We start from the raw sequence: 55727 nt of genomic DNA, 5'->3' as shown, positions 1-55727 counted from the left end.
TATAAAGATCATCAACGCGGCGGCGCTCGCGCGCTCTTGCGGATCCGCAACTCCCTGGACAAGCGCGTAGGAGGCCGGCTGATAAAGCGTGTTGCAAAACACCGCCGCCACCGCGCCGATGAGCGCAAACACAAGACCTTGCGCCAGAAAAGCGGGCACGCCGACAAAGGTCGCGGCGAAAACCGTCACGGCGGGCCACCAGGCGAGCCAGCGGCGATCGCGTTTGGCGAGAAAATCCCCGGCCGCGCCGCCAATCAGGCTGCCTAACGCACCCGCAATCGCCGCTGATGCGCCCAGGATCGCCGCCGCCGCACCGACCGACATGCCGTGAGCGCGCACGAAATACGCAATGCCGAAAGCAGCGAGCCCATAGGCCACCATCAAGTGAAACGCAGATCCGGCGACGCAGAGCAGGAACGGCGGTGATTTCATCAATGCGCCGAACGCCTTAACCGCGCGCCCCGCCCTGGCGGCGGCGCCCAGGCGAACCGGCTCCTTAAGCGTGAAATAGACCAGCGCGGACACGATCAATCCGGGTGCGCCAAGCGCCATAAACGCCGCGCGCCAGCCATGGGTTTCCGCCACGAGGCCGCCGATCAGCGACGCAACAAGACCGCCGGCCGAGATGCCCACAACGAGGACGGAAAACGCAGACGAGCGCCGCTCCGGCGAAACGGAATCCGCGATAAGCGAATGTGTGCATGGCGCATATCCCGCCTCGCCGGCAGCGACTCCGGTGCGCGCGACGGCGAGATACCAAAAGCCGGGCGCCACGCCGCACAACATCGTCATGGCGCTCCAGACCGCCAGACACGCCGCAAGGATGTTGCGGCGATTGAGCCGGTCGGCGGCGCGTGCAATCGCAAGCCCCAATGTCGGGTAAACGAGCGCAAAGGCGGTTCCGCCCACCAGCCCCAGCATGGTGTCCGAAAGGCCGAATTCATTTTTGATGGGCTCGGCCACGATGCCGATAATCTGCCGGTCGGCCATGTTCAGGGTCGACACCAGAAACATGACGCCAAGGAAATACGGCAAGGACGTTCCTGCGGCCTTGCCGGACGCCGCGCCGGACATCGGGATTGCGCCGGGCTCCGGTCTGCCGCTCGCCGCCATTCTCATGTCCTCTCCTAATGAACGTCTATCTTGCGGCATGCAGCCCAAGCCGTGCTGACGGTGTTTCATCGCCCGCGCGTTCCGGCCGTCTTGTTCTGTTTGCCCCCATGAAACGCCGCCCCGGAGTTTTTGTCAATAATCGACATTTGTTATGTCTCGTATGGAAATGCAGCGCAGGCGGATCCTGTCCCGCGCCCATGCGCCAAGCTCTGCCGGCCAGCAAGGCCCTAGTCGGAAGCCCCGGCCTTTGACGATTTTTCCAGCAACGCCTCCGGCGTCTCGCCCGTTTCGCCGCGCCGGCGGATCTCCGCAAGACTGTCGAGCACCAGATCCCGCGCCAGACGCTCCGCCTCGCCAACGCGCGCATTTTCGATCGCCTTGCATAGCGCCGACCAGCGCGCCGCCGATCTACGGCGGCGCTCTGGACTTAAAATGCTGGCCCATAGCACGGCGACTTCGCGCTCAAACACCGCAGACATCCGCCCGAGATACCGCGCGCCGGACAGGCTGGTGATCAAAACGGAAACAGCGCGGCGCACTGTGATGTAATCGCCGACAGTCGCTTCCTTCGCGATCGACAACCGCGTCAGCAGAGCGACGCCGTCCGCAATGGCGGCGAGCGCGGCGGCGCTGCGCTCGCTCGCGGACGCGGCAAGGCCCGCCTGGGCGGCGAACAACTCAGCGCGAATATGAAAAAGCGCCTCCAGCTCGTCGTCCGTCAGCTTGCGCACGATTGCGCCTTTTCGCCCTCGAAGCGTGACAAGCCCGTCCCTGTCCAGGAGGCGCAACGCTTCGCGCACCGGCCCGCGGCTGACATCAAAATGATCCGCCACCGCCAGCTCCCGAATCGACTCGCCCGGCTTGAAGTCGCCAAACTGAATCCGATCTGCAATCCAGGCCGCGATATAACCGGGCAAAGTCGGCGGCGGCGGCTGCGCCACGCCAGCGATGGTTTCAGCCCGCGCAACGAAAGCCCTGATATCCGGTGCAAGCTCCGCCGTCATCGGTTCAGACTTTCTTCGATTTCGCCAAGGCGCTCCGGCGCAACGATGGACACATGCAGGGCGATGCGCGCCATCGCCCTGGCCAGGCGTGCATTTTTAGACGCCTCCCCAAGTTGCTCAAGCTGCTCTTCAACCAGAACGAGCCGGCGCGATGGTTTCGTTTCCGCGTTTCCTTCAGCACGCGGCTGTTCAATCACCGCGCCATGACGGCGCAGCTCCTCGCCAAGCAGCCAACGCAGACGGTCCCACACGATAAACAGCTCCGCGGGCGGTGCGTATTGGTCGTCGATCACCCGGGCGCCGCGGCGCGCAGACACGATGATCGCGCCCTGCTTTTCCAGAAGGTGAAACGCTTCGCGGGTCGTCGCCGCCGTGCAATGAAACCGCTCGGCGACCGCGCGCTCGGTGATGCGGGCGCCCGCCTTGAAGGACCCATCGACAATCAGCGCGCGCAGCTCGTCCGCGACCAGCGAAGGGCCTGGCCCGCTTTTGCCTGAAGCCGTCCTCGAGGACTTTGGCGACTGACGCGTTGTGGTTGGTTTTTTGGTCACGCCCTGACTTTATCTGCCTGCTGTGGGTCCCTGAAATGGCGAGAGAAAATAATTGACTTTCTTATATTTACGCAACTGTTTGCCAAACATTGCAAATTTTAACGCCGGCGCCGAAAATGCAGAGGGAGCGCCGGCCTTGCCGACGCTCCCCGAACAATTCGCCTCGAGGCTTTCAGCGATTACGGATTGTTGTTCGCCTGAATATCAATCAGGTCCGCGAGCCCGCCCGACTTGATGATGAGATCCGTCGCGTCGATATATCCCGTCAAAAGATGGTCATCGAGATGGATATAGGCGGCCCAGTCCTTGTCGGGCGAATAAAACGTAACCGCGCCCCAGGCGCCGACGCCCAGATAGATTTTCGAGCCGCCCTGGTCGAACACCCACTGGCCGCGCGCATAATCGAGATCGAGATCCTTGATCGGGCTGCTCACCGTCGGAACAGATCCGCTCTGCAACGGAACCGTGACTTCATTCAATGAAGCAAGAGAAGCCGCATTGAAAAGCGTGTGATTGTTTCCGCACTCGCCGCTCAGCAGCGCCTGCGCGAAGGCGCCGCCATCGAACAGATCGGTTTCAAATCCGCCTGCCGCCCATTCATTATTGGGGCGCTTCACAATCGTGTCCGTAAGGTTGCAGGGACCGGTCAAATAGTCCTCAAGAATTGTCGTAAAGTCATCATTGACGGCGTTAGCCACCGCAAGTCCGAGAATCTGCCACGACATTGGACCGTAAGAGAAAGCTTCGCCGGGCGCGTAAACATAAGCGCTGTTGTTGTTCGGATCGTCATCTTCCGCAATGTCGGCGGCGATCATATCCTCCCCGCATGTTTCAAACGAAACAAACGGATTGTTAATGCATGAAGTCAGACCAATCGGCCAAGCGCTGACGGTCTCATGTCCCGTCATCATGGTAATGAGATCGTTGATCGTCATGTGGTCGTAAACGAGACGCGCCGTCCCGTTATCGTCGAATTGACTTGCGTTCAACGACGTCGCGTTTGTGATATGGTCTTTCACCAGATCGTTCAACGAAAAATTGACATTCGGATCCTGCGCCACCGCCATCGCCACCGCCGCCGTAAAGGTTTTCGACAAAGACGCGACATTAAAGTTGTGATTGTTGATGAAGTAATCGCAGCCTTGGCCGTCCCACCAACCGAAGCCGGTCCAATAAACGACCTCGCCCTTGTGATAGACGATCATTCCCCCGCGCTGGAAAGGTGAATTTTCCAACGCAGCTTTGACGTCGGTCCAATCATAACCCGACGGCAAAGGATCATCCGGACATTTAGCGTTGGTTTGCGCGGCGGCCTGCGTTGCAAAGACCAGCGCCAGTAGCGCGCCGCATAGCGCTCCCACTCCTCCAAAATGCTTGCTTTTGAACCTCACTGTTTCCTCCTTGTTTGATTGCATTCCATCCCCGCCGGAAGAGCCGCGATCGGGAATGCTTTTGGGTTGCCGGCGTACAAGGCGAGCAGGAAGAATCGGCGTTGCGGCCGGTGCGCCGTCATATTGTCAATTATTTTCAATTAGTCAAGAAAGCAGTGGATAATCTGATATATTTCGTATATTTTCCTGAAAAAATCATAAATATGAAATTTATTGACAATTCAGGGAGGGGTTTTTGACCGCGCTTTTCACCCGCCGGAGCACGCTCGCCGCCGCCGCGTCAGCGCCCCTCACTGCGCTCGCCCTGCCCTCCTGCGTCGCGAAAAAGTCGCCCGCCAGAATGTTCGACATCGGCCGCCTCAGCGCGGCGGGCGAGATGATCGACGGCCTCATTGAAAGCGGCCAAATCCCCGGCGGCGCGGTGCGCATATCTCAGCATGGCGAGCTGCTTTTCGAGCATTATGCGGGCAAGGCGGACATCGCATCCGGCAAGAACATCGCCCCGGATACGATCTATCGGGCTTATTCCATGACCAAGCCGGTTACGGCCGCCGCCATCATGCTGCTGGTCGAGGACAACAAGCTGTCGCTCAATGATCCGGTGACCGCTTATGTTCCGGAATTTTCCGATCTCGCCGTTTATGTTTCACAGGATGGCGAAAAGATCGTGTCGGAGCCTGCGGGCGTCATGCGCGTCGCTCACCTGCTGACGCATACGTCCGGCCTCAGCAATAGCTGGAATCCCGGTCCGATTTCCCCTCTCTACCGCAAGGCCGGCCTTGTTTCAGCAAAATATGTCTACGATCCGGAATTCAGCGCCGGTCTTTCGGAATTCGCGGCCCGGCTCGGAAAAATCCCTCTGCAGTTTCAGCCCGGCTCGCAATGGCTCTACAGCATTTCCCCTGATATTGCGGGATTGGTTGTCGAGCGCGTCACGGGGGCGAGCTTCAGCGCCTTTTTAAAGGAACGGATTTTCAACCCGCTTGGCATGGAGGATGCGGATTTTTATGTGCCCGCACCCAAAGCCGAACGGCTTGCGAGCATGTATGCATTAAAAGAAGGAAGCCTCATCCTCGCAGAAGCAGCGACCGGCTCTCCTTTCCTGACCAAGCCCTACGCTGAATCCGGCTCCGCCGGACTTTTATGCACGCTCAGCGATTATCACCGCTTCGCCGATATGCTTGCTGGGTTCGGTGAAGCTGGCGGCGCACGCGTCATGAGCCGCAAAAGCGTCCGCACAATGACAGCGCCTCATGTGGGCGCCGATGTTCTCGGCGACACATTCCAGAAATTCATGGGGTTCGCCTCGGGCGGGTCCGGCCTCGGCATGGAGATGGCGCTTGGCGGCGCTGTGCTGACCGAGCCGGCGGCCGCCGAAAAACCCGGCCTTAAAGGCGAATACACCTGGGGCGGGGCGGCAAGCACGACCTTTTTCGCGGTTCCCGAGGCCGGTTTGTCGGCGACGCTGATGACCCAGCTTTTCCCATCGGGAACGCTGCCCTTGCGCGACATGCTGAAGACCGCCGTCTATCAGGCCATGAATTAAACCGCTATCCACGCCCGCCGCCTACCAAGGACTCAGTAATGAAAAAACATGTTCTAGCTTTGCTGGCGACGGCGCTCGCCGTCGCGTGCTCGTCGCAGGAAGATGACGAAACCAAAATCGCACAAAGGCTGGTTTTCAAACCGGACCATGATTTTTCGCCAGACCTTGCCCCGCCGGCGCCGGACTATCGTTTGCCGGACGCCTGGGCGGCGCTGCCGGAGCGCAAGGACAACGCCGATCAGACGCCGGAAGGCATTGCAGATAATCAGGCGGAAGCGGCAGCCGATGTCTTTTTCATCCATCCGACAACCTATTTCAAAAAGGACGGATGGAACGCGCCTTATGAGAATTCCGGCGAAGGCCGCATGAGCGTCGAAGAGGGAACCTTGCGAGGCCAGGCAAGCGTTTTTAACGGTTGCTGTCGCGTCTTCGCGCCGCGCTATCGCCAGGCGACGCTTTATACGTTCCTTGCATTCAACGAAAACAGCGAACATGCCCTTGATCTCGCCTATCAGGACATCGCCGCAGCGTTTGATAATTTTATCCGTGAAAAAAACGACGGACGGCCCTTCATCATCGCCAGCCACAGCCAGGGCAGTTATCACGCCATGCGCCTTCTTGAAGAACGCGTCCTCGGCACAGACCTTATGGACAGGCTTGTCGCCGTTTATGCAGTCGGGGGCCCCGTGCCGGAAGCGTTCGCACCGGACCGGCTGCCGCCTTGCGACGACGCCCGGCAGACCCGCTGCATCATCGGCTGGAATACGGTCAGCAAAAAAAACGAACCCGACCTGCGCCGCGACGAACGCGCCCTCATCTGGCTTGACGGCGGCTACCGGCCGGTCGCCGGGCGCCCGCTCTTATGCGTCAATCCGCTGAACTGGAAAGCAGGCGGCACCGCGCCCGCCAGCGACAATCTCGGCGCGCTTTCGGGCAATCAGGACCCCGGCGCCTTATCGGCGCTCCTCCCTCGCCTCACCGGCGCCGGATGCGAAAACGGATATCTGGTGATCGATTTCAATGAAGACATAGACGGCTTTAAAAGCCGGCAGACTAAGAACGGCTCTTATCACGTTTTCGACTACAATCTCTTCTATATGAATATCCGCACAAACGCGGCTGACCGGGTCGACGCCTTTCTTGAAGAACAATGAGGCGGTCTCTACGCGCCGCAGAGCTTTTGCGCATGCCGCACCCAAGCCCGCATGGAGCGTGCGTTTTTCAGGTCCATGCAGTGCTCGTGCAAATCTGCTTTTCGCTCTTCATTCAGCCGCGATCCGGCAAGCGCGTTGAATTTATTCATCCGCCGCACTGCATTCAGCGGCGCAGGCGCATTGCGGTCCGGATCCTGCGCGACGGCGTGAATTCTTTCTCCGTTACGAAGCACGATTTCAATGGAAAGATGATCGCTGTCATTTACTTCAAACGATCCGGACCGCGCCAGCGAAATAATGTCCGGGTCCCGGAACGCTTCCTGCGTGTAATCGCCGGGCAGAACCGAGCGGCGCACCAGCCACATGGCGACGACAAAGCTGAAATTGAGCGCCGCCCCGATCCGCGATGACGGCGGTTCAAAATCATTAATCTTGCGCGCCACAATGCGGCTCCAGGAGGCGTTGCCGCGAACAATGAAGCTTTCAATCGACGCCGGATCAAGCTCGGAAGGCGCCGCCGCCTGCAGGCCGTCAAGCGTCGGAATAATGGAATGCGATGCGGCGAAAAATTTGGGACGCAGATAAAGCGGCCCCTCAAGCCGGCCAAGATCATCCGTCAGCGGCGCCAGCGCCGGCGCATCCGTTCCAGCGAAAAGATGATAAAGCCCGGCGCGCCCCTCCAGAATGCGCGCCGCACCGTGCTCGCCCAAGGCGGCGAGATCGGCGCTTTCGATCGCAGCGCGCGCAGCGCGCGCGACGATGATCCGCTTTTCGTCCGTCTGATCGAAATAATATTGAAACGCGCCGCCAGCGGCGGAACCCGCGAGCGACATCGACGAAGCGATGTCCGCAGCCGGCCTGCCCCGAAGGAAAGAGACGGCGGCGGCGGCGGCCGGCGGCCCCCATACGCCGGACGCCATCCAGCCCCGCGTTTGAACCGGCCCTACCGGCTGAACGAAGCGCCCCTGAAGCGTATAGCCGAGCGCCGCCGCGCGAAGAAATTCGGGCCCGCTTGCATCGGCGGCCTGCGCCGCGGCAAGACAGGCCGGCATGATGACCGCCGAGGCGCGCAACTCTCCGCGTGGATCGCTGTCGTCGATTTCAGCGGCGTGCAGCAAATACGCCATCGCAGAAGCGGCGCCTGTCTGCGAAGAAACAAGGTCGGCCGTCAACACCTCCGCATCGCGGCCGGGCGTGTTTTTTGCGAAATAGGCGGCCGCGCTTATCGGACGCGCAAGCGTTCCCGCATAAAGCATTGACGCAAGATTATCGAGCAAGGTCCACGCGACGCGCTCTTCGACCTCAACAGGCGCCCGCTCGTGCAACGCTGTCACGGCTTCTGCAATCGCTTTGGTAAAGCTGTCCGGCGGCACTTGGCTTTTCTCAGTCAGGGCGCAGGCCGGCCCAGCCCCAGCCAACGCCGCCGCGCCGCCCAACACGCTTCTGCGCGTCATGGCGCTTTTTGAAACGCGAAAATCCGACAAAAAAACCTCTCTTTTTGCTGATGGCAGCATGCTCATGTTTTTCAGCTTTCGCCATGGCGCACATCGGGTTTGCTCAGAACCTGTAACGTAGTTCCACGCCGGTCGCACGCGGCGTTCCGAGCCTTTGCGTCGTCGCTTCCTGGAAAGTGAGATACTGTTCATCAAAGAGATTGTTGACAAAACCGGCGATCTCGATCCGGTCATAGGTTACGCCGAACCGAAGATTGACGATTTGAAAATTATCAAGCGGCGGAGACGGAACCGTCAGCTCCTGTGTTCCGCCCCATTGACCGTAAGCGAACAAATTGACGAACATGTCGATCTTGTCATTGAACGGCTGACGATAGTTGAGGTTCGACGAGGCAAGCCAGTTCGGCGTCTGCGCCGTCGGCACGCCGCTTAACGGTCCCTCTGTCACTTTCCCGTCCTGACGAGAGGCCGCCAAAGTCGCCGTCAGAGTCCCTGCGCCGATCTCAAATGAACCGTTGAATTCAGCTTCAACGCCCCAGGTTCTCGCCTTGCCCGCATTATCGAGAAAAACCGTCGGGGCCACCGGACACGCCGGCAGGGTCACGCTGCACCCATTGTCACGCTGCACGATGAGATCATCGGCCTCGGCGACATAGCCCGCAATCGCTACATATAAGTCGCCAAACTGGCCCTTTACGCCGCCCTCATACTCCGTCGAGGTTTCATCATTATAGGCTGCCGGGACCGGTATCGGCTGCAACGGCGTCCCGAGGCTCGCATTGAACCCGCCGGCGCGATAGCTGCTCCCGACTTTTCCATAGATTTGCCAGTCATCGGCGAAGCGATAAGCCAGCGTCGCATTATAGGAAACATTGTCCGACGACCGGTCAGCGGAAAAATTGAACGCATCCCCGCCTGTTTCCATGCCGGTGAAATCGTCGATCAGGCTCGACGTGCTGGAACGATCGTCATTTGTGTAACGCAGTTCGCCCGTCAGGTTCAGCCGCGGCGTGATGTCTATCCCTAAAGACCCGAAAAACGCATAGGAATCATATTCCAGATCGACATCCGCACGGGTCCGCGTGAACACATTGATAATCTGGTTCGTTTGCGTCAGGCGGAAGGCGTTGCTGTCTTGCGTGAGATATTCAAAACCGCCCAGCCAGACGACGCGATCATCGAACAGTGTTCCGGTCAGATGCGCGACCTCGGTGATCGTCCTCGTTTCATCGCGCTGGTTGACGTAACTTTCACCGCCAAGCGGAAAAATCACCTCCCCATTCAGATACGCTTCAAGCGCGCGCTCAGGCGTGATGGCGTCGGCGTCAAACGTATATTCGGAATTGCGCTGACGGATCAACGTGTTCGAATGCAATGTCGCCCAGCCAAGATCATATTCGATTGAAAGACCGCCGGCGTTGATTTCCTGATGCGCAAAAGGCTCCGTGCTGTGGTCATATTCATAAGGCGGCTGGACGAAGCCGAGGGGAAAGATCGGCCCAGGCGCGATGACGACGCGATAGGTGATCGCCGGCACATCGAGATTCTGACGCTCGCCAAGAAGCGTGACGTCAAGCCGGTCATTTTTGTAGCGGACCTGCCCCCTATATCCCAATCCCTTCTGTCGGTCGAAATAAACGTGATTGCTCGGATTATAGAAAAAGCCTTCATTTTGATGAACGCCGTCGACGCCGACACGAAACGCCCATTCGTCCGAAGGCGATGCGTTCAGCACAAGCTGGCCTTCTTTTCCTTTCGTCTGCGTCGTGTAACGAAGATCGAGATAACCGCTGTTTTCGAATTTCGGTTTCGCCGTGATCAAGTTGACGGCGCCGCCGACTGCATTGCGCCCGTAAAGAGCCCCTTGCACGCCGCGCAGCACCTCAACACGCTCTGCATCGAAAATATCAAGGCGGGAAAAACTGCGCCCGCCAACCGTGCCGCCGCCAATGTAAACGCCATCACGATAAAGCCCCACGCTCGGATCGGCGTTTGTCGCGCGCGCTGTCGAAGAACCGCGGATGGACACTTCGGAATTGACGGGCGAGGTCGTATCGAAGAAACGCACGCCCGCCTGGCCCGCAAGAAGATCCTTGGCGGATCGCGGCCCGCCCCTCTCCTGAAGATAGTCGGCAGAGAGCACCGCGGCCGACGCGGGCACATCCGACAGACGCTCTTCACGGCGGCGCGCCGTGACGACGATCAGATCGCTTTCGGCGGCCGACGCGTCAATATCCGGAGCGCCAGCGGCAGCTTCCGCCTGCGCCGCCGCGCCGCCGCTCGCCAGCGAAAGCGCCCCCAGAGCCACGCCGCCCGCAAACCAATTACCCAGTCTCATCTACCGCCTCCCTTACACGCCGGCGCTGTTCGCGCGTTCGCCGCCCGCGCGTCGTCAATTATGACTGTTATGCAAACGATAGTATGTCAATAATTCACAAATAGAAAGACAGCGGAGAGATTTCCTCACGTAATTTTCAGCGCTGCGACACGCCAGCGCCCTACTGAAAAGACGCCGCGGGCCGTCGGCGGCGCCCCTATTTTCCACATATTACTCGGAAAATGCGCCAGACCTTGCCTCGCCGGCGCCAGCGCATAATGGCTGGCAAGCCAAGGAATCGCAGGCGCTGTGGATTTTCACAGTTGCCTTTCATCAGACATTAAGTCAATAATCGACATATTGTAAAACAGCCCGTCCACGCGCCGGCAAGAAGCGCAACAGACGGACAGCAACCCGACATTCGGGCGCAAGGGAGGGAACATGCGCAAGACTATCCTGACGGCTTCCGTCTGCGCCGCCGCGCTTACAGCAAGCGCCGGCGCGCAAGCACAACAATCGACTTCCGGCGACGTGATCGTGGTAACGGCCCAAAAGCGCGAGCAGAACATTCTCGACGTCGGCGCGGCCGTGACTGCGATCAGCCGACAAACGCTTCAGGACGCGCGCGTCCTCGAAATGCGCGACATCGCGACTTTTGTCCCGAATGTCGACATTCGCGAACAGGCGCCCGGCACCCTGCCGGTGATCACCATTCGCGGCGTCGGACTCAATGATTTCAGCAACACCAACAACCCGAGCGCCGGCGTTTACATCGATGAAGTCTATCTCTCCTCGCTTGGGCTTCTTGCTTTCGACTTTTTCGACCTTGAGCGCATCGAAGTTCTGAAGGGCCCGCAAGGCACGCTTTACGGCCGCAACTCAACAGCGGGCGCCGTCAACTTCATCACGGCGAAACCGAATTTCGACGCCCCCCTGACCCGGCTGTCCGCTAGCTATGGCAATTACGACACGCTCGAAGTCGAGGGCGTGACCAATATTCCGGTCAACGAAGAACTCGCCATTCGCCTCGGCGCCAAGGTCATCCGCCAGTGGGAGGGCTATTATTTCAACCGCGCGGCCGACGACGATATCGGCGAACGCAACATCGCGCTCGGCCGCGCACAACTTCGCTGGATGCCGGGAGACAGCGCGGACATTCTGTTGAAAGTCGAAGGCTACTCAAACAATTCCGGACTTGGTCAGGGCGCGTTTTTCGGCGCTGTAGACTATACAAACCCGCCGAGTTTTGCGTGCGCCGCCATTGCGGAAAATGAAACCGACCCAACCTGTACAGACTTTTTCGGCTACAGCGATCCTGACGGCGACCCTTACACAGGCGACTGGTCGGATCGGCAGTTTTACGACGCCAAACAGATCGGCGCGACGCTTCGCGGCGTATTCGACCTTGGCGGCGCGGAACTGACCAGCGTCACCGGCTTCATCGATCACTATCGTGAAGCCTATAACGATCTCGATGCCTCGCCGCTAACGGCGCTTGAATTCCTGCCGACCACAGACGTCCGGCAATATTCGCAAGAACTCAGGCTCGCCGGCAATCTCAATGAGAGCGTTGACTGGCTCGTAGGCGCTTTCTGGTCGCACGATCACATCGTCGTCGGATCCACCGGCTATGCAGACGTCCTCTTCCAAACCCGCACAAGCGGCTTTGGCGACCAGACGACGGATTCAGTCGCCGGTTTTATCCACGGCGAATACGCGCTGACCGACACGCTATCCGTTATCGGCGGCCTCCGGCTCACCTGGGAGGAAAAAGAATACACGGCGCGCGTCTTTGACGACAATCCGTTCGGCACGAGTTGCCTGATCAGCCTCACCTGCTCGCCAGGCCCGACGCCTCAAATTACGCTCGCTGCGGCGGACGCCCTTAAAGCGGAAGACACGAACCTCTCCTGGAAAGCCGGGCTCGACTGGAAGCCCCTCCCTTCAACGCTGCTTTACGTCAGCGCCTCGCGCGGCGTGAAATCGGGCGGCTTCTTTTTCGGCTTCGCCACAAACAGCGGCTCCTTCCAGCCCTTCGAACCGGAAAGCCTGGTCTCTTATGAAGCCGGCGTAAAGCACCAGACCGCGAACGGCGCCCTGCGGCTGGCCGCGAGCGGGTTTTACTACGACTATTCCGACATCCAGACCTTCATCCGCGACCAGTCGGGCGCAGTCCCGTTCCAACGCCTCGGCAACGTTGATGAAGCGACGCTGTATGGCGCCGATCTCGAAGCGACATTGGCGCCGCCGGCAATTGAAGGGTTGACGCTGACGGTCGGGCTCGGACTTCTCAATTCTGAATTGGGCCAGTTTGTCGCCCTCTCCGGCCCGGCGCCGAAGGGCAACGAATTCCCCAATGCGCCCAGCGTCACCTTCAACACCCTGGCGCGTTATGAACGCGTGATCTCTCCCGGATTGCGCGGAATCATCCAGATCGATGGCCGCTATTCCGGCTCCACCTTCAAGGACGCGCTCAACGATCCGCTAATCGCGTCTGACAGTTTCACGTTATGGAACGGCCGGCTCGCTGTCGGCGCTGAGGACGGAAGCTGGGAAGCCGCGCTCTGGGCCAAAAACATCTTTGACGAAGCTTATAAGGTTCAAGGCGTCAATCTGACGAGCCTCGGTTTCGGCTATGAAAACTACAATCCACCGCGCACTTTTGGCGGAACGATAACCGTTCAGTTTTAAGCGCCTGGATTGACCAGATGTGAGCGGAGCGCTTCCTCCCCCGTTCCGCTCACATTCCCTCACCCCGGCAGAAGCCGGCGTGCAATTTTCCGGAAGACGACCGGATTTGCTATGTAAACTGCATGGCCTGATCTACTAAGCACTCTGCAAATGTAAAAAAATTTGGGAAGAAACCGTGCTTGACGGGCTCATGCAACGTTCGCCGCTGATGGTCAGCGGCATTCTGGACTACGCGGCCAACGCGCATGGCGACAGGGAAATCGTCTCCCGACTCGTAGACGAACCTTTGCATCGCTATGACTACGCCGGATTGCGCCGCCGCACGGCGAAATGCGCACAGATGCTCAAAACGCAAGGAGTAGCGCCCGGAGAACGCGTCACCTCTCTTGCCTGGAACACGCACCGGCATCTTGAGTTATTTTACGCCGTTCCCGGCATTGGAGCCGTTTTGCATACGGCCAATCCCAGATTTTCAGAGCAACAGCTCGCCTACACCATCAATCATGCGGGCAGCCGAATTTTGATGTTTGACAAGTCTTTCGCCGCGCTGGTCGAACGCCTGAGGCCGCAGCTTTCCTCCATCGATACTTTTATTGTGCTGTCGGAAGACGCCTCCTCCGTAAACGGCGAACTCAATGCGGCGAGATACGAAGATCTTATCGCCGATCAGGACGAGGAAATCGTCTGGCCCGCCTTTGATGAAAACGCCGGAGCGTTCTTGTGCTACACATCGGGAACGACCGGCGATCCCAAAGGCGTTCTCTACAGCCACCGGTCTGTCGTGCTGCACGGCCTCGCCGCCGGCCTGCCCGGCGCTTTCAATTTTTCCGCATTTGACTGCGTCATGCCCTGCTCTTCGCTTTATCACGCGACAGCCTGGGGCCTTCCTTTCGCTGCCGCGATCAATGGCTGCAAGATCGTGCTGCCTTGCGAAAAGATGGATGGCGCCAGTCTTCAGGAGCTTATCAAAAACGAAGGCGTCACCTTTTCCGGGGGCGTGCCGACCATATGGACCATGTATCTCGACCATCTTGCACGTACAGGCGAAACCACAGAAACGCTGGAACGCATCATCATCGGCGGATCGGCCGTGCCCCGCGCCATGGCGGAAACCTTCCAGGACAAATACGGCGTCGCAGTTCGCCAGATCTGGGGCATGACCGAAACCAGCCCGCTCGGCGTCGTCGCGACGCCAACGCCCAAACTGGCGGCGCGCGGTGAAAAAGAGTTGAACGACGTCATCTGGACCCGTCAGGGCCGTCTGCAATTCGGCATTGAACTCAAGATCGTCGACGACGATGGCAAGGCGTTGCCGAATGACGGCGAAACCTCTGGTGCGCTTCTTGTTCGCGGCCCATGGACGATTGAACGCTATTACCGGGCGGAGAAATCCGCGCTTGATTCAGACGGATGGTTCGACACCGGCGACATCGCCACGATCGACTCGCAAGGCTTCCTGCGCATTACTGACCGCAGCAAAGACGTCATCAAATCCGGCGGCGAATGGATCAGTTCCATCGACATCGAGAATGCGGCCGTCTCTCACCCGGACATTCGAATCGCCGCTGTCGTCGGCGTGAAGCATCCAAAATGGGAAGAGCGTCCAATTCTCGTCGTTGAAACACATAATAGAGCCGCCCTGTCGGATCAGGAGGTCCTGGACCATATCGAGCCGCATTTTGCAAAATGGTGGCTTCCGGACGCCGTTATCTTCGCAGAGGTGCCGCTAACAGCGACAGGGAAGATAGATAAGAAGAAGCTGCGCGATCAATATGGATCATGCTTGCCGACTTGAACAATAGCATCATCAATTGAGCTGGATTGGAATTCGCGCCCTGGCCTAAGAGAGAAAATCTGGCTTATTTTTCACTACAAGAGATTGGCGTGAGCCCCTTTGCGCCGGTCGGCGGAATGCTGTGGGCGGTGGCGGCTCCCGCCAATAAAAGGGAGCCAAGGCGTATGGGGTCTAAGACTCTGCTACTGCGGGTTAAGGGCAATTTGACCTGATATCCGTGGCTTTTTTATCCGCGTTTCCATTCAGGTTTACAAGAACATCGCTTGGCGGCCCTACTCCGCCATCACGCTCAAATGCACGCCCTCTTTCGCCTGAAGGCAGCCGATAATGGCGAAGAGATTGTCGGCTCGTGGGTTCCCGCCGACACTCAGCATGCGCATGAGACTTTTCGGCGTCTTGTCGGTCATTCTGCCAAGTTCTTCGAACCCCACCGTCGCATTGATGTAATCGCGCAGAAGAAGTTTTCCTTCGTCCAGCTCGCCGGAGAGGAAACAATCGAGGGCCTCCGTCAGAAGCCCGCGACGAAACTCGGGATCGCGCTTCGCGCGCGCCTGAACGGTCTCTTTAAAGCCTTTCGTCAGCGCCATCACTTCGTTCCTTTGCGGGCCTTGTAATCCGCCCAGTAGCCTTGCGCCCTTTCGATATCCGCCTGCTGGCGCTTCTTTGTCCCACCGGCGAGAAGGATCACCAGACTGTCGCCATCACGCCCGTAATAGATCCGGTAGCCGGGACCATAACTAATCCGACACTCAAGGACGCCCCCGCCCACGCCTTTGGAGTCCCCGAAATTCCCCAGCTCCATGCGGGCGATGGAGCGCCGGACCTTTAGGGCCGCTTGGCTGTCGATAATCGCAAACCACCGGCCGAACGGGCTTTCGCCAGCTTCATCTAGGTATTCCAGGACGTCCATTTATTAGTACCCTATACGTTACTATTAATCAAGAGGGCATATTTAGCGCCGCCTGAAAGCCCGCCCGCAAACCCATCGCGCCATGCGCTATTCGCCAATGTGAATGAAGTCCCGGCGCGGCGACGCCAGAGTCACCTTGTTTTGCTCTCTCTTCCCGGACGCCTTCAACTTATCCAGATAATCCGCCCACCATTGCATCATCCGGACGCGCTCGTCCCAATATTCGCCGCGCGTATAAGCGCGCCGGATTTCGTTCTCGTCGATATGGGCCAACTGCCGTTCAACGGCGTCCGGATGCCATTTTCCGGTTTCATTCAGAAGCGTCGCCGCCGTCGCCCGAAACCCATGCGGCGTCATCTCGTCCTTGGCGAACCCCATCCGGCGCAGCGCGGCATTCATGGCGCTGTCGCTCATGGGCCGATCTGAAGACCGCATTCCCGGAAGCACAAACCGCGACCCGCCGTTCAGTGCTCTAAGCTCGGCGAGGATTTCAATCGACTGCCGCGGCAGGGGCGACTTATGGGGCCGCCGCATCTTCATGCGGGACGCAGGGACGGTCCAGATCGCCGTCTCGAAATCAAACTCAGACCATTCCGCAAATCGCAGCTCACCCGGGCGCGGAAAAAGAAGCGCCATGAGCTGAAGTCCGGCGCGAGTCGTGAAATGCCCTTCGAAACCATCGACAGCGCGAAGCAGGCCTCCGACCGCTTCGGGGTCGATAATCGCCGCTCGGGAGGTGGGCTGCGGGCGAATAAGCGCATCCCGCAGGGCGATGGTGGGGTCCGCATCCGCCCTCGCTGTCGCCATGGCGTAACGAAAGACGCTGCCGATGGTCGACCGCATCCGCCGCGCGGACTCATAATGGCCGCGGGCCTCAACCTGCCGCAGGGCTTCAAGAATCTTCGGCGCGGCGATCTCCCTGATCTCCATATCGCCGAATGTGTCGTTCGCCATCCCAAGCAGCCAGTTGTTTTTGGAAAGCGTCCGCTCGGCCCTGCCTTCCCGAGTAATCTTCTCCACATACTCCGCGGCGATGTTTCGGAAAGTTTCGGCAGGCTTTTGCTGCTCCTTTTTTCGGATATTGGGATCGACGCCTTCGTACAGCAGACGCTTCGCCTCGTCCCTCGCCTCACGCGCCTGCGCGAGCGAGACGATAGGATAGGGACCGATGGCCAGCACCTTTTGCTTTCCGTCGAATTTGTAGGCGAGGCGCCACTGGCGCGAGCCGCCGGGCTGCACCCATAATTGCAGGCCGCCGCCGTCTGAAAGCTTGCGCACTTTCGGGCCGGGCATCGCGCTGCGACATACCAAGTCTGTCAGCTTCATAGGATTCCCTTTCGGATTTGGTTCGGTTCCGGATGTGAGATTCGGGTTGGTACAAAGGTCCCAATCGACCCCGCGAAATGCCAAGAATTGTACCAAGCGGAGGCGCGACAGGGCCATCGCTGCGCATGTTTGCGCAGGCCTGTGGACGTTTGGGAGAAGGGCGAAAAGCTGAAGAAAATCAGCACGCTATGAAGCCGCCGAAAAAGTTTCAGCAAACATCCGCAGGTGTGGAAAAACTGGTGATGGTGCCCAGGGGCGGATTTGAACCACCGACACGCGGATTTTCAATCCGCTGCTCTACCAACTGAGCTACCTGGGCGCGGGCGGAGCAGCTGGACCCCGCCTCATTCCGCCGGCGGGCGCAGGGGCCGGTCCGGCGGAGCGCGGCTTATAGTCCGGCGGAGCGGCCTTGTCCATGGCCGGAAGGACGAAATCCGCCGTTCCCGCGCCGCGGACGGCCCCGATTAGCGGGCGGCTTTGCGGCCCGGCGCGGGCGCCGCTATGGATGGGAAAAAGAGGTCTCCCATGCCAACACGATCCCGGACCAAAAAGGCCAAGAGCACGGCCAGAAAGAAAGCCGCCCCCAAGGCTGCGGCCCTCTCGGCGCTCCGCGCCATCGACAGCGGCAAATCCGGCAAGTCCAAGGTGAAGACGGCGGGCGCCGCGCCCCTCACCCAGCTTGGGAGCGCCGCCGCGCCGGCCGCGAGCCCGGAAGAGGCGATGCTTGAAACCGCGCCGAACCCTCAAGCCGGCGAGACTTACGTGGCGCGCTTCACCGCGCCGGAATTCACCTCGCTCTGCCCGGTGACGGGACAGCCGGATTTCGCTCATCTCGTCATCGACTATGTTCCGGGGAAACACATCGTCGAATCGAAATCCCTGAAACTGTTCCTGACCTCATTCCGCAATCACGGCGCCTTTCACGAAGACTGCACGGTCTATATCGCCAAGCGCATCATCGACGCGGCGAAACCGAAATGGCTCCGGATCGCCGGCTACTGGTATCCGCGCGGCGGCATTCCCATCGATGTGTTTTACCAGACGGGTGAACCGCCAAAGGGCGTATGGCTGCCCGATCCGGGCGTCGCGCCCTATCGCGGACGCGGATAGGAGGCCGTCATGCGCTGTTCTGTTTTCATGCTCGGCGTCTTGCTGGCCGCCGCCTGCACGCGCGGCGAAACGCCGGCGCCGGCGGAAGACGCCGAAGCGGACGCGCAAAAACGCGCGCCTGCGGAAATCATCGCCGAAGCGGCGCCCGAAGATTGGCGCGCCATCGACCCTGAAAACATGCTGGTGGTCGAGCTGGAGCGCGGGCGCGTCGTCGTCGAGCTTTCGTCGACGCTCGCGCAAAATCATACAGCGCAGATGAAAGCCCTCGCCCGAGAGGGCTTTTACGACGGGCTTTCCTTTTATCGCGTCATTGACGGCTTTGTGGCGCAAGGCGGCGACGTCTTCGAACAACGCGAGGTCAAGACGGCGAAAAAAACGCTTGAAGCGATGTTCGACCAGCCTTTGACGGCGGATATGACATTCACGCCCATTGAAGACACGGACGGCTACGCCGCGCAGGTCGGCTTCATCGACAGTCAGCCCGTGGGCGCCGATGCGGGCGGAACAACCATCTGGGCGCTCCATTGCACCGGCGCCATGGCGATGGCCCGAGACATCGAAAAAGACACGGGCGGCACGGAGTTTTACTTCACGCTGCAACCGCAACGTTATCTCGACCGCAATCTCACGGTCTTCGGCCATGTAGTCGACGGCATGGAGCATTTGCAGGCCTTGCCTCGGGTCGTGCGCGCCGAAACGCCCGGAGACGATGTCAGCGAAACCATTCTTTCCATGCGCGTCGCTGCGGATCTTGCAGAAGACAAGCGGCCCGCGCTCGAAATCCTGCGCACGGATACGGCCACTTTCGCGGCCTACGCCGAATCCCGGCGAAACCGGCCGGAAGATTTTTTCTATTATCGCCCGGATCATGTGGATGTCTGTGCGCTGACGATTCCCGTTCGCGAAATCGCCGCCGAATGAGCAAGGGAAAAACACTCGGCCCCTGGCGCATCACCGATGAGCGCGAGATTTTCGACAATCCGTGGATCAACCTCGCCGATCACAAGGTGATCCACCCGGACGGAACGCCCGGCGAATATGGCGTTGTGCGTTTCAAAAACCTCGCCGTCGGGGTTTTGCCGATCGACGCTGAAGGCAAGGCGACGCTTGTCGGCCAGCATCGTTTTCCTCTCGACAAATATAGCTGGGAGCTGCCCGAAGGCGGCGGCAAGCGCGATGTCCCGCCGCTCGATAGCGCAAAGCGCGAGCTTGAAGAAGAGACGGGGCTTCGCGCGCGCGAATGGGAACGCCTTTGCGAATTCGACATCTCGAATTCGGTGACGGACGAACGCGCCGTCTGTTACCTGGCGTGGGATTTGAGCGAAGGGGAAGCCGCGCCCGATCCCTCCGAGGCGTTAACAATAAAACAGGTTTTCTTTAAAGACCTTTTAGAAATGGTGATGTCCGGCGAGATTACGGACAGTCTCACAATCGTGATGGTCATGACGGCTTACATTAAGGCCTTGCATGGCGCGCTTCCGGAGCCTATTTCGACTCTCATACTTGCGGGGCTTCCGCAAAAATAGGAAACTCCTCGGGAGAGGAAAACGCGATGTCCCAGGCTTCTGAAAATAAATCCAATGTCGTTCCGATGACCACGGATCAAACTTGGGCGCGCATGCGCGTCGAGGCGGCGTCCGCGGCGGCGGCGGAACCCGTGCTCGCGAGCTTCCTGCATGCGACCATTCTCAATCACGAAAGCTTTCAGGCCGCCCTCTCCTATCGCCTTGCGCAAAAGCTTTCCGACCCGGAAATGAACGCCATGCTGTGGCGCGAAGTCTGTGACGAAGCGTATGAGAACGAGCCGGCCATGGTCGAGGCCGCGCTTGTGGATCTGCGCGCCGTTTACGATCGCGATCCGGCCTGTCACGAATACATGCAGCCTTTTCTCTATTTCAAAGGCTATCAGGCGCTCGAAGCGCAGCGCGTCGCCAACTGGCTGTGGCGCCATGACCGTCAGGCGCTGGCGCTGTTCCTGCAAAGCCGCATGTCGGAGCTTTTCGCCGTGGACATTCATCCGGCGGTGAAGATCGGCAAAGGCGTTTTCATGGACCACGCAACCGGCATCGTCATCGGCGAAACTGCGGAAGTCGAAGACGACGTTTCGATCCTGCAGAATGTCACCCTCGGCGGCACCGGCAAGGAGTCCGGCGACCGTCATCCGAAGATCCGCCGGGGCGCGCTCATCAGCGTCGGCGCGAAAGTGCTCGGCAATATCGAGATCGGCGAAGGCGCGAAGGTCGCCGCCGGCAGCGTCGTTCTGAAACCGGTAGAACCGCACTGCACCGTCGCCGGCGTTCCCGCGACGCCGGTCGGCGCCTGCAAGGACAAGTCGCCGTCGGAAACCATGAATCAGGTTTTCAATTACGACACCTATTCCATCTAGGCTCCTCTTGGCCGGCGTCGGCCGAACGGTTTTGCGCCGTCTCTTTGCGATAGAGGCGCGGATGCGTAAGGTTCCCTCATGATCCCGATTTCCGTTCTCGATCTCTGCCCCGTCATTGAAGGCGGCGACGCCGGCCAGGCGCTGAGGAACTCGCGCGATCTGGCGCGTTGCGCCGAAGCCGCCGGTTACAAGCGTTTCTGGCTCGCCGAGCATCACAACATTCCGAGCGTCGCGAGCGCCGCCACGTCGGTCGTCATCGGCTATGTGGCGGACGGCACGTCAACGATCCGCGTCGGCGCCGGCGGGGTCATGCTGCCCAATCACGCCCCGCTCGTGATCGCCGAACAATTCGGCACGCTCGCCGAGCTTTATCCGGGCCGCATCGATCTGGGGCTCGGGCGCGCGCCCGGCGGCGACATGGCCTCGATCCGGGCGCTCCGCCGGCCCATGCGTGAAGGCGGAGAGGACCGCTTCCCGCACGACGTGGCGGAGCTGCAATATTTTCTGGGAGACCCGGAAGAAGGAAAGCTGCAAGCGACGCCGGGCGCCGGAACCCATGTGCCGATCTGGATCCTCGGCTCCAGCCTTTACGGCGCGCAATTCGCCGCGCATTTCGGCCTGCCCTACGCCTTCGCCTCGCATTTCGCCCCGGCCGAACTTGAAAATGCGATCCGCCTTTATCGCGATCGCTACCAGCCCTCCGAGGACTGGCCCGAACCGCATCTGATGCTCGCCGCAAATATAGTCGCGGCCAAGACGGACGAAGAAGCCGCATTCCTCGCCACTACGCTCTATCAGGCCTTCGTCAATCTGCGCACGGGCCATTCCCACAAGCTGGTGCAACCGCCGGCGGAAGGCTTTCTCGAGACCCTCGACCCGAGCGCGCAGTCCATGCTGCGCCGGACCCTGCGCTGCTCTTTCATTGGCGGGCCCGAGAAGATCGCGCGGGAGCTTGAGGTCTTCATCGAGACGCACCAGCCCGACGAAATGATCTTTGCGAGCCAGGTTTTCGACCACGAAAAGCGCAAACGCTCCCTGGAAATCGCCGCGGATTGCGTTTCCCGTCTCCGGGCGGCATGACAGGCGCGTCATGCGTGTCGATCTTTTCGATTTCGAGCTGCCGCCCGAGCGGATCGCGATGGAGCCCGTCTCCCCGCGGGATTCCGCGCGGCTTTTATGCGTGCGCCCGGAAGGCCTTGAGGACCGGATCGTGCGCGATCTCCCCGGCCTCCTGCGCCCCGGCGATCTCCTCGTCGCCAACGACACCAAAGTCATTCCGGCGCAGCTTTTCGGGCAAAGACCGCCGCGCGACGGACAGACAGGCGGCGCGCCCGTCGCTGTCGAGGCGACCTTGCACAAAGACCTCGGCAGGAATGTCTGGCGCGCCTTCGTGCGCCCCGCCAAGCGCCTGAAAGAAGGCGACGCTATAACCTTCGCCGCCGGCCTGGCGGCGCGCGTCATCGCCCGCGACGGCGCGGAAGCCGATCTGCAATTCGAGACGCAGGGCGATCATTTCTTCGCCGCGCTCGAAAAGGCCGGCGTCATGCCGCTGCCGCCCTACATCGCGCGCAAGCGCCCGGCGGGCGAGGATGACAAGGCGAGTTACCAAACCATGTTCGCCGACGAGGCGGGCTCCGTCGCCGCGCCCACCGCGGGACTTCATTTCACGCCGGACCTCATCGCCGCGCTGAGAGACAAAGGCGTCGAGCAGACAACCGTCACGCTTCATGTGGGCGCGGGCACATTCCTGCCCGTCACGGCGGAGGACACCGCCGACCACAAGATGCACGCTGAATGGGGCGAGATCACCCATAGCCAGGCGGCAAAGATCAACGAAGCGCGCGCCGCCGGCGGGCGTATCATCGCCGTTGGCACCACCTCCCTGCGCCTCCTCGAAAGCGCGGCGGGCGAAGACGGCAAAATCGCGCCCTTTGCCGACGAGACCGACATCTTTATTACGCCCGGCTACCGGTTTAAGGCCGCAGACATGCTGATGACGAATTTCCATCTGCCACGCTCGACGCTGTTCATGCTGGTCTCGGCCTTCGCCGGCACGGACCGCATGAAGGCCGCCTACGCCCACGCCGTCGAGCAAGGCTATCGTTTTTATTCTTATGGCGACGCCTGCCTGTTGGAGCGCATATGACACAGAAAGTCGCCCTCCTCCGCGGCGTTAATGTCGGCGGAAAAAACAGACTGCCCATGAAAGAACTTGCCGCCATGCTTAGCGACATGGGCTGCAAGAATGTGCGAACCTATATCCAGAGCGGCAATGTCGTTTATGACGGCACGGCCACAGGCGCTGACATCGCGAGCGCCATCAACAAAAATTTCGGTTTCAAACCACAAACTTTCGTGATGACCGCCGCCGCGCTGAAAAAGGCCGTCGCATCGGCCCCTTTTCAAAAACAGGCGCAAGCAGATCCGAAGTCCGTGCATCTGCTTTTTCTTGAAGGCGAGCCGCAAAAAGGCGCTGAAGCGGAACTGGAAGAGATAAAGACGGCGGCGGAACAATTTGTTCTCGCGAAGGGCGTTCTCTATCTCCATTCCCCGAAAGGCTTCGCCGTTTCAAAAATCGCTGAAAAAGCCGACCGCATTTTGAAAACGAAAACAACAGCGCGGAACTGGAAAACAATAGAAGCGCTTATCGACCTGACAGGGCGGAAATCATGACTGAGATCACCTTTGACGATTTTATGAAAGTCGACATCCGCGTCGGCACGATTCAAAAGGTCGAGCCCTTTCCGAAGGCGAGGAAGCCCGCCTGGAAGGTCTGGGTTGATTTCGGGCCGGAGATCGGGGTCAAGAAATCCTCCGCGCAGATTACCGTTCACTACACGGAAGAAGATCTGATCGGACGCCAGGTCGCGGCCGTGATCAATTTCCCGCCGCGCCAGATCGCCGACTTCATGTCGGAGGTGCTGGTGCTCGGCTTTTCGGACGAGAACGGCGCCATCGTGCTGATCGGGCCGGAGCGGCCGGTGCCGAACGGGGAGCGCATGCATTGAGCGAAGGCTTTTCTTTCACTGTCAGCGCGACGGACGCCGGCGCGCGGGCCGGCGTCATCGAAACGCCGCGCGGCGACATCCGCACGCCCGCCTTCATGCCCGTAGGGACGGCGGGGACTGTGAAAGCCATGCTGCCGGAAAATGTCCGCGCCACGGGCGCCGACATCGTCCTCGGCAACACCTATCATCTGATGCTGCGCCCCACCGCCGAACGCGTCGCAGCGCTGGGCGGGCTTCATCACTTCATGAACTGGCCGCATCCGATCCTGACCGACTCGGGCGGCTTTCAAGTGATGTCCTTGTCGAAGCTCCGAAAACTCACCGAAGAGGGCGTCTCTTTCCAGTCGCATATTGACGGCTCGAAGCACATGCTGACGCCGGAGCGCTCCATCGAAATCCAGTGCCTTCTCGGCGCCGACATCCAGATGCAGCTCGACGAATGCCCGGCCATTCCCATCGAAGAGGAAAAGGCGCGCACATCGATGCTGCTCTCCGTGCGCTGGGCTGAACGCTCCAAGCGCGCCTTCGAGGAAAAATCGCAACCGGGACAGGCGCTATTCGGCATCGTCCAGGGCGCCAATTACGAGGCGTTGCGCCGGGAGAGCCTCGAGAAACTGATGGAGATCGATTTTCCCGGCTATTCCATCGGCGGGCTCGCGGTCGGCGAAGGCCGGGAGGAGATGTTCCGCGTGCTCGATTTCACGACGCCCCACATGCCGGCGCAAAAGCCCCGCTATCTCATGGGCGTCGGCAAGCCGGCGGACATTGTCGGCGCCGTGGCGCGGGGTGTCGACATGTTCGACTGCGTCGCGCCGACCCGGTCCGGACGCCACGGCCAGGCCTGGACCAAAGCGGGAGCGATCAACATCAAGAATGCGAGCTTCGCCGACGATCCCGAGCCCCTCGATCCGGAGAGCCCCTGCCCTGCAAGCCGGGACTATTCCAAGGCCTATCTCCACCATCTCTTTCGCGCCGGGGAATATCTCGGACCGATGCTCCTGACCTGGCACAATCTGCAATATTATCAGGAGCTTATGGCGGGCATGCGGGCGGCCATCGCGACCGGAGACTTCGCCGGTTTCGTCGCCGAGTTCCGCGCCGCGACCGGCGAAACCGTGCTCTGAAGCGCTGGGTGAAAATGGCGCGATTTTACGCCGTCGAATCGGTTGACCGGCGCGTGGGCCGCACCTATGTTCCGCGCCTTCCAAGGCGGTCGCCGCTTCACGGGGATACGTGGGCGGCTTTTTAATGCCGGGTTTCGCGACATGCCAGCAGCGACGCGCAAGCCCTCCGCCGATCCCGAGTGGGCCCTTAGCTCAGCTGGTAGAGCAACTGACTTTTAATCAGTAGGTCGATGGTTCGAATCCATCAGGGCTCACCATTCTTCCAGCAAGAAACAGCAGCCTCTTCGCCAACCGCCCCCTCCAAAATTGGGCGCCGGAAAACCGGAAATTGCGTATTCTCGCCCATGTCCGCCAGCGGCCTGCCTGTTAGCCTTTTCGGACAACAGGAGTACGACAGTGCGCAGCAACTTTTTCTTAGCCGCCGCCCTAGCGGCCGCTTTTTTCACGACACAGGCGCGCGCGGATATACACCGCGGTTGTTCCGGGAGCGTCCAATCAAGCGCGGTCGCCTGGATAAACAAGGCGGGCGAACATATCAAACGGGGAAATCAAGAAGCGGCGCCAAGCGAGCTCATCGTCGATCTTGAAGGCCGCGGTTTTTGCAAGCGACGCACGCAATCCGAGCAATGCCGTCATGACGCAAGGGACGCGATCAAGGCTTGCGCGAACTGGATCTGGGACCATCGCTGGAACACGACGCTGGGCGAGCGCATCGCCGGATGCGTGACCGAATTTAGAGGCGGCCCACGCCGGCAGGGCAAGATCGAGGACTGGGCCCGCGCCAGCGAGCCTGACGTCAATCTTTACGGCGACATCAAACGCACGATCGAGTATAATTCCTGCTGCGTTCAGCGCGCGCATGCGCGGGAGGTGTGGAGCAGGGTCTTCCTTTCCATCGGCACGACGAACACATCGTCCTTCGCCACAGTGCTAGACTGTTCACATTCAGAAGACTTTTCAGGGGACTATCATTCGGATTGCACGAAGCTTCGCGCTGAAGGGCTATGCGGCGCGGGCCGCATTCCAAAGCGAGTCAATCCTTAATATGGCCTGAGGCTCCGATAGCGACTAGGGTGCGCGGCAATCGCCAAATCGCGCCCTATCGCGCCAGCTTCCGGAGCCCAGACCATGCGCCTTTCCCGCCGTCGCCTGCTTCAGTCTTCAGTCGCCACAGCCGCCATCGCCGCCCTTCCGGGCGCCTGCGCGCGCCCGGAAAAGTCCGCCGAAGGCGCGGGCGGCCTCCTCGATGAGGCGACCGATCTCATCCTCAACGCCTATCCCGAAAGCGCCTCAAGCGCGGGGATCGACAGCGGCAAATACGCCTATCTGAAATCGCAGCTGACGGACCGCTCGCCCGCCGGGCAGACGGCGATCAAGACGCAAGCGCGCGCCATGCTCGCCCGCCTGAATGAGGTCGATACGGCGAGCCTGTCTTCCGACGAAGCGCTCAATGTCGATGTCGTCAAAACCGTTTTCGAAACGACATCCGAAGGCTTCGACTTCCCCTATGGCGATGTCGCGCTGTTGAACAGCAACTGGTCCTACCGCAACAGTCCTTATGCGGTTGCGCAAAATGTCGGCGCCTTTGTCGAGATTCCGAGCTTCCTCGATTCTTCCCATTCCATCGAAACCGCCGAAGACGCCGACGCCTATCTCGCGCGCATGGAGGCCTATGCCGGCCAGCTAGACGGCGAGACCGAACGCGTCGCAGCCGATGGAGAAGCCGGCGTCGTGCTGCCGGATTTCCTGATGGAAAAAACGCTCGGCCAGATGCGCGGCGCCATGGCGACGCCGGCGGAAAACTGGGGGATCGTCTCCTCTCTTGCTGCGCGCAGCGCCGACCTGCCAGGCGATTACGCCGACAAAGCGAAAGCCATTGCGGAAAGCAAAATCGCGCCCGCCATCGAGCGGCAGATCGCGGCGCTGGAAACGCTAGCGCCCAAGGCGACAAGCAATGCAGGCGTCTGGGCGCAGCCTGACGGCGAGGCTTATTACGACTGGGCCCTTAAGACCGGCACCACGACGACCATGTCGTCCGAGGAGGTGCATCAGATGGGCCTCGACGAACTCGCAGATCTTCATGCGCGCATGGACCCGATTCTGCGCTCCGTCGGCTATACGCAAGGCTCGGTGGGCGAACGCATGACGGCGCTTTCGAAAGACCCGCGTTACAAATTCGCCGAGGGCGACGAAGGCCGCCGCCAGATCATGACGTTCATCGAGGAAACACTCGAAGACATTCGCGGACGCATGCCGCAGGCTTTTGAAACGCTTGTGCCGGGCTTTCTCGAGGTGACGCGCATTCCGCCGGAAGTCGAAGCGGGCGCGCCGGGCGCCTATGGCGGGCCCGGCTCCATCGACGGCAAGCAGCCGGGTCATTTCTGGATCAATTTGAGGACAACCGATCTGCACCGGCGCTATACGCTGGCGGATCTCACTTACCACGAAGCAATCCCCGGCCATGTCTGGCAGGGCGAATATGCTTTCAAACAGCCTCTGATCCGGTCCCTCCTCGCCTTCAACGCCTATTCGGAAGGCTGGGCGCTCTACGCCGAACAGATCGCCGACGAGCTCGGCGTTTATGACGACTTCCCCGTGGGCCGGCTCGGCTATCTTCAGTCGCTTGCTTTCAGGGCCTGCCGCCTTGTGGTGGACACCGGCCTTCACGCCAAGCGCTGGACGCGCGCGCAAGGGATCGACTTTTTCGTCACCGAAAACGGTTCGAACCCCGATGAGGTCCAAAGCGAAGTCGACCGCTATTGCGCCTGGCCGGGTCAGGCCTGCGGTTACAAGGTCGGCCATTCGGCGATCGTTTCTTTGCGCGAAAAAGCAAAAGCCGCGCTCGGCGACAATTACGACTTCCGCCGCTTCAACGACGCCGTGGTGCTCGGCGGCAGCGTGCCCATGACCGTTCTTGGCCGCGTCATCGACGGCTATATCGCGCGGGAGAAGGCGTAACCGGTAAAGCAGGCCGGAAACGCAACCGATCCCGCCTCAAAAATCGTAATTCAAGTTGACGCGAAAGGTCGTATCCGTCTTGAGGCGTCCTTCCGGCGGATCGGTTTCATAACGATAGGTGTAGGAAATCCCGGTCGACAGCGTGTCGGTAAAGGCCGCGGTGACCGCCGTATTCGACAGCAAGGTGGTGGTGGGCTCGGTCCAGGTGGCGTCGACATTCTGTTCGAATTTAAGCCCGTCCCGGATCACCCAGTGAAACTTGGCCGCGCTGTAAAAGGCGAAATGACTGTCCGTTTCGCGGGTATCGTCGATCGGCGCATATTGATAGCCGGGTCCGCCTTCGAGGCTGAGCGCCATTTTCTCGGAACGAATGAACCAGTGCCCGGCGCCGAGCCCGCCGAAAAGACGATAATCGAAACCGGAAAATTCATCCTCGTCATAGGAAAAACGGCTGTAAGCGAAAGTGTCTTCGCTGATCGCATAATCGAGCTTATAGGCGCCGCCCCAGCGCTGCTGGGTCTTGGCGCCGTTCGAACGGCCATAGTCGAAATAGAGCTTCAGATTATGCGTGAAGTCGCCGTCCGGAAGTTTGGCGTCGACGGCGAGCCCCGCCGCGGAGTTGCGAGAGTTGCCCGAAGAGACGAGTCCCGACGCGCCGATCTTGCCTGTCCAGTCGCCAAGCCCCAGGAATTCCGGCGCCGGCGCGGGTTTGACCGTCTGCTCGGCCGTGCGGGGTTTGACCTTGGGCGTTTCCGGATCAGGCTCCGGCTCGTATTGCACGATCAGCGTGTCGATATCGCCGCCGAGTGGGGAAATAATGGCGCGCAGAAAGTCGCCATATTGATTTATCGCCTCGGCCTGTTCCGGATAAACCTCGCTCGCGGCGTAAGCGACCGCCGCGACCTGGGCCGCGTCCTCGGTCCTGGCGGCGGCTTCCAGCATTTCACGCACGCCGGGGGGCAATTCCTCCCTGGCCGTTACATGACCGGCGGGCGCCGCAGCGTCAGCAGGAACTTTGGTTTCCGTCTGGGGCTCGCCGGCCTGCGCCGGCGCCCCAACGAAACAAAAGAACACAACGGCAAACCAGACCCTGCTATGCGGCATGGGGCGCACCCTCTCGCGCTACTCAAAACCATTTCGGAACCGCCGGCAAAATACACATAATCGCGCAGCGCCCAACAGCCCGTTCTTGCCGCCATAGAGCCTAAATCCGGCTTAAAGCCGGCCGGACGCAGGCGAAAATCTTTCTGCTTTGCTATTTGCCGCAATGAAAAAACGCGCCCCTGTTAGACAGGGGCGCGTCATTAGGCTGCTGTAAAGGACTGTGGGGAGGCTAAGTTAAACCCGCTCGCCGCCCCTGGCTTCGACCATATCCTGACGGTTCTTCTCGAAATCGCTCGCATCGTGGCGTTCGCGGAGCTGGCTGTCAGGCTCGCCGAAAGTGCGGTTGACCATCGTTCCGCGCTTCACCGCCTCGCGCTCGCCGACGCGATCCACCCAGCGGTCGATATTTTTATATTCATGAACGGAGAGGAACTCCTGCGCGCCGTACGCCGCGCGCATCACGGAACCGTACCAGGGCCAGATCGCCATGTCGGCGATCGTATAGTCGTCGCCCGCCACATATTTGTTGTCCGCGAGCTGTGTGTCGAGCACATGCATCTGGCGCTTCGTTTCCATGGCGTAGCGGTCGATAGCGTATTGGATCTTGAACGGCGCGTAATTATAGAAGTGGCCGAAGCCGCCGCCGACAAACGGCGCCGAACCCATCTGCCACATCAGCCAGTTCATCACCGCCGTGCGCGCGCGGATTTCAGTCGGCAGGAAGGCGTCGAATTTCTCCGCGAGATAAAACAGCATGGAGCCGCTTTCGAAAAGATGGATCGGCGGATCGAAGGAATGGTCCGCCATCGCCGGAATTTTCGAATTCGGATTGATCTCGACAAAGCCGCTGCCAAACTGCTCGCCCTTGCCGATCTCGATCAGCCAGGCGTCGTATTCCGCGCCCGCATGGCCGGCGGCGAGCAGCTCCTCCAGCATGATAGTGACTTTGACGCCATTGGGCGTGCCCAAGGAGTAAAGCTGGATCGGATGCTTGCCAACGGGCAGTTCCTTGTCGTGGGTGGCGCCGGAAATCGGGCGGTTGATGCTGGCGAACTCGCCGCCATTCGCCGCATCCCAGGTCCAGACCTTAGGCGGGACATAGCCCGGCGGCTGGTTTTTCGAAGCGTCGCTGTTGTCGGTCATGGCAGGGCCTCTTTCCTTTTCCTTCTCTGGCGCGGCTTTAAATAGCGTCTCGGATGCGGCGGGCGAACACACAAGCGCTTGATCGCCCCATCACAAACCCTTGGGCCCCATAGCCAAGGGTTTTACGACCGCGTGATGGCTTCGGTTTCCGCGCGGGTCGATTGGGGGCCGGTGTTGCGGTTGGCCTGCCCGCCCCAGGGCGTCTTCACGAAGAGGTCGGGATCGCCTTCGCGCTGTTTCAGACCGAACAGCGTGAAAAGCCCCGGATGACGGCCAAGCCCGCCATAAAGATCGAAGCAGCGATCCAGCCAGTCGCGCAAAGGATCGTCTTCAGCGAGCGGCGGGGTTTTCGCCACCGAGGCGGTGAACAGGAAACCGCCGAGAATGCGGAAATCGGCGTAGTTCGGTTCGTCGCCGCCGAGCCATTTCGACTCGCGCAAGGCGGCGCGCAGGGGTTCGAGCGAGGCGGAAATCCCCGGCAGGCGATCTTCGCGCCCGGCCTGCATGTCTTCGAGCTTCATGCCGAGCATGTTCTCGCGCGAGTGCGTTACATATTCATGGTCTTCCGGCACGGAGAGATCGCGATAATCGGCGCAATAGCAGCGCATCCACGGCCCCACGGCGGCGCCCCAGAACCAGGCGTCGAGCGCGCGCGTCAGCGTCGCAACGCCCGGATGGGGAATAAGCGCCGGCCGGTCCGGATAGGTCTCGTCGAGATATTCGACGATGCCCCAGCTATCGAGCACCCATTTGCCGTCATCGACAATGGCGGGCAGGCGTTCGGTCTTGCCGCCGGTGCGCTCCATGATGCCGGTGAAGCCGCCGGGCACTACATCCAATTCAAAACCTTTATGGGCGAGCGCGTATTTCGTCGCCCAGACGAACGGGCTGATCGTCGCCCCCGTCGAAAGCGCAAGATCGTAAAAGGTGATCTTATTGTCCTTGGCCATTAAAAACTCCCTTTCTCAAACATTTGTATTCGGTTTCGCTTCACCCGCGCCGCATCGGATGTTTGCTTTCGCCTGTCAGACTTGAATTTCGGATTCGGACGGCGCCGCCAGCAACGCGTCGGCTTCGCGGTTCGCGACATCCAGTTCAATCGCGCAAACGCTGTTCGATCGGGCGCCGCCGGCGAACCCGGCGAGCGCCTTGGCGATGCCGAGCCCAACGCCGCCCGCCCCGCCGGTGATGAACGCCGTCTTTCCGTCGACAGTCTTCATAGTCAGCCCTTCCCTGCCCCATTTTTCGCAGGCAGGCCCGCCCCGCCGTGCTATTTACGCAATCAATTCCGACAGATGGACCCAAACCCGCAAAATTCGCCCCTCAGGCGCGGGGCCGGCCCATATCGCCTGTTTTGGAACGGGCGCGCCGCCCGCGCCTTTGGCTTATAAAGCCTAAGAGACTAAGGAGGCCGCCATGACGCAAAAGGACGTTGTCAAAGCCCTCATCCGTGAGCAGGGAACGCTCTACAGCGAGGCCATGGGCGCGAAGATAGAAAAGAACACGCCGCAGGAGCTGTTTCACTGGCTTCTCGGCGCGATCTTGTTGAGCGCGCGCATTTCCAGCGAGAACGCCGTCAAGGCCGGCAAGGGGCTGCGCAAGGAGAACCTCTACAAGATCCGCGACATTCTTGATACGCCGCGCGACGAGCGCATCAAGACACTGAACGAAAACGGCTATGCGCGCTTCGACAATATCGGCGCGGATGAGATCTACGCCGCCGCCGAACTCGTCGACGAAAAATATAATGGCGACCTGCGCAGGCTGCGCGAAGAAGCCGACGGCGACGACGCCAGGGCCCGCCGCCTTCTCTCGGAAGTCAAAGGCATCGGCGAGATGGGCGCGAATATCTTCCTGCGCGAAGCGCAATGGCCGTGGGAGGAGTTCTGTCCCCGCCTCGACGGGCCGGCGGTGAAAGAGGCGAAAGACCTCGGCCTGCCCGACGACGCCGGCAAGCTCGCAAAACTCGCGGGCTCGCGTGAACGCTTCGTGCGGCTCGCCGCCGCGCTGACGCGGGCGGCGCTCGAGGGGCCCGCCGAGGCGGTGAAAAAGGCCGCGGCCTGAGCCTCAGACCATACCCGGACACGCCTTAACCCGATCTTGGGAGGGCCCTGCTAAGCGTTTGGCGGCGCGCCTCTTTCCGGTTATGGAGGGGATACGGCAAGGATAAGCGGAATATCGGGTTATGAAGAACTACAAACGCGGCTCTCCCCTCGCGGTTCTCGGCATGTCGGGCGTCGGCAAGACCCGCATCGCCTCCATGCTGCGCTCTCAGGATCATTGGTTCCATTACTCGGTCGATTACCGCATCGGCACGCGCTACATGGACGAGGCGATCGAGGACAATTTCAAACGCGAGGCGATGAAGACGCCGCTGCTGCGCGAGCTTTTGATGTCGGATTCGATCTATATCTCGTCCAACATCACTTTCGACAATCTCGAACCCCTGTCGACCTATCTCGGCAAGCCCGGCGATCCGGACAAGGGCGGCATTCCTTTCGACGAATATGTGCGCCGCCAGCGCCAGCATCGCGAAGCGGAAATCAGCGCCATGCTCGACACGCCGCTCTTCGTCGGCAAGGCGAAGACGATTTACGGTTATGACAAATTCATCTGCGACACGTCGGGTTCGATCTGCGAAGTGGTGGAGCCGGACGATCCGGAAGACCCGGTGCTGACCGCGCTCGCAAATTCCTGCCTCATCATCTACATCGCCGGCGACGAAGCCCATAAGGAAGCGTTGAAAGCGCGTTTCGACCGCGCGCCGAAGCCGATGTATTACAATGAAGAGTTTCTGCGTTCTTGCTGGACGGACTATCTTGCTGAAACCGGGATGCCTGAAGACAAGGTGGACCCTGACGCCTTCATCCGCTGGGGGTTCGCCCGCCTCATCGACTGGCGCGCGCCGCGTTATGAAGCCATCGCGAAAAAATGGGGCGTGCGCATCACCGCGAACGAAATCGAAAACGTTCACACGCCGGACGATTTTCTGACCCTGGTGGACGACGCGGTGAAGGCGCAGAAATAAGCCGCCCTCTTGCGCGTTCGTCCAGATGGGTTGCGCCTGAAGTCATTGACAGAAAAACCGGGCCGATCATACTTCCCCGCACGCCTCGCGCACATGGCGTAAAGCAAAGAACAAGCGCGGAGCATGAGGGAGGGCGAAGCATGCCCGGCGCCGCCGGCTTCGACGCTTCGCAAGGGGACGATGGACAGACGGCTTTTTGTCAAGACGGCGGTTTCTTCCGTTGCGGCTTCGCAAACGGTTTTGCCCGCCGCCGCGTCTTTTCTGAGAACAGGCGCGCCGGACCGGATTTTCTATGACGCGCGCTTTTCCGAAGCCCTCAAAATGGCGGGAGCGCTTGCCGGGCAAGGACGCCTGACGCCGGTCGCCAGCGACGTCACCGCGCTGTGGCGCGGCGACCTCGCCTCGCTTTCGCGCGCGGCGCCGCTGACGCTCAAAGGCGTCACCACCGAGTCGTTTTATTTCTGCCTGAAAACGCTGCTGCAAGCGCAAGGCCCGCTTGAAAGCAACATCGAGCGCGTCAGCAAAGATCTTTACGCCTGGTCCGTCCGGACGGGCGCCGCCAGAAAGACGGGGTAACATATTATGGCCGCACCGCTTCCCGAAGGCGTTTCCGCTGAGGCGATGTCGAGCGCGCTCGACCGCTTCGCCCGCATCGTCGGCGCCGACTGGGTCTTCACCGAAGACAAGATCACGCCTTACGAAGACCCTTATACGATCTCCAATGACGAGACCGAACACAGGCCGTACGCCGCGGTCGCGCCCGCCTCCACCGAAGAGGTGCAGGAGATCGTGCGCGTCGCGAATGAATTCGGCGTGCCGCTCTGGCCCGTTTCGCGCGGCAAGAACTTCGCCTATGGCGGCGCGGCGCCGGTGATGTCCGGCACGGTCGTTCTCGACATGAACCGCATGAACCGCATCCTCGAAGTCAACGAGGAGTTCGGTTACGCGCTGGTCGAGCCCGGCGTCTCCTATTTCGAACTTTACGATTACATCCAGGAAAAAGGCCTCAAACTCTGGATCGACGTGCCCGATCCCGGCTGGGGCTCGGTGGTCGGCAACGCCCTCGATCACGGCATCGGCTACACGCCCTATGGCGACCATTTCGCCATGCAATGCGGCATGGAAGTGGTGCTGCCGAATGGCGAAGTCGTGAGGACCGGCATGGGCGCCATGCCGGGCAACAACACCTGGCAGCTCTTCAAATATGGCTACGGGCCTTATGTGGACGGGATTTTCTCGCAGTCGAATTTCGGCGTCGTGACGAAAATGGGCATCTGGCTGATGCCCGAACCCGCCGGTTACCGCCCCTATCTCATCACTTTCGAAAACGAAGACGATATCGAGACGGTGACCGAGCGCCTTCGCCCCTTGAAAGTCGCCGGCGTCATCCAGAACGGCGCCACGGTGAGAAGCCTCGTGCTCGACGCGGCGATCACCCGGACCAAGAGCCAGTATTACGACGGGGACGGACCGATTCCGCCGAGCGTCGCGAAAACCATGATGGCCGATCTCGATCTCGGCATGTGGAATTTCTGCGGCGCGCTTTACGGGCCGCCGCCGGTGATGGACACGCTGTGGACGGCGATCCGCGATTCGTTCGCCGACATTCCGGGCGTCAAATTCTATTTCCCCGAAGACCGGCGCCACAAGGTCGACCTCCTGCTCCACCGCGCCGAAACCATGAAGGGCGTGCCGAAGCTCACCGAGTTCAACTTTTTGAACTGGGACGGCGGCGGCGGCCATGTGGGCTTTTCGCCGGTTTCGCCGATCACCGGCAAGGACGCGATCAAACAGTACAATATGGTCTCGTCGCGCGTGCGCGAATACGGCTTCGACTATATGGGCCTCCTCGCCATCGGCTGGCGCGATCTCCACCACGTCACGGTGATCGTCTACGACAAGACCGACCCGGACGAACGCAAAAAGCTCGACGAGCTCTTCAACATCCTCGTCGACGAGGCGGCGGCTGAAGGCTACGGCGAATACCGCACTCATATCCGTTACATGGACCGCATCGCCAAAACCTATAGCTGGAACGACAACGCGCTCTGGAAGATGCACGAAACCATCAAGGACGCGCTCGACCCCAACGGCATCCTGGCGCCCGGCAAGTCGGGCATCTGGGGCAAGAACCGGAGGAAAGCATAAATGACCCGCATTCTTTCCTTCGCTTTCCTTGCCGGTCTTTTGTCTCTCGCCGCCGCCTGCGGCGGATCGTCGGATGACGCCGCGCCCGAAGCGGACAGCGCGGCGACGGCAGAGACCGCGCCGGCCGCTGCAGAGCCCCAAACCGAGACCGCCCCTCAAGCAACTATGGCGGCTGCGCCGAAACCCGAACCCGGCAGCGGCGCAGACATTTTCGCCAAGCAGTGCTCCTGGTGCCATGCGCCGGGCGTCGATCATCCGGGCACGATGCAGCTCGGCGCGACGCGAGGGGAGGACTTCGCCGTCCTCGAAGAGCGCGAGGACCTCAACGCCGACTATGTGAAATACATCGTCCGCCACGGCCTCAACGCCATGCCGCCCTTCAAGCCCACGGCGATCACCGACGCAGAACTCGACAAGCTGGCGAATTACCTCGCCGCGGCGGACTGAACGGGACGCCGCCGGCGGTTACTGAGCCCCGTTGGCGCCCTCTTCGAGCTGATAACTGATCACCGGCGCGCGGCCTTCAGCGGTCAGGGTGATGGCCTTTCCGGTAAAGGGCGGCGACTTGAAGTGATAATCCATCTCGGCGTTCATGACGTGATAGTCGATCGCGCCTGACGTTTCGAGCGCCGAGCTTACCGTAATGCGCTCGCCGAAACCGCCGAGCTTGGAAACGAGACTCGCCTGCAATTCGGCATCCGTGCGGTCGGGATCGAGATACACCTCCCGCGCCACCTCATTCACCGCATGCGTAAAGCTGTTGCGCACATAAAGCGAAAAGGCGAGGTCGAAAAACCAGAACATCAGCGCGAAAATGACCGGCGCCACAATGGCGAACTCAACCGCCGTGGTGCCGTTCCGGCATCGCCGGAGAGAGTGGAAAAATCCATTCATCGCGTCTGCACCGTGATCTGCGTTTGAAGCCCCATGTCGGGAAACAAAAGCCCCTCATGACGGCGCGACGCGACAATGGTGAGAAAGGCGGAGGGAATGTCGCCCGATGACGGACAAAGCGCATCACAGGCGTTCGCCGTCCCGTCGCTGCATTCGCAGGCGTAGCTGACATCGACGCAGGATGCGTTCGGCGCGCAGATGCCGTCTTCCTGCACCTCCCCGAGCGTGCTTTCGCCCAGCGCCGCAAGCGTCGCGGCGAGGATGTCGCTTTCGCTGGTGACGTTCACCATGGAGACCTGCGCGCCCGCGCGCAGTCCCTGATCGAGCTCGAGCCGTTTCGTGCCGGCAAGGCCGAGATCGAACACGGCGAGCCCGCTCAGAACGAAAATCGGCGCGAGAAGCGCGGCCTCCGTTGCGGCGACGCCTGCTTTGCTCTTCAGCCAGCGCCTTGTCGCGCGGCGGAAAGATGAAATCACTCGCGCCATGGCCTTACTCCACAATCAGGACGACTTGCGCCGTCTCCGCTGTCTCAACGCCGATCGCATCGCAATTCGATCCGAAGAAACTGTTGCCGGTGAATTCCACTTCATCGGCGATCAGCAATGTGCAGGCGCTCACATCTTCGTCGCTCGTGCCGGAAAAGGTCACATCGCTCGTCGGAAAGTAAAGCGCGCCCGTAAACGAGGTGGCGCTGTTGCCGTTCAGCACATGGTCGACATTCGAATCCGCCGGGTCCGCAAAAACCAGCACGCCCTGATAAGGATCGAGATCGCTTGTCGGCGCCGTGAGTTGAACGTCGGCGCCGCCATTCATGGTGAGACGCGCGCCGCCGGTCAGAAAGATCGTCACGCCGCTGCCGTAAAGAGAGGCCGTTGAATTCACGGTCACGTCGACGCCGTCGAAAATATACTGGCCCGCATTGAACGTGATGTCGCCCTGGATCATGACATTCGGGCTGCCCGTGCAGAAGGTCGTCACCGTTCCCGGCGACACCGTTCTGCTGACGCCCGGGCTCACATTGAGATTGTTTTTCAGCGCCTGGTCGCATGTGTCCGACGCCGGAAACACGAGATCCTCATAAGGATCGGGGAACGGCCGCGAGCCCGCAAACGGCGCGGCGCAGTCCGTCAGCGTCAAAGACCCGGATGCGCCGTCAATGCCGCCCACCGCCGACGCGCATTCGGTCGTCACGTCCGTCGCGCCCTGGAAATCGATGGCGTCGCTGGCGATGGAGTTCGACGCGACGTCGCAGCCCTGAAGCACGAGCGTCGAGGAGCCGGCGAAACTCACCGCCTGGCTCGCGGATTTGTTAAGCGCCAGCACGCAGGCGGGACGCGCGCCCGCCGTGCGCGAAACCGCGCGGGCGGAAATGCGCACCGTGTCCGTGTCGTAAAAAATGCCGGTGAACATGCGCGGCAGGTTGTCGCTCAACACGACCTCGACCGCCTTTGCATCGCCCGCAAACGTCCCGGACACGGGCGGCGAGCTAATCGCCGGCGTATCGGCGCGCGCCGCCTTAAGGCCCGTTTCATAAGCGGCGTTGGAGGCGGCCGCCGTCGCATCGGTGACGCTGCGCCCCTGCGCCAGCTGCGCCGCGCCGGAGAACGCCGCCGCATCCGCCGCGCTCTGCAACAGGCGGTGATTATACTGCCAGTACATGACCTCCGCGCCGAGCGCGGAAAATCCGACCACAACGGGCGCCGTCACGGCGAAAATCACCGCGATCGACCCTTTCTTTGATCCCTTAAAAGACCGAAGCAGTTTCAACGACATAATGCCTGCCCTCTCGCAACCAAAACGCTCCCTGCTCTCCACCCGTTCGGACAATCTGAGTATGCGCAATGTGTGCACCAAAAGTTTAGGACAGCGCGCAATTTAACCGACAATATGGCTAAAGTTTCCGGGGAAATTTATGCGTTTTCAGGGCACTGACGATTTGAAGAAATTTTGACGCAAAAGCGTTTCAATTAGGCGGCGTGCGCACGCGAATGCGGGGGGCCTCAAACCCGAACGGCCGCCCGTGGGCGGCGGCCGGGTTTCCGTGAAACAATTTGCGTAAATCGTTTGTCTCCTTCTTTTTTTTGGCATCCCTCAAGGCTTTCAGGCCGATTTGGCGCCATTTGCGTAAAAATGTTTCACGGCGTTTCGGCGCATATTTCTTTGCCTTGCCGCGATCTCTCCGCTCGCGACTCGCCACGATTTAATCGTGGCGTCCAGCAAACCGGCCTGGACTGGCCCTCACGCTTAAAGCGTGGGGGGAATCGACATGGGGATATCGGGCTTTCGTCCATCGCTTTGCGGCTCTGCCGGCGCCTGCAATCATCACCGCCCGCATCCTACCCCCGCCGCCAAAAGCGGGGACGAAATTTTATTTATTAAATTTTATCCCCGGGCGCGGATTTGGCTTTATCCTGCCGCCCGCCGCCGGCGCTCACCCCATCCCCGCCCCGGATCAAGTCCGGGACGGGACTTCCCCCGCAAGCGGGGAAGAGAAAATGCGCCGCTAAGCCTGTGCTTTTCCTCCCCCGCCCCGCGCCAACCGGCGCGAATATGATTTGCGCGCATTCGCGCGCGGGGGGAGACAACGCGAAGCGACGGAGGGGGCTTAATCAGCCTACTTCCAAATCCCCTTGCCGCTGCCCGGCAGGCCAAGCTTCGCCCACATCTCGTCGACGCGTCTGACCACCGCCTCATCCATGCGGATTTCCGCGCCCCATTCACGCTTCGTTTCGGGCGGAAGCTTGTCGGTGGCGTCGAGGCCGATCTTGGAGCCGAGCCCTGACTCGGGGCTTGCGAAGTCGAGATAGTCGATGGGCGTCGACTCGATCACGGTGATGTCGCGCGCCGGGTCCATCTTGGTGGAGACCGCCCACATCACGTCTTTCCAGTCGCGTGCGTTAATGTCGTCATCGACGACGATCACCCATTTCGTATACATGAACTGTCTGAGATATGACCACGCGCCCATCATCACCCGCTTGGCGTGGCCGGGATAGGCTTTCCGCATGCTGATCACTGCGATGCGGTAGGAGCAGCCCTCGGGCGGCAGCCAGAAATCGACGATCTCCGGGAACTGCTGCTGCAGGAGCGGGATGAAGACCTCGTTCAGCGCCTCGCCCAGCACGGACGGCTCGTCCGGCGGGCGGCCGGTGAAAGTCGAGAGATAGATCGGGTCTTTCCGGTGCGTCACCGCCGTGACGGTGAAGACCGGAAAACGCTCCACGGAATTATAATAGCCCGTATGGTCGCCATAAGGCCCTTCATCCGCATACTCATCGAGGGAGACATAGCCTTCGAGCACGATCTCGGCCTCGGCGGGGACTTTCAGGGGCACGGTCTTGCAGTCCACAAGCTCGACCTTCTTGCCGCGCAACAGCCCCGCGAAATGATATTCCGACAGCGTGTCGGGCACCGGCGTCACGGCGGCGAGGATGGTGCCGGGGTCGGCGCCGATCACCGCCGCGGCGGGAAGCGGCTCGCGCTTCTCGGCGCCCCATCGTGCATGATGCTGCGCCCCGCCGCGATGTTTCAGCCAGCGCATGATCGTCTGCCCGCGCCCGAGTTTTTGCATGCGATAAATGCCGAGATTGAAATCGTCCTCGCGTTTGTCGGACGGGCCTTTCGTCACCACCAGCGGCCAGGTGATCAGCGGCGCCGGCTCGCCCGGCCAGCAGGTCTGGATCGGCAGATCGTCCAAATTGATCTCGTCGCCGGTCTTCACCACCTCCTGGCAGGGCGCGCCCCAGTCGCGCGACGCCGGCTTCATGGCCATCACGGTCTTGGCCAGCGGCAGCATGCCGAGGGCGTCCTTGAGCCCCCCCGGCGGTTCGGGCTGCCTGAGGAAAGCCAGAAGCTCGCCCACCTCGCGCAGATCCGCGCCGGTCTCGCGGGCCTTGCCTTCGAGCGTCACCCCCATGGCGACGCGCTTCACCGTGCCGAAGAGATTGACCAGCACCGGCATGGGCGAAATCGATCCGTCGTCCATCACCGGCTTTTCGAACAGCACCGCCGGACCGCCCTCCGCCAGAAGCCGGGTCTGGATCTCGGTCATTTCGAGCTTCACCGCCACGGGCTCGGCGACGCGGACGAGCTCGCCCGCCGATTCGAGCCGGGCGATAAAGTCGCGCAAGGACGCCGCGGGCTGGACCGGTTTCGACATGGCAGTTTCCTATCCTGCGGGGCTTGCGGGCGCCCATGCGGCGCCGCGCCGCCCCAAAAACGCCAAAGACAAGAGCGTCCCGCCGCGTTACCGCCTTCATCTCTAAAAAGTAAGGGCCCGATTTAAGCTATTTTTTCCGCTTCCTCTTTACGGTTCGCCTGCCGCAGCATACTTTATTGCAGCGCCGCATGCGACTGTGCGGCGATGCGTTCGCCGCTCTTGCGCGCGGCCCGGCGGAAAGGCCGGACAGCCGGCAAAAAGGGCATTTGGGAGTTTTCCTCGGCATGTTGCCGATTGTGCATCAGGTATTCGGATCATTGCTAGTCGTTGCGGGTCTCATTGTCCTGCCGCTGCCGATTCCTTTTGGCCTGATCATGCTGACCATCGGCTTTGCGCTCCTCGCCCCCTACATTCCGGCGATCCAGCGGCTGATCCGCTATATGCGCGGAAAATGGCCCCATCTCGACTTGCATCTGCGCCGCCACCATCACCGCTTCCCGCCGGTGATCAAATCGACCATCGACAAGACCCACCCGGCGGCCCCCGCTGAATAACAGGGCGGAATCACCCAGCTGCCGCGCTTTGACTCAATTGACCCCGCCCGGGGCGCTTTTTAAGCTTTCCGGCGGTTGTCCTTCCTGTTGCGTAACATTCCGAAAATTCACTCGTCCCGTCTCACAGACGGCTTCATCAGGAGAAGATCATGATCGCCCCTTGGAAGACTTTCAGCGCCGGATTGGCGTTCCTCGCCCTCGCCGCCTGCGGCGGAGACACCGAACAAGCGGCGACGGACTATCGCGGCGATGAGGCCCTGCCCGGCGGCGGCACGGTGAAAGAAGCCATCGAAGCGCGCCAGTCGAGCCTCAAGGAGATGGGCAAGGCGTTCAAGACGATCAGCGACCAGTTGAAAGCAGGCGCGCCGGATCTCGACGCCATCAAAACGTCCGCCGCGACCGTTGCGGAAAAGTCCGCGCATATCGGAACCTGGTTCCCGGAAGGCACGTCGGCCGCCTCCGGCGTCGAGACCGAAGCGCTCGATACGATCTGGGAAAAGCCGGATGAATTCGACGCCGCCGTGACGCGGTTCGAAGGCGCCGCGCCGCAGCTTGTCGCCGCCGCCGACAGCGGCGATGTCGAGGCGATCGGCGCCGCGTTCAAGGAAACCGGCGGCGCCTGCAAGAACTGCCACGACACGTTCCGCGAAGATGATGACTGAGACCGTCAAGACGGCGCGCGCCCCGCTTAAAGACGCCGTCATCTGGGACTGGAGCCTCCGTGTTTTTCACTGGAGCGCGGTTCTGCTCATCGTCCTTTTGTGGTGGTCGGCGGAAAACGGGATCATGGACTGGCACAGGCGTTTCGGCCTGACGATGCTGGGGCTGCTCGTCTTCCGCCTCTATTGGGGCGTCGCCGGCACGAAGACGGCGCGGTTCAAAAGCTTCGTGAAAGGCCCGAAGGCCGTGCGCGCCTATCTGCGGGAAATGAAGCGGCCTTACGTTCCGGCGGCCGGCCATAATCCGCTCGGCGCCTTGAGCGTCGTCGCGCTCCTCCTCGTCCTTGTCCTGCAAGTCGGCGCCGGCCTTTTCGCGGTCGATGTGGACGGCCTCGAATCAGGACCGCTGTCGCGTTTCGTTTCCTTTGAAGCCGGCCGCGCCGCCGCCGAATTCCACGAAACGAGCTTCAACATCCTCCTGGCGCTGATCGTTCTCCATGTCGCGGCGATCGCCTTTTATTTCGCCGTTCTGAAAACCAATCTCGTGAGAGCCATGGTGACCGGAAAGCGCGCCGGCGCCGAAAGCGCCGGGCCGTTCCCGCTGGCGCGCTTCCTCATCGGCGTCGTCATCGCCGGCGCCGCCGTCGCGCTGGTGCAGCTTTAGGCGGCAAGGGGCGCATTTGCGCCCCGCCCCCAATCCTCGTAACTTTCCCATGAAAGAGCTGCGGGGGAAAGCTTTCCATGAAATTCATCGCTGGCGCGCTGGCTGCGCTCATGTTTCTCGGCTCGGCCGCTGCGGCCCGGGACAAGGACCGCCGGCCCTATGAAGGGCCGATCATCGACGTTCACCTTCACGCCTATCCGGCGGACGGCAACGGCCCGGCGCCGAACGCGGTCTGCCCCGGCGTCGCGGCGAACCTTCAATACGATCCGAAAACGCCCTGGCCGGCGAAGATGGGCGCGCTGATGACAGACCCGCCCTGCGAGGATCCCATCCAAGGGCCGGCGACGGACGCAGAGCTGCGCGACCGGACCATCGCCCTTATGAAAAAATACAAGGTGACGGGCGTCCTCAGCGGCCCCGCCGAGCGCATCGCGGATTGGCGAGCGGCGGCGCCGGGCCTTTTCATCGCCGGACGCGAACTCAGCCTCAAACGCGACAATGTTTCAGCCGACGAGATCGAACAGGAATTCGTCAATGGCGGCTTCGACGTGCTCGCGGAAGTCACGAACCAGTATCGCGGCGTCCTCGCCGACGATTCGGCCTTCGACGCCTATTGGGCGGTCGCCGCCGAACACGACATCCCTGTCGGCATTCATCTCGGCATCGGCCCGCCGGGCAGTCCCATGCTTTACCCCGATTTCCGCGTCCAGACGCCGCTGCAGATGGAGGCGGTTCTCAACCGCCATCAAACCTTGCGCGTCTATCTCATGCATGCGGGCTTTCCGTTTGCGGACGATCTGAAAGCCATGCTTTATCTCTATCCGCAGCTTTATGTGGATACGGGGGTCTTGCAGCTCGCGGCGCCGCGCGAGGACTATTACGCCTTTCTCGAAGAGATCGTGCGCGCCGGCTTTATCGACCGCATCATGTTCGGCTCGGACCAGATGTACTGGCCCGGCATGATCGAGGAAGGCATCGAGGCGATCAACGACGCGCCTTTCCTCACCTATGAGCAGAAAAAAGACATCCTCCACGACAACGCCGCAAGGTTTTTGAGGCTGGAGGAATAGGCTGTCTAAAACCTCCCCTTGCAAAGGGGAGGTCGAAACGCTTCAGCGTTTCGGGTGGGGATCATCCCAGCTTCGAAAAGTCAGGCTTTCTTTTCTGCATGAAAGCCATTCCCGCTTCTCGGAATTCCGCCGACTGAAGCTGCGCGGCGAAATGCGCGCCTTCTTCTTTCATGCGCGCGAGAATATCCTCGCGGTTCCCGTCCTTCATGAGCTGTTTCGTCAGCTTCATGGCGGCGGGCGCCTTTTCCGCAATGGCGCGCGCGGACGCGAGCGCGGTTTCTTCCAGCGCGTCCGGCGCGACGGCTTCGTTGACGAAACCAAGCTCGCGGGCGCGCGCCGCGCCGATTTTCTTGCCGAGGATCAGCATCTCGGCGGCGCGCTGATGACCGGCGATCTGCGGCAGGAGAAAGCTCGACGCCGCCTCCGGCACTAGCGCCAGATCCACGAAAGGCGTATGGAACGTAGCTGCTTCCGAAGCGTACACAAGATCGCAATGCAGAAGCATGGTGACGCCGACCCCGACCGCCGGTCCCTGCACCGCCGCGATCAGCGGTTTCTCGGCCGTCGCGATGGCTTCCAGAAACCGGATCACCGGCGGCTTCTCGCCTTCGGCGCCGAGACTCGCCGTCCCGGCCATGAAATCCGCGATGTCATTGCCGGAGGTGAACACGTCGCCCTTCGATTCGAACACCACCGCCCGCACGGCCTCGTCGCCCTCCGCCTCGGCCAGCGCGTCGGCGAGCACGGCGTACATGGCCGCCGTAATGGCGTTCTTTTTCTCCGGCCGGTTGAAGGCAAGCCTCAGGACGGAGCTTTCACGGGATACGGAAATGTGATCGCTCATGTTTCACCCTTTCGCAATTCCGGCGACTTGACGCCAAGCCCGCGCCGGGATCAAGAACGGGGCGCAGCAAAGGGCGACATCTATGCAGATCCGTATCCTCGTGACCGGCGAGCCGCCGGAGCCTTTAAAGAGCCAGTATGGCGATTATCCGGCGATGTTCGAAAGACTGATTTCGCCTTATTCCGCGCGCCTTTCCTTTTCCGCCACGGACGTGACAAAGGGCGAGCCCATCCCTGCGATTTCCGATTTCGATGGCCTCCTGATCACCGGCTCGCCCGCCGGGGTCTATGACGGGCATGACTGGATCGCGCCCTGCGCCGATCTTGTCCGCCGCACGGCGGAGGCCGGCAAGCCGCAGGTCGGGATCTGCTTCGGCCATCAGTTGATGGCGCAAGCCTTCGGCGGCAAGGCGGAGAAATCCGGCAAGGGCTGGGGCGTCGGCGTTCACGACTACAAGATCGCCGCGCAAAGGGAGTGGATGGACCCGCCCTCGAATCACATCGCCTGCGCCGTGTCGCACCAGGACCAGGTGACGGAACTGCCCAAAGGCGCGCAGATCCTCGGGGGGTCGGAGTTCTGTCCCATGGGCGTTCTCGACTTCGCGCAAGGGCCGGCGATCTCTTTCCAGCAGCATCCTGAATTCGGCCATGATTATGGCGAGGCGCTGTTACGGCTCAGGAAGGGGCGCATCCCGGCGGAGCGCGCCGACCCCGGCATCGACAGCTATAAGGGCCGCAGCGACCGCGCGCTCATGGGTAAGTGGATCGCGAATTTCTTCCTCCAGCATGGGCGCTAAGCCATGAACGATTTCACCCTCGGCATCGGCGACAAAAACCTTTCCTCCTGGTCCCTGCGGCCATGGTTTCTCATGACCCAGGCAGGCATTCCGTTTACGGAGGAAAATATCAGGCTCGACCGGCCGGAGACGCGCGGGATCCTGAAAGAAAAATCGCCGTCGGGGCTCGTTCCCTATCTCATCCATGGAGACGTGAAGATCTGGGATTCGCTCGCCATCATGGAATATCTGAACGAGCTCTTTCCTGAAAAACAGCTCTGGCCGGAAGACAGACAAGCGCGCGCCCTGGCGCGCAGCGTCGCGGCGGAAATGCATTCGGGCTTTTCGGCCCTGCGCGCCGTCTGGCCGATGATGGTGACGCGCAAGGACATGCGCCACACGACCCAAAGCGGCGTCGCGCGCGATATCGAGCGCGTGGATCATCTCTGGTCACTGTGCCGGAAGACCTATGGCGCGGGCGGGGACTTCCTCTTCGGCCGGTTCTCCATCGCCGACGCCATCTATGCGCCCGTCGCCTCGCGCTTCACCACCTACGGGCCGGTGGAGCTTTCGCCCGAGGCCGCTTCTTACCGGGACATGATGATGGCGCTCCCCGCCATGCAAAAATGGATAGAAGGCGCGAAAGCGGAGCTGGCGGCGGGTTAGGACGGCCAAGTTCTCGACAACGCCTTGCGCGCCGCGATCCGACCCTCTATCCCCTCGAAAATGCAAACCAAAGACGCTTTACCCATTCTCGAAAGCCTGATCTCCGACGCTAAGGCCGCCGGAGCGGAGGCGGCGGACGCCGTCCTCTATCACTCTGTTTCCACAGGCGTTTCCTGGCGCATGGGCAATCTGGAAGACGTCGAGCGCTCCGAGGGCGCCGATCTCGGCCTCAGGGTCCTGATCGGCAAGCGCCAGGCCAGCGTGTCGACCACCGATCATTCCAAGGCGGCCCTGAAAGAGCTCGCCGAGCGCGCCGTCGCCATGGCGAAGGCCGCGCCGGAGGACCCTTATTGCGGCCTCGCCCCGGCAGAGCGGCTGGCCAAAGAGCCCTATCCCCATCTCGATCTTGGCGATTTCAAGGAACCCTCCACCGATGCGCTTAAAGAGCGCGCCGCCGCCTGCGAGGAAGCCGCGCTCGCCGTTGAAGGCGTCGTCAATTCCTCCGGCGCCGGCGCGAGCTATGGCGAGGGCTGGAAATGGCTGATGACGAGCCACGGCTTTTTCGGCGAGTCCGGCGGCTCGAACCATTCGGTTTCGGTCAGCGTCATCTCCAAAGACGACAACGGTATGGAGACCGACTACGACTACGACTCCAAAACGCATCTCTCAGCGCTCAAAGGCGCGGTCGAAGTGGGGATGAGCGCAGGCCAGCGCGCCGTGCGCCGTTTGTCGCCGAAAAAACTGAAAAGCCGCACCGCGCCGGTCATCTTCGACAACCGCCTGTCGCGCTCGCTCATCGGTCAGCTTGCGGGCGCGGTGAACGGCGCCGCCATCGCGCGCGGCGTCAGTTTCCTGAAAAACAAGATGGGCGAAAAGATCTTCGCCGACGGGATCAACATCATCGACGATCCGCATGTGCCGCGCGGCGCCGGCTCTCGTCCGTTCGACGGCGAAGGCGTCGCAAACGCCCGCATCGATCTCATCAAGGACGGAGTTCTCACCGCCTGGTTATTGAACACATCGCAGGCGGCGCAATTGGACCTTGAAACCAATGCGCGGGCGACGCGCGGGACCGGCGGCGCCCCGGGATCGGGCCCGACGAACCTGACGCTCGAGCCCGGGTCGGCGAGCTTCGACGATCTTTTGACGCAAGGCGGCGCCTGCCTTCTTCTCGGCGACATGTTCGGCCCGCAGGTGAACCCCAACACCGGCGATTATTCCGTGGGCTGTTCGGGTTTCTGGGTGGAGAACGGCGAAATCGTCCATCCGGTGAGCGAAATCACCATCGCCGGGAATATTCTCGACATGTATGCGGGGCTCGTTCCCGCAAGCGACCTTGAAATCCGCGGACCGGTCAACGCGCCGAGCGTTTTCGTTCAGGCCATGACCATCGCGGGCGATTAGAAGCCTTTGAATATGAACGAGCGCCTCCGATCCTTCGAGACACAAAAATTTCTTCATCCTGAGGGCCGCGAAGCGGCGTTCTCGAAGGACGAAGAAATTTTTGCTCCTCAGGATGAAGGCTATGGAAGGCGCCTCGCCCTCCAAAAGCTCATAACTTAAAACGGAGCCACTCATGAGCGATCAGCAACTCCTGCATCTCGTCTTCGGCGGCGAGTTGGAAAATCTCGAAGAGGTGAAATTCCGCGATCTCGACAAGCTCGACATCGTCGGCGTTTTCCCGGATTACGCCTCGGCGGAAAAAGCCTGGCGCGCCAAAGCGCAAAGGACTGTCGACAACGCGCATATGCGCTATTTCATCGTCCATATGCACAAGCTTCTGGACCCGGACGGCGACGGAAAGTTCTAAAGGCCCGTGGCCGCGCCCTTTTCCCGCGAGGAATTCGAAACGCCGAAGGGCCGGAAGCGCGCCTTTCGCGCGCTGATGCTCGGCGATCATGGGTTTTTGCGCACGGTCTATGACAATTCCCACGAGATCGCGCCGGGCAAGATGTGGCGCACCTATCAGCCCTCGCCGAAACATCTGGAGCGCTGGGCGGAGAAGGGCGTCAAAACCGTCATAAATCTGCGCGGCCCCAAACCAACGGGCCAGCTTTTTCTCGAAGAGGAAGCCTGCAAGCGGCTGGGGATGCGGCTCGTCAATTTCCGCGTTTATTCCCGCGAGGCGCCGTCAAAGGAGATTCTCCATGGCGCGCGGGCGCTGTTCGACGAGATCGAATATCCCGCCATCATGCACTGCAAGTCCGGCGCAGACCGTGCGGGGCTGATGGCGTCCTTATTTCTCTTCTTTCATGAAGACGTTCCTTTAGACGAAGCCCTCGACCAGCTTTCCTTCAAATACGGCCATGTCAAAGCCGGCAAGACGGGCGTTATCGACGCCGCTTTCGACAACTACATGACTTATGCGAAGGAAAAAGGCGTTTCCCTTTCCGACGTGGACGGATTTTTCGATTGGGTCAACAATGTCTACGACCCGGCAGCGCTGAAAGCTTCCTACCGCTCCAAAGGCTGGGGCGATTTCCTGACGGAAGTGGTTTTGCGGCGGGAGTGATCACTGGACCCCACGCTTAAAGCGTGGGGAATCGGTTGGGGATGGGTTTGGCGTGCGCCACAAGCGACTCGCCACGGCTCGACCGTGGCGTCCATCATCTTACGCATCAAACCAACTGCAACGCCGCCTGCCGCGCATAGGCGCCCTGGCGCTCCACAAGCTCGTCATGGGTGCCGGTCTCGACGATGCGGCCCTTGTCCATAACGACGATCATGTCGGCGTCTTTGACGGTCGAGAGGCGGTGGGCGATGACGAGGGTCGTGCGGCCTTGCGTCAGGCGTTTCAGCGCGTCCTGAATTTTCGCTTCAGACTCTGCGTCGAGGGCCGAGGTCGCCTCGTCTAAAAGCAGGATCGGCGCGTCTTTCAAAAAGGCGCGCGCGAGCGCCACGCGCTGGCGCTGGCCGCCGGAGAGATTGGCGCCGCCCTCGCCCAGCGGCGTGTCATAGGCATTCGGCAATTGCGCGATGAAGTCATTCGCCGCCGCATTCTCCGCCGCGCGAATGATGTCGGCGCGCGACGCCGCCGGATTACCGAAGGCGATGTTTTCGAGCGCCGACATGTTGAACAGCACCGCCTCCTGAGACACGAGCGCCATGCGCGCGCGCAAGCTCCTGAGCGTCACCTCCGCAATGTCTTCGCCGTCGATGAGGATGCGCCCCTCGCCCGGTTCGTAAAGCCGCGGCAGGAGATTCATCAGCGTCGACTTGCCCGCGCCCGAGGCGCCGACGAGCGCCACCATCTTGCCCGCCGGAATGTCGAGGGTGACGCCCGCCACCGCTTTCGACCCGTCCGCGTAAGCAAAAGACACATTCTCGAAGCGGATCGCCCCCGGCCCCGGGGGCAGGTCGAAGGCGTCCGGCGCGGTTTTCACCGCCGGCTCCGCGTCGATCAGCGACAGGATCCGCTCGAAGGCACCGAAGCCTTCCTGCACCACGGCGTTCAAGGTCCCGAGGCCCCGCCCGGGTTGCGAGAGCATGACAAGCGCCGTCAGGAAACCGGCGAATTCGGAAAAGCTCGTGGCGCCGGCGCCGATGCGCGCGGCGACGACGGCGATGATGACCGCGATCGCCGCGGCGCCGGCGACGAAGATCACCGGCTCGTTGAGCGCGCGCGTGTAAGCCATTTTGAGCAGCACCGACAAACGCTCGTCAAAGGCGGCGCTCGCCCGCGCGCGCTCCAAGGGTTCGATCTGATAGGTCTTCACCATGCGCGCGCCGGAAACGCTTTCGCCGATCAGCGCCGTCAAGTCGCCCGCCTGCTCCTGCGCCTTGCGCGAGGCCGAGCGCAACAGCTTGCCGATGCGCGCCACGAAGACGCCGACCAGCGCATAGATGACGATGACGGCGGCGAAGAGAACGGCGTCGTAATAGATCATCACCGCGCAGAGCCCCGCGAAGGTCACCGCATCGCGCACGCCTTTCGCTGCGCGGGTGAGCGTTTCGCGCAGCACCGTCACGTCGTTGGTGAAGCGCGCCATATACTGGCCCGCGACCTGCCCCCGAAGCTGCGCGAAATCGAGGGCGGTCATTTTGTCGAACATGTCGTTCTGCATGTCCCTGAGCGCAGACAGGGCCGCGCGCGCGGTGAGCCGCGTCGAGACGTAAAGGCTCGCCGAATAGACAACAGCGAGCCCGATAATGATCACCGGCGCAAAGCGCGCCACGGCGCCAAGCGAGGGCGCGCCTTCTTCTCCCGAAAGCCCGCCGAAAATCCACTCGACGGAGAAAGCGAACCCGGCTTGCGCGCCGGAATAGACCGCCATGGCGGCGAGCGCCAAGGCCAGCCCCGGCCAGTAGCGCGCGAGATAGCCCCGCCACAGCCGCCCGGCGAGGATGCGGGTCGAGACATGGGGATCGAGCGATGATGAGTCGGGCGATGGATCGGCCAAGCGCGCGCTCCTGAGAGACTGACGGGCGCGCATTCTCGCGGGCGCCGCCGCTTGAGGCAAGCTATTGACCCTATGAGGGAATTGAGGAACGCCCTAGACATGCTGAAACGCTTCCTCAAGAGCCGATTCGCGATGCGCGCGGCGGCGGCGCTGATCGGGCTTTACATCCGCCTCGTCCACGCCACCTCGCGCTGGACGCTGGTCGGGCTCGAACATTTCGATGCGGCCGCGGCGGAAGGAAACGGCGTCATCCTCGCCTTCTGGCACGGGCGGCTCCTGATGGCGGCGAGCGTGCGCCGCGAGACCAACCGGCCCGTCTACATGCTGATTTCGGCCCATCGCGACGGGGAAATCATCGCCCGGGGGGTTTCCGGCTTCGGCGTCGAGTTCATCCGCGGCTCGGCGGCCAACCCGAACAAACCCGGCCGGAACAAGAGCGGCGCCTCGGCCATCGCCCAGATGACGGCGGCGCTCGCGGAAGGCTCGGTCGTCGGCTTCACCCCCGACGGCCCCAAAGGCCCCGGCGAACTGGTCAAACCCGGCGTCATCCGCCTCGCCCAGATGTCGGGCGCGCCGATCGTCCCCGCCGCCTATTCCGCAAGCCGGGGCAAGCGGCTTTCCACCTGGGACCGCTTCCTGCTGGCCGCGCCCTTTTCAAAAGGCTATTACGTCGCGGGCGCGCCCATTACCGTTCCGGCCGACGCCGACGGGGAGACGCGCGAGCGCCTGCGCCTCGATCTGGAAACGGCCCTCAAAGCCGTGACCGAAGAGGCGGACAAGCGCGCGGGACGTACGGATTAACCCCGCGCGGAACGCGCAAAATGGAAATGCGCCGGCCGGCGCGATGGAAAAGAAGACTGAACGCCGCCGATGAACCTTTCCGCCCGCGAACCCCTTGGCCTTAAAATCTACCGCACGGTGAGCCGCGTCGGCGCGCCCGTCGCCTCTTTCGCGCTGAAGCGCCGCCTCAGGGCCGGCAAGGAGGACCCCGCGCGCATCGAGGAGCGCAAAGGCCATGCGGGCCGCGCCCGCCCCGACGGACCGCTGGTCTGGATCCATGGCGCGAGCGTCGGCGAATCGCTTTCCGTCCTGCCGCTGGTAGAGCGCCTCAAGGCCGCCCATCCCGACTGCGCCTTTCTCGTCACCACAGGCACCGTGACCTCGGCGAAACTGATGGAGGAGCGCCTGCCCGCCGGCGCCTTTCACCAGTTCATCCCTCTCGATCATCCGGACTATGTCGACGCCTTTCTCGATCACTGGAAACCCGATGCGGCGCTCTTCGTCGAATCGGAATTCTGGCCGAATCTCGTTCTCGGGGCGCGCGCGAAAACCCGCTTCATGGCGCTCGTCAACGGCCGCATCTCGCCGCGCTCCTTCGAGGACTGGCGCCGCCAGCCCAACGCCATTCGCTTCATCCTCTCCTCCTTCGACGTCATCGTCGCGCAGGATCCGCAAAACGCCGAGCGCCTCTCGATCCTGTCCGGGCGCAGCGTCGAGACTTTCGGCAATCTCAAATACGCCGCCCCGCCGCTGCCCGCCGACGAGGCCGCCCTTGCCGATCTCGAAAGCAAAATCGGCCCGCGCACGCGCTGGCTGGCGGCGAGCACGCACCCGCGCGAAGAGGAAACCATTCTCGCCGCGGCGAAAATGCTGAAGGCGGAGTTTCCGGACCTTCTCACCATTATCGCGCCGCGCCACCCGACGCGCGGGGACGACGTGGCGGCGCTGTGCGAAGCGCAAGGCCTTAAGCCCGCGCGCCGCGCCGCCGGCGATCCGGTCGGTCCGGATACGGATATTTACATCGCCGACACGCTGGGCGAACTCGGGCTTTTCTACCGGCTGTGCAATGTCAGTTTCGTCGGCGGCAGCCTCGTGGACAAGGGCGGACACAATCCGCTGGAGCCCGCCCGCCTCGGCGCGGCGATCCTGCACGGGCCGCATGTCTTCAACTTCGTCGAGACCTATCGCGAAATGCGCAAGACCGGCGGCGCCGCGCTGGTGAGAAACGACCGGGAAATCGCCTCCGCCGTGCGCCGGCTTTTCGCCGACGCCAAGACCCGCAGCGCCATGACCATGGCGGCGCAGAAAGCGGCCGAAGACGGGGCCGAACGCATTCTCGGCGATGTCTGCAAGGCGCTCGACCCGCATCTTGAAAAGAGCGTGGCCGCCGCATGAGCGGGGGCGAGACCGGGCGCATGATGCGCGAGCCCTGGTTCTGGCGTACAGACACGCCAACCGCGCGCGCCCTTGCCGCCTTGCTGACGCCCGCCGCGTGGATTTATCAGGCGGGACACCGCCTGCGCTGGGCGATGACGAAACCGGCGAAAGCGTCGCTCCCTGTCATCTGCGTCGGCAATGCGACCCTGGGCGGCGCGGGCAAAACGCCGTTTGCGATTCTCGCCGCCGCGCTTTTGCGCGAAGCGGGCGTCGCCCCCGTCTTCCTGACCCGCGGCTATGGCGGCGCGCTCGGCGGACCGCTCACCGTCGATCCCGCCAAACACACCGCTTACAGCGTCGGCGACGAGGCTTTGCTGCTGGCGCGCCACGGGCCTGTCATCGTTTCGAGGGACCGGCCTGCCGGCGCAAGGCGCGCCGCGAAGACAGGCGCGCAAGTCATCATCATGGATGACGGCTTTCAAAATCCGAGTCTCGCCAAGGATCTTTCCATCCTCCTTATCGGCGAAGAAGACGCGCAGACCAACGGCGCGCTGTTTCCCGCCGGGCCCTACCGCGAAAGCCCGTCCCGCGCGAAAGCGCGCGCAGACATTGTCGTCGCCGTAAAAGCCGGGCCTTCGGAAAAACCTGACGGCGCCGACATGGCCGCCTGGCTTGAAGCCGAAGGCGCGCCCGCCCCGGAACGCGTCATCGCCTTTGCGGGGATCGGCCGGCCGGAGAAATTTTTCCGGACGCTTGAAGAGGCCGGCTTCACGCTCGCCAGGCGCATCGCCTTTCCCGATCACCATCCCTTCACCGAAATCGAACTTGAGCATCTCATGAAGGACGCGGCGCGCCAGAAAGCGCGGCTCATCTGCACGGAAAAGGACCATGTGCGCCTGCCGCCGGCCTTCCGGGAGGATATTCTGGCGCTGCCCGTCGCCATGCAGGTCTCGGACAGAGAAGCGTTGAAGCAGCGCCTCGCGGGTCTTATCAAAAGCCCCGGAGAGGAAGGCGGCCAATCATGAGCGAGGCGCGGGCCCCGAGCGGGAGTGAAGCGATCGCGCTGCCCGAGCGGCGCGACAAGCCGGTGACGCTGCTGCACCGGCTCGAATACGCCGCCGCGCTCGGCCTGACGGGCTTTTTCAAAATTCTGGGCGTCGACGCCGCCTCCGCTGTCGCGGGCAAAACCATGCGAATGGTCGGCCCAATGATCCGGCCCGTCTCGCGCAAGGCGGAAAACAATCTGCGCCTTGTCTTCCCGGACTGGCCGGAAGAGAAGGTTCGCGCCGTCACGAAAGACATCTGGGAGAATGTCGCGCGCACGGCGGCGGAGTTCGTCCACCTAAGCGAGCTGCGCGAATTCGAAACAAACGGCCGCGTCGAAATGATCGGCAAGGAAAAGCTCGACGCGATCATCGCCGGCGGCAAGCCGGTCATTCTCTTTGCGCCGCATTTCGCCAATTGGGAGCTGATCCCGTCGATCCTCAATCGCGCCGGCCTCGATTACAGTTTCGTCTATCGCGCGGCGAACAATCCGCTGACGGACGAGATGATCATCAAGCAGCGCGGCAAGGTGATGTCGCGCCGCCAGGTGCCGAAAGGAAAGCGCGGCGGACGCGCGCTTGTCGACGCGCTGAAAGAGGGCCGCTCGCTCGCCATGCTGGTGGATCAGAAACTCAATAGCGGGATTTCGGTGCCGTTCATGGGGCTGCCCGCCATGACGGCGCCGGCGGCGGCGCGCCTCGCGTTGAAATACGAAACGCCAGTGATCCAGATCAGCCTTGTGCGCCTTAAAGGCGCGCATTTCCGCTTTACGGTGCACGACCCGCTCGACTTTACGCCGTCGGGCGATATGGGCGCCGATGTCGAGGCGCTGACCCTGAAAATCAACGAAGCGCTGGAAGCGGACATCCGCGCCAATCCCGGCCAGTGGCTGTGGTTCCACAGAAGGTGGCCGAAGGAAGAGGCTTATTCCGCGACGCATTCCCCCGGATAGGAGACGCTGACGCCCGCCGCCGCCGCGCCGCAAGGGTTGCCATAGGTCTTGCCGTCGCAGCCGCAGACAGGGCGGTATTCCATGGTGCACATTTCGGGACGCGGCGTGCACACGCCCGAGGCGTCCGCCACGTCCTTGCAGGCGCCCGCCGCCATGGCGCAGTAATCGCCCTCCGCCTCGCACTGGAAGCCGGCGAGGCCGCCGCACATGCCGCCGGTCTCGCCCGCGACCGGGGCTTCCGGCTCCTCCTCGACGCTCGCGCAGGCGGCGGCGAAAAAGAACAGCAAGAGAGCGGCGGCGCGCAGCATCATTCGTCGTGCTTGTGCATCTGCGATTGCAGATAGTTCTGTTCGCCCACCTTCTCGATCAGGCCGAGCTGGGTTTCGAGATGGTCGATATGCTCTTCCTCGGATTCGAGGATGCGCACGAGAATGGCGCGGCTCACAAAATCGCTGACGCTCTCGAAATAGGCGATCGCCTCCTTATAAAGCGGATGGGCGCGCTGTTCGGCCTTGAGGTCGCATTCGAGCATCTCCTTGACCGTTTCACCGATATAGACCTTGTCGAGATCCTGGACATTGGGAAGCCCTTCGAGAAACAGGATGCGTTCGATCAATTCGTCCGCATGCTTCATTTCATCGATGGACTCGTCATATTCGACTTTGGCCAGCCGGTCGAAGCCCCAGTCTTTCAACATGCGCGCATGCAGGAAATACTGGTTGACGGTGGTGAGCTCGAGCTTCAGCGCCTTGTTGAGATAATCGATGACCTTTTGGTCGCCTTTCACGGAATCTCTCTCCTTTTGAATCGCCGCCGCATTTTCAAGCGAAGCGGATGCCGGTTCGCGTTAAGAAAATGCGGCCAAAGAATCTTTGCGCAGGATAGGGATTGAACACGCGCGTCCAAGGATAATCTTTGCAAGCGACTCGCACTTGCGCAAAAAATCGCCCTTCAGGCGCAAACGACTCTCAACTGGGAGGCTTATTCGGCGGCGAGCGGCGCCGGGTTTTCGGCCGCGCGGCCGTCTTCGATGATCTGCGCCACATCGGGAAGGCACTTGCCGCATTGCGGGCGGCGTCCGCAGCGGCGGAACACCTCGGCGACATTGCGCGCGTCATTGGCGGCCTCGGAAAGCTCCCGGTCCTTCAGCGCGTTGCAGATGCACACATACATGTGGGCGTTCCCGATCCTTCAATCCGGCGCAGAGAATTGCGACCGGCTCGCAAAAGATGGGTCAGTTAATAATGATTGTCAATTACAAAGTTATGAATTTTCGCCCTATTTTCCGGCGGAAGCCGCGGCTTTCACCGGTTCAAGCGGGTCGAGCGTCAACTGGGGGTCGACCAGCATGCCCTTCCACTTGATGCTCCAGTGGAGATGGGGCCCCGTGGCGCGGCCCGTGGCGCCCACAGCGCCGATGACATCGCCTTTTTCCACCCGCTGGCCCGGCTCCACGTCGATCCGGGACATGTGCAGGAAGGCGCTTTCAAGCCAGTGGCCATGGTCGAGCAAAACGAGCCCGCCTTCGAAATACATGCCGGTCTCGGCGAGGCGCACGATCCCCGGCGCGGGGGCGTGAATCGGCGTGCCCGCCGGCGCGGCGATGTCGAGGCCCGAATGGGGCCGCT

The 55727-nt window shown here is 61.5% G+C and carries 57 protein-coding genes and 2 tRNA genes (2 of these 59 cut by a window edge); 34 read left to right on the top strand and 25 right to left on the bottom strand.

Annotation, left to right across the window (positions count from 1 at the left end):
* From CW354_RS13905 to CW354_RS13890, 4 genes are all read right to left on the bottom strand, one after another.
* On the bottom strand, positions 1-1113 hold the 5' portion of the coding sequence (locus CW354_RS13905) for a spinster family MFS transporter (RefSeq protein ID WP_165793713.1). The gene continues 186 nt to the left of window position 1, outside the view; the window shows 1113 of its 1299 coding nt (coding positions 1-1113); it begins with the start codon at positions 1111-1113; its stop codon lies off the left edge, out of view.
* A gap of 227 nt (positions 1114-1340) precedes the next feature.
* The gene (locus CW354_RS13900) at positions 1341-2117 is read right to left on the bottom strand and encodes a GntR family transcriptional regulator (RefSeq protein WP_104830689.1); all 777 of its coding nucleotides are present in this window, start codon (positions 2115-2117) and stop codon (positions 1341-1343) included.
* A complete protein-coding gene (locus CW354_RS13895) occupies positions 2114-2668 on the bottom strand; it encodes a GntR family transcriptional regulator (protein WP_104830688.1) in 555 nt (184 codons plus the stop codon). The genes CW354_RS13900 and CW354_RS13895 overlap by 4 nt, the downstream gene beginning before the upstream one ends.
* 179 nt (positions 2669-2847) lie before the next feature.
* Complete coding sequence (locus tag CW354_RS13890; RefSeq protein WP_165793712.1) at positions 2848-4059, bottom strand: serine hydrolase domain-containing protein; 1212 nt, start codon at positions 4057-4059, stop codon at positions 2848-2850.
* A 235-nt stretch (positions 4060-4294) separates the two neighbouring features.
* Between CW354_RS13890 and CW354_RS13885 the strand changes: the two genes are divergently transcribed.
* Positions 4295-5605: a serine hydrolase domain-containing protein gene (locus CW354_RS13885; protein WP_104830686.1), complete on the top strand. Its 1311-nt coding sequence runs from the start codon at positions 4295-4297 to the stop codon at positions 5603-5605.
* 38 nt (positions 5606-5643) lie between these two features.
* Positions 5644-6759, top strand: coding sequence for a DUF3089 domain-containing protein (locus tag CW354_RS13880; protein ID WP_104830685.1), 1116 nt, complete (start codon positions 5644-5646; stop codon positions 6757-6759).
* Between the two features lie 8 nt (positions 6760-6767).
* Here the strand turns inward: CW354_RS13880 and CW354_RS13875 are convergent, their stop codons facing one another.
* Together CW354_RS13875 and CW354_RS13870 are read right to left on the bottom strand one after the other, a co-directional pair.
* On the bottom strand, positions 6768-8213 hold the full coding sequence (locus tag CW354_RS13875) for an MmgE/PrpD family protein (RefSeq protein WP_165793711.1): 1446 nt from the start codon (positions 8211-8213) through the stop codon (positions 6768-6770).
* A 103-nt stretch (positions 8214-8316) separates the two neighbouring features.
* Complete coding sequence (locus CW354_RS13870) at positions 8317-10551, bottom strand: TonB-dependent receptor (RefSeq protein ID WP_133162312.1); 2235 nt, start codon at positions 10549-10551, stop codon at positions 8317-8319.
* Positions 10552-10971: 420 nt separating this feature from the next.
* Between CW354_RS13870 and CW354_RS13865 the strand changes: the two genes are divergently transcribed.
* Together CW354_RS13865 and CW354_RS13860 are read left to right on the top strand one after the other, a co-directional pair.
* The gene (locus CW354_RS13865) at positions 10972-13221 is read left to right on the top strand and encodes a TonB-dependent receptor (RefSeq protein WP_104830682.1); all 2250 of its coding nucleotides are present in this window, start codon (positions 10972-10974) and stop codon (positions 13219-13221) included.
* A 190-nt stretch (positions 13222-13411) separates the two neighbouring features.
* A complete protein-coding gene (locus CW354_RS13860) occupies positions 13412-15016 on the top strand; it encodes a long-chain fatty acid--CoA ligase (protein WP_104830781.1) in 1605 nt (534 codons plus the stop codon).
* A 272-nt stretch (positions 15017-15288) separates the two neighbouring features.
* Here the strand turns inward: CW354_RS13860 and CW354_RS13855 are convergent, their stop codons facing one another.
* The 4 genes from CW354_RS13855 to CW354_RS13840 all read right to left on the bottom strand — a co-directional run bounded on the left by CW354_RS13855 (position 15289) and on the right by CW354_RS13840 (position 17571).
* Positions 15289-15603, bottom strand: coding sequence for a helix-turn-helix domain-containing transcriptional regulator (locus tag CW354_RS13855; RefSeq protein WP_104830681.1), 315 nt, complete (start codon positions 15601-15603; stop codon positions 15289-15291).
* Positions 15603-15926 carry a type II toxin-antitoxin system RelE/ParE family toxin gene (locus CW354_RS13850; protein ID WP_104830680.1) on the bottom strand — a complete coding sequence of 108 codons (324 nt, stop codon included), beginning with the start codon at positions 15924-15926 and terminating at the stop codon, positions 15603-15605. Before CW354_RS13850 ends, CW354_RS13855 begins: the two co-directional genes overlap by 1 nt.
* Before the next feature lie 87 nt (positions 15927-16013).
* The gene (locus tag CW354_RS13845) at positions 16014-17252 is read right to left on the bottom strand and encodes a tyrosine-type recombinase/integrase (RefSeq protein WP_104830679.1); all 1239 of its coding nucleotides are present in this window, start codon (positions 17250-17252) and stop codon (positions 16014-16016) included.
* Between the two features lie 243 nt (positions 17253-17495).
* Positions 17496-17571, bottom strand: a tRNA-Phe gene (locus CW354_RS13840).
* A 326-nt stretch (positions 17572-17897) separates the two neighbouring features.
* Between CW354_RS13840 and queF the strand changes: the two genes are divergently transcribed.
* The 12 genes from queF to CW354_RS13780 all read left to right on the top strand — a co-directional run bounded on the left by queF (position 17898) and on the right by CW354_RS13780 (position 27838).
* Positions 17898-18362 (top strand): preQ(1) synthase, encoded by a 465-nt coding sequence (gene queF / locus CW354_RS13835; RefSeq protein ID WP_423793533.1) that lies wholly within the window; start codon positions 17898-17900, stop codon positions 18360-18362.
* Between the two features lie 9 nt (positions 18363-18371).
* The gene (locus tag CW354_RS13830) at positions 18372-19283 is read left to right on the top strand and encodes a peptidylprolyl isomerase (RefSeq protein ID WP_104830677.1); all 912 of its coding nucleotides are present in this window, start codon (positions 18372-18374) and stop codon (positions 19281-19283) included.
* The gene (locus CW354_RS13825; protein WP_104830676.1) at positions 19280-19888 is read left to right on the top strand and encodes an NUDIX domain-containing protein; all 609 of its coding nucleotides are present in this window, start codon (positions 19280-19282) and stop codon (positions 19886-19888) included. Before CW354_RS13830 ends, CW354_RS13825 begins: the two co-directional genes overlap by 4 nt.
* Before the next feature lie 26 nt (positions 19889-19914).
* On the top strand, positions 19915-20748 hold the full coding sequence (cysE, locus tag CW354_RS13820; RefSeq protein WP_243396407.1) for a serine O-acetyltransferase: 834 nt from the start codon (positions 19915-19917) through the stop codon (positions 20746-20748).
* 78 nt (positions 20749-20826) lie between these two features.
* Positions 20827-21828: an LLM class flavin-dependent oxidoreductase gene (locus CW354_RS13815; RefSeq protein WP_104830675.1), complete on the top strand. Its 1002-nt coding sequence runs from the start codon at positions 20827-20829 to the stop codon at positions 21826-21828.
* A 10-nt stretch (positions 21829-21838) separates the two neighbouring features.
* Entirely contained in the window at positions 21839-22894 is a 1056-nt protein-coding gene (gene queA, locus CW354_RS13810) for a tRNA preQ1(34) S-adenosylmethionine ribosyltransferase-isomerase QueA (protein ID WP_104830674.1), read from the top strand.
* On the top strand, positions 22891-23421 hold the full coding sequence (locus CW354_RS13805; RefSeq protein WP_104830673.1) for a DUF1697 domain-containing protein: 531 nt from the start codon (positions 22891-22893) through the stop codon (positions 23419-23421). The genes queA and CW354_RS13805 overlap by 4 nt, the downstream gene beginning before the upstream one ends.
* The gene (locus tag CW354_RS13800; RefSeq protein ID WP_104830672.1) at positions 23418-23756 is read left to right on the top strand and encodes a tRNA-binding protein; all 339 of its coding nucleotides are present in this window, start codon (positions 23418-23420) and stop codon (positions 23754-23756) included. The genes CW354_RS13805 and CW354_RS13800 overlap by 4 nt, the downstream gene beginning before the upstream one ends.
* Positions 23753-24880 (top strand): tRNA guanosine(34) transglycosylase Tgt, encoded by a 1128-nt coding sequence (gene tgt, locus CW354_RS13795; protein WP_104830671.1) that lies wholly within the window; start codon positions 23753-23755, stop codon positions 24878-24880. Before CW354_RS13800 ends, tgt begins: the two co-directional genes overlap by 4 nt.
* A gap of 181 nt (positions 24881-25061) precedes the next feature.
* Positions 25062-25137 (top strand) — tRNA-Lys (locus CW354_RS13790).
* A gap of 139 nt (positions 25138-25276) precedes the next feature.
* Positions 25277-25924, top strand: coding sequence for a hypothetical protein (locus CW354_RS13785; RefSeq protein ID WP_104830670.1), 648 nt, complete (start codon positions 25277-25279; stop codon positions 25922-25924).
* A gap of 84 nt (positions 25925-26008) precedes the next feature.
* On the top strand, positions 26009-27838 hold the full coding sequence (locus CW354_RS13780; protein WP_104830669.1) for a DUF885 domain-containing protein: 1830 nt from the start codon (positions 26009-26011) through the stop codon (positions 27836-27838).
* 36 nt (positions 27839-27874) lie between these two features.
* On the opposite strand, the gene CW354_RS13775 is transcribed toward CW354_RS13780, so the two are convergent.
* The 4 genes from CW354_RS13775 to CW354_RS13760 form a co-directional block, all read right to left on the bottom strand.
* The gene (locus CW354_RS13775; RefSeq protein WP_104830668.1) at positions 27875-28942 is read right to left on the bottom strand and encodes a DUF481 domain-containing protein; all 1068 of its coding nucleotides are present in this window, start codon (positions 28940-28942) and stop codon (positions 27875-27877) included.
* A gap of 234 nt (positions 28943-29176) precedes the next feature.
* A complete protein-coding gene (gene yghU / locus CW354_RS13770; protein ID WP_104830667.1) occupies positions 29177-30085 on the bottom strand; it encodes a glutathione-dependent disulfide-bond oxidoreductase in 909 nt (302 codons plus the stop codon).
* A gap of 122 nt (positions 30086-30207) precedes the next feature.
* The gene (locus CW354_RS13765) at positions 30208-31035 is read right to left on the bottom strand and encodes a beta-etherase (RefSeq protein WP_104830666.1); all 828 of its coding nucleotides are present in this window, start codon (positions 31033-31035) and stop codon (positions 30208-30210) included.
* A 75-nt stretch (positions 31036-31110) separates the two neighbouring features.
* Complete coding sequence (locus CW354_RS13760; protein ID WP_104830665.1) at positions 31111-31305, bottom strand: hypothetical protein; 195 nt, start codon at positions 31303-31305, stop codon at positions 31111-31113.
* A gap of 196 nt (positions 31306-31501) precedes the next feature.
* Here CW354_RS13760 and CW354_RS13755 point away from each other — a divergent pair, with 196 nt between their 5' ends.
* From CW354_RS13755 to CW354_RS23690, 5 genes are all read left to right on the top strand, one after another.
* Positions 31502-32149: a hypothetical protein gene (locus CW354_RS13755; protein ID WP_104830664.1), complete on the top strand. Its 648-nt coding sequence runs from the start codon at positions 31502-31504 to the stop codon at positions 32147-32149.
* 121 nt (positions 32150-32270) lie between these two features.
* A complete protein-coding gene (locus CW354_RS13750; RefSeq protein WP_104830663.1) occupies positions 32271-33113 on the top strand; it encodes an ATPase in 843 nt (280 codons plus the stop codon).
* A gap of 180 nt (positions 33114-33293) precedes the next feature.
* The gene (locus CW354_RS13745; protein WP_133162311.1) at positions 33294-33689 is read left to right on the top strand and encodes a hypothetical protein; all 396 of its coding nucleotides are present in this window, start codon (positions 33294-33296) and stop codon (positions 33687-33689) included.
* 6 nt (positions 33690-33695) lie between these two features.
* Positions 33696-35261 carry an FAD-binding oxidoreductase gene (locus CW354_RS13740; RefSeq protein WP_104830661.1) on the top strand — a complete coding sequence of 522 codons (1566 nt, stop codon included), beginning with the start codon at positions 33696-33698 and terminating at the stop codon, positions 35259-35261.
* Positions 35262-35708 carry a c-type cytochrome gene (locus tag CW354_RS23690; protein WP_207764815.1) on the top strand — a complete coding sequence of 149 codons (447 nt, stop codon included), beginning with the start codon at positions 35262-35264 and terminating at the stop codon, positions 35706-35708.
* Between the two features lie 18 nt (positions 35709-35726).
* Here the strand turns inward: CW354_RS23690 and CW354_RS13730 are convergent, their stop codons facing one another.
* From CW354_RS13730 to CW354_RS13710, 5 genes are all read right to left on the bottom strand, one after another.
* Positions 35727-36155: a TadE/TadG family type IV pilus assembly protein gene (locus CW354_RS13730; protein ID WP_104830660.1), complete on the bottom strand. Its 429-nt coding sequence runs from the start codon at positions 36153-36155 to the stop codon at positions 35727-35729.
* Positions 36152-36640 carry a TadE/TadG family type IV pilus assembly protein gene (locus tag CW354_RS13725; RefSeq protein ID WP_104830659.1) on the bottom strand — a complete coding sequence of 163 codons (489 nt, stop codon included), beginning with the start codon at positions 36638-36640 and terminating at the stop codon, positions 36152-36154. Before CW354_RS13725 ends, CW354_RS13730 begins: the two co-directional genes overlap by 4 nt.
* A gap of 4 nt (positions 36641-36644) precedes the next feature.
* On the bottom strand, positions 36645-37928 hold the full coding sequence (locus CW354_RS13720; RefSeq protein ID WP_104830658.1) for a pilus assembly protein TadG-related protein: 1284 nt from the start codon (positions 37926-37928) through the stop codon (positions 36645-36647).
* 190 nt (positions 37929-38118) lie between these two features.
* Positions 38119-38352: a hypothetical protein gene (locus CW354_RS13715; RefSeq protein ID WP_104830657.1), complete on the bottom strand. Its 234-nt coding sequence runs from the start codon at positions 38350-38352 to the stop codon at positions 38119-38121.
* Between the two features lie 417 nt (positions 38353-38769).
* Complete coding sequence (locus tag CW354_RS13710; protein ID WP_104830656.1) at positions 38770-40314, bottom strand: UbiD family decarboxylase; 1545 nt, start codon at positions 40312-40314, stop codon at positions 38770-38772.
* A 284-nt stretch (positions 40315-40598) separates the two neighbouring features.
* On the opposite strand from CW354_RS13710, the gene CW354_RS13705 reads away from it, so the two are divergent.
* The 4 genes from CW354_RS13705 (at position 40599) to CW354_RS13690 (ending at position 43261) form a co-directional block, all read left to right on the top strand.
* Positions 40599-40868, top strand: a complete 270-nt coding sequence (locus CW354_RS13705) for a PGPGW domain-containing protein (RefSeq protein ID WP_165793710.1) — start codon at positions 40599-40601, stop codon at positions 40866-40868.
* Positions 40869-41017: 149 nt separating this feature from the next.
* Positions 41018-41530 (top strand): c-type cytochrome, encoded by a 513-nt coding sequence (locus tag CW354_RS13700; RefSeq protein WP_104830654.1) that lies wholly within the window; start codon positions 41018-41020, stop codon positions 41528-41530.
* Complete coding sequence (locus CW354_RS13695) at positions 41520-42191, top strand: cytochrome b/b6 domain-containing protein (protein WP_207764814.1); 672 nt, start codon at positions 41520-41522, stop codon at positions 42189-42191. The genes CW354_RS13700 and CW354_RS13695 overlap by 11 nt, the downstream gene beginning before the upstream one ends.
* A 77-nt stretch (positions 42192-42268) precedes the next feature.
* The gene (locus CW354_RS13690) at positions 42269-43261 is read left to right on the top strand and encodes an amidohydrolase family protein (protein ID WP_104830653.1); all 993 of its coding nucleotides are present in this window, start codon (positions 42269-42271) and stop codon (positions 43259-43261) included.
* A 61-nt stretch (positions 43262-43322) separates the two neighbouring features.
* On the opposite strand, the gene CW354_RS13685 is transcribed toward CW354_RS13690, so the two are convergent.
* A complete protein-coding gene (locus tag CW354_RS13685; protein WP_104830652.1) occupies positions 43323-44105 on the bottom strand; it encodes an enoyl-CoA hydratase in 783 nt (260 codons plus the stop codon).
* An 82-nt stretch (positions 44106-44187) separates the two neighbouring features.
* On the opposite strand from CW354_RS13685, the gene CW354_RS13680 reads away from it, so the two are divergent.
* The 5 genes from CW354_RS13680 to CW354_RS13660 all read left to right on the top strand — a co-directional run bounded on the left by CW354_RS13680 (position 44188) and on the right by CW354_RS13660 (position 48058).
* Positions 44188-44901: a glutamine amidotransferase-related protein gene (locus tag CW354_RS13680; RefSeq protein ID WP_104830651.1), complete on the top strand. Its 714-nt coding sequence runs from the start codon at positions 44188-44190 to the stop codon at positions 44899-44901.
* A 3-nt stretch (positions 44902-44904) separates the two neighbouring features.
* The gene (locus tag CW354_RS13675) at positions 44905-45546 is read left to right on the top strand and encodes a glutathione S-transferase family protein (protein WP_104830650.1); all 642 of its coding nucleotides are present in this window, start codon (positions 44905-44907) and stop codon (positions 45544-45546) included.
* A gap of 60 nt (positions 45547-45606) precedes the next feature.
* Positions 45607-46950, top strand: a complete 1344-nt coding sequence (locus CW354_RS13670) for a TldD/PmbA family protein (RefSeq protein ID WP_104830649.1) — start codon at positions 45607-45609, stop codon at positions 46948-46950.
* A gap of 172 nt (positions 46951-47122) precedes the next feature.
* Positions 47123-47356: a DUF4170 domain-containing protein gene (locus CW354_RS13665; protein WP_104830648.1), complete on the top strand. Its 234-nt coding sequence runs from the start codon at positions 47123-47125 to the stop codon at positions 47354-47356.
* A 6-nt stretch (positions 47357-47362) separates the two neighbouring features.
* Positions 47363-48058 (top strand): protein tyrosine phosphatase family protein, encoded by a 696-nt coding sequence (locus CW354_RS13660; protein ID WP_207764813.1) that lies wholly within the window; start codon positions 47363-47365, stop codon positions 48056-48058.
* Positions 48059-48164: 106 nt separating this feature from the next.
* On the opposite strand, the gene CW354_RS13655 is transcribed toward CW354_RS13660, so the two are convergent.
* Complete coding sequence (locus CW354_RS13655; RefSeq protein WP_133162310.1) at positions 48165-49946, bottom strand: ABC transporter ATP-binding protein; 1782 nt, start codon at positions 49944-49946, stop codon at positions 48165-48167.
* A 99-nt stretch (positions 49947-50045) separates the two neighbouring features.
* On the opposite strand from CW354_RS13655, the gene CW354_RS13650 reads away from it, so the two are divergent.
* The 4 genes from CW354_RS13650 (at position 50046) to CW354_RS13635 (ending at position 54099) form a co-directional block, all read left to right on the top strand.
* Positions 50046-50747 carry a lysophospholipid acyltransferase family protein gene (locus CW354_RS13650; RefSeq protein ID WP_165793709.1) on the top strand — a complete coding sequence of 234 codons (702 nt, stop codon included), beginning with the start codon at positions 50046-50048 and terminating at the stop codon, positions 50745-50747.
* Between the two features lie 69 nt (positions 50748-50816).
* Complete coding sequence (locus CW354_RS13645; protein ID WP_104830645.1) at positions 50817-52121, top strand: 3-deoxy-D-manno-octulosonic acid transferase; 1305 nt, start codon at positions 50817-50819, stop codon at positions 52119-52121.
* Positions 52118-53128, top strand: coding sequence for a tetraacyldisaccharide 4'-kinase (lpxK, locus tag CW354_RS13640; RefSeq protein ID WP_207764812.1), 1011 nt, complete (start codon positions 52118-52120; stop codon positions 53126-53128). Before CW354_RS13645 ends, lpxK begins: the two co-directional genes overlap by 4 nt.
* Complete coding sequence (locus CW354_RS13635) at positions 53125-54099, top strand: lysophospholipid acyltransferase family protein (RefSeq protein ID WP_104830644.1); 975 nt, start codon at positions 53125-53127, stop codon at positions 54097-54099. Before lpxK ends, CW354_RS13635 begins: the two co-directional genes overlap by 4 nt.
* Here the strand turns inward: CW354_RS13635 and CW354_RS13630 are convergent.
* The 4 genes from CW354_RS13630 to CW354_RS13615 all read right to left on the bottom strand — a co-directional run.
* On the bottom strand, positions 54072-54410 hold the full coding sequence (locus CW354_RS13630; RefSeq protein WP_104830643.1) for a Kazal-type serine protease inhibitor family protein: 339 nt from the start codon (positions 54408-54410) through the stop codon (positions 54072-54074). The genes CW354_RS13635 and CW354_RS13630 overlap by 28 nt on opposite strands.
* Positions 54407-54886, bottom strand: coding sequence for a bacterioferritin (gene bfr / locus CW354_RS13625; RefSeq protein ID WP_104830642.1), 480 nt, complete (start codon positions 54884-54886; stop codon positions 54407-54409). The genes CW354_RS13630 and bfr overlap by 4 nt, the downstream gene beginning before the upstream one ends.
* 194 nt (positions 54887-55080) lie before the next feature.
* Positions 55081-55272, bottom strand: a complete 192-nt coding sequence (locus CW354_RS13620) for a (2Fe-2S)-binding protein (RefSeq protein ID WP_104830641.1) — start codon at positions 55270-55272, stop codon at positions 55081-55083.
* A gap of 105 nt (positions 55273-55377) precedes the next feature.
* Positions 55378-55727, bottom strand: partial view of a M23 family metallopeptidase gene (locus tag CW354_RS13615; RefSeq protein WP_104830640.1) — the 3' portion only. 670 nt of this gene lie beyond the right edge of the window; 350 of the gene's 1020 nt are visible here — the last part of the coding sequence; its start codon lies off the right edge, out of view; it ends in the stop codon at positions 55378-55380.

The sequence above is a fragment of the Hyphococcus luteus genome (assembly GCF_002943565.1).
GTDB lineage: Bacteria > Pseudomonadota > Alphaproteobacteria > Caulobacterales > Parvularculaceae > Hyphococcus > Hyphococcus luteus.
Note: the sequence above shows the minus strand (reverse complement) of the source record. Positions and strands in the feature narration are given on the sequence as shown.

Excerpts from the sequence above, each read along its gene's own strand:
- CW354_RS13900 (WP_104830689.1), bottom strand. The coding sequence starts at position 2,117 with ATGACGGCGGAGCTTGCACCGGATATCAGGGCTTTCGTTGCGCGGGCT.
- CW354_RS13880 (WP_104830685.1), top strand. The coding sequence starts at position 5,644 with ATGAAAAAACATGTTCTAGCTTTGCTGGCGACGGCGCTCGCCGTCGCG.
- CW354_RS13875 (WP_165793711.1), bottom strand. The coding sequence starts at position 8,213 with ATGACGCGCAGAAGCGTGTTGGGCGGCGCGGCGGCGTTGGCTGGGGCT.
- CW354_RS13870 (WP_133162312.1), bottom strand. The coding sequence starts at position 10,551 with ATGAGACTGGGTAATTGGTTTGCGGGCGGCGTGGCTCTGGGGGCGCTT.
- CW354_RS13865 (WP_104830682.1), top strand. The coding sequence starts at position 10,972 with ATGCGCAAGACTATCCTGACGGCTTCCGTCTGCGCCGCCGCGCTTACA.
- CW354_RS13860 (WP_104830781.1), top strand. The coding sequence starts at position 13,412 with ATGCAACGTTCGCCGCTGATGGTCAGCGGCATTCTGGACTACGCGGCC.
- CW354_RS13855 (WP_104830681.1), bottom strand. The coding sequence starts at position 15,603 with ATGGCGCTGACGAAAGGCTTTAAAGAGACCGTTCAGGCGCGCGCGAAG.
- CW354_RS13850 (WP_104830680.1), bottom strand. The coding sequence starts at position 15,926 with ATGGACGTCCTGGAATACCTAGATGAAGCTGGCGAAAGCCCGTTCGGC.
- CW354_RS13845 (WP_104830679.1), bottom strand. The coding sequence starts at position 17,252 with ATGAAGCTGACAGACTTGGTATGTCGCAGCGCGATGCCCGGCCCGAAA.
- CW354_RS13830 (WP_104830677.1), top strand. The coding sequence starts at position 18,372 with ATGCGCTGTTCTGTTTTCATGCTCGGCGTCTTGCTGGCCGCCGCCTGC.
- CW354_RS13825 (WP_104830676.1), top strand. The coding sequence starts at position 19,280 with ATGAGCAAGGGAAAAACACTCGGCCCCTGGCGCATCACCGATGAGCGC.
- cysE (WP_243396407.1), top strand. The coding sequence starts at position 19,915 with ATGTCCCAGGCTTCTGAAAATAAATCCAATGTCGTTCCGATGACCACG.
- CW354_RS13815 (WP_104830675.1), top strand. The coding sequence starts at position 20,827 with ATGATCCCGATTTCCGTTCTCGATCTCTGCCCCGTCATTGAAGGCGGC.
- queA (WP_104830674.1), top strand. The coding sequence starts at position 21,839 with ATGCGTGTCGATCTTTTCGATTTCGAGCTGCCGCCCGAGCGGATCGCG.
- CW354_RS13805 (WP_104830673.1), top strand. The coding sequence starts at position 22,891 with ATGACACAGAAAGTCGCCCTCCTCCGCGGCGTTAATGTCGGCGGAAAA.
- CW354_RS13800 (WP_104830672.1), top strand. The coding sequence starts at position 23,418 with ATGACTGAGATCACCTTTGACGATTTTATGAAAGTCGACATCCGCGTC.
- CW354_RS13780 (WP_104830669.1), top strand. The coding sequence starts at position 26,009 with ATGCGCCTTTCCCGCCGTCGCCTGCTTCAGTCTTCAGTCGCCACAGCC.
- CW354_RS13775 (WP_104830668.1), bottom strand. The coding sequence starts at position 28,942 with ATGCCGCATAGCAGGGTCTGGTTTGCCGTTGTGTTCTTTTGTTTCGTT.
- yghU (WP_104830667.1), bottom strand. The coding sequence starts at position 30,085 with ATGACCGACAACAGCGACGCTTCGAAAAACCAGCCGCCGGGCTATGTC.
- CW354_RS13765 (WP_104830666.1), bottom strand. The coding sequence starts at position 31,035 with ATGGCCAAGGACAATAAGATCACCTTTTACGATCTTGCGCTTTCGACG.
- CW354_RS13760 (WP_104830665.1), bottom strand. The coding sequence starts at position 31,305 with ATGAAGACTGTCGACGGAAAGACGGCGTTCATCACCGGCGGGGCGGGC.
- CW354_RS13755 (WP_104830664.1), top strand. The coding sequence starts at position 31,502 with ATGACGCAAAAGGACGTTGTCAAAGCCCTCATCCGTGAGCAGGGAACG.
- CW354_RS13750 (WP_104830663.1), top strand. The coding sequence starts at position 32,271 with ATGAAGAACTACAAACGCGGCTCTCCCCTCGCGGTTCTCGGCATGTCG.
- CW354_RS13745 (WP_133162311.1), top strand. The coding sequence starts at position 33,294 with ATGGACAGACGGCTTTTTGTCAAGACGGCGGTTTCTTCCGTTGCGGCT.
- CW354_RS13740 (WP_104830661.1), top strand. The coding sequence starts at position 33,696 with ATGGCCGCACCGCTTCCCGAAGGCGTTTCCGCTGAGGCGATGTCGAGC.
- CW354_RS23690 (WP_207764815.1), top strand. The coding sequence starts at position 35,262 with ATGACCCGCATTCTTTCCTTCGCTTTCCTTGCCGGTCTTTTGTCTCTC.
- CW354_RS13730 (WP_104830660.1), bottom strand. The coding sequence starts at position 36,155 with ATGAATGGATTTTTCCACTCTCTCCGGCGATGCCGGAACGGCACCACG.
- CW354_RS13725 (WP_104830659.1), bottom strand. The coding sequence starts at position 36,640 with ATGGCGCGAGTGATTTCATCTTTCCGCCGCGCGACAAGGCGCTGGCTG.
- CW354_RS13720 (WP_104830658.1), bottom strand. The coding sequence starts at position 37,928 with ATGTCGTTGAAACTGCTTCGGTCTTTTAAGGGATCAAAGAAAGGGTCG.
- CW354_RS13710 (WP_104830656.1), bottom strand. The coding sequence starts at position 40,314 with ATGTCGAAACCGGTCCAGCCCGCGGCGTCCTTGCGCGACTTTATCGCC.
- CW354_RS13705 (WP_165793710.1), top strand. The coding sequence starts at position 40,599 with ATGTTGCCGATTGTGCATCAGGTATTCGGATCATTGCTAGTCGTTGCG.
- CW354_RS13700 (WP_104830654.1), top strand. The coding sequence starts at position 41,018 with ATGATCGCCCCTTGGAAGACTTTCAGCGCCGGATTGGCGTTCCTCGCC.
- CW354_RS13695 (WP_207764814.1), top strand. The coding sequence starts at position 41,520 with ATGATGACTGAGACCGTCAAGACGGCGCGCGCCCCGCTTAAAGACGCC.
- CW354_RS13690 (WP_104830653.1), top strand. The coding sequence starts at position 42,269 with ATGAAATTCATCGCTGGCGCGCTGGCTGCGCTCATGTTTCTCGGCTCG.
- CW354_RS13685 (WP_104830652.1), bottom strand. The coding sequence starts at position 44,105 with ATGAGCGATCACATTTCCGTATCCCGTGAAAGCTCCGTCCTGAGGCTT.
- CW354_RS13680 (WP_104830651.1), top strand. The coding sequence starts at position 44,188 with ATGCAGATCCGTATCCTCGTGACCGGCGAGCCGCCGGAGCCTTTAAAG.
- CW354_RS13675 (WP_104830650.1), top strand. The coding sequence starts at position 44,905 with ATGAACGATTTCACCCTCGGCATCGGCGACAAAAACCTTTCCTCCTGG.
- CW354_RS13670 (WP_104830649.1), top strand. The coding sequence starts at position 45,607 with ATGCAAACCAAAGACGCTTTACCCATTCTCGAAAGCCTGATCTCCGAC.
- CW354_RS13665 (WP_104830648.1), top strand. The coding sequence starts at position 47,123 with ATGAGCGATCAGCAACTCCTGCATCTCGTCTTCGGCGGCGAGTTGGAA.
- CW354_RS13650 (WP_165793709.1), top strand. The coding sequence starts at position 50,046 with ATGCTGAAACGCTTCCTCAAGAGCCGATTCGCGATGCGCGCGGCGGCG.
- CW354_RS13645 (WP_104830645.1), top strand. The coding sequence starts at position 50,817 with ATGAACCTTTCCGCCCGCGAACCCCTTGGCCTTAAAATCTACCGCACG.
- lpxK (WP_207764812.1), top strand. The coding sequence starts at position 52,118 with ATGAGCGGGGGCGAGACCGGGCGCATGATGCGCGAGCCCTGGTTCTGG.
- CW354_RS13635 (WP_104830644.1), top strand. The coding sequence starts at position 53,125 with ATGAGCGAGGCGCGGGCCCCGAGCGGGAGTGAAGCGATCGCGCTGCCC.
- CW354_RS13630 (WP_104830643.1), bottom strand. The coding sequence starts at position 54,410 with ATGATGCTGCGCGCCGCCGCTCTCTTGCTGTTCTTTTTCGCCGCCGCC.
- CW354_RS13620 (WP_104830641.1), bottom strand. The coding sequence starts at position 55,272 with ATGTATGTGTGCATCTGCAACGCGCTGAAGGACCGGGAGCTTTCCGAG.